The sequence below is a fragment of the Tahibacter harae genome, assembly GCF_024437735.1.
Classification (GTDB): domain Bacteria; phylum Pseudomonadota; class Gammaproteobacteria; order Xanthomonadales; family Rhodanobacteraceae; genus Tahibacter; species Tahibacter harae.
The window spans coordinates 1-56,225 of the sequence record NZ_JANFQO010000011.1 but is presented as its reverse complement, the minus strand read 5'-3'; the positions used below and the strand labels follow the sequence as shown (position 1 = coordinate 56,225).

Here is a 56,225-nt window from a genome sequence, read left to right as displayed (position 1 = left end):
CGGCAGGCGGCGCGCGGCGACAGCGAAGGCCTGGCGCAGGTTGCGCCGCCGCGCCAGGGCGCTGAGGCCGCTCTGCGCCGGCGTCTCGCGCTGCCGCCGCAGCGCCTGCAGCAGCAGCGGCAGGTCCAGGGCGCGGGCCAGCGGCCGGGCCAGCTCCAGCGCCTGGTTGTAGCCGCGCTCGCGCAGCCGGCGCGGGTGCAGCGGCACTGGCAGTACGGCCTGAGGCAGCGGCCGATCGGCCGGATAGGCCTCGACCGCCAGTTCGGCCAGCAGGCGGCCGGCGGCCAGGTCGCCGGCGAACTTGAAGCGGGTCAGCAGGCCGGCCAGCGGCGCGGCGTAGACGAAGGGCGCCCAGGCCGCCTCGAAAGCCGGCGCGCGCTTGATACAGCGCCCGCACAGGGCTTCCGGCCGCGCCAGCGGCAGGGCGCAGCGCGGGCAGGCGCAGGTATTGCGCAGCAGGTCGGCCTGGCAGGCCGGGCACAGATCGCGCTGGCGGCCGCCAGGGCCGCCGCAGAGCAGGCAGCTTGCCGGCAGCAGGGCGAAGCTGAGCCGCCGCAGCCAGCCGTCAACCGCGAACGGGGATTTCAAGTTGACAGCCTCCGCCGCGCTCCGGACACTCGCGCCGAATTTAGCCCGCAAGCGATCGCCCATGACAGCCCTACGCCACGACTGGACGCGCGAGGAAGTCCTCGCCCTGTTCGACCTGCCCTTCGCCGACCTGATGCACCGCGCCCAGACCACCCACCGGGCCCACTTCGACGCGAACGCGGTACAGGTATCGACCCTGCTCTCGATCAAGACCGGCGGCTGCCCCGAGGACTGCGCCTACTGCCCGCAGAGCGCGCGCTACGCCACCGGCCTGAAGGCCGAAAAGCTGATGAGCCTGGAAACCGTGGTCGACAAGGCGCGCCAGGCCAAGGCCGCCGGCGCCACGCGCTTCTGCATGGGCGCCGCCTGGCGCTCGCCCAAGGACAAGGATGTGCAGAAAGTGGCCGAGATGGTCGGCGCGGTGAAGGCGCTGGGCCTGGAAACCTGCGCCACGCTGGGCATGCTCGACGGCGGCCAGGCGCAGACGCTGAAACAGGCCGGCCTGGACTACTACAACCACAACTTGGACACGGCGCCGGAGTTCTACGGCGACATCATCAAGACGCGCGAATACCAGGACCGCCTGGACACCCTGGAGCACGTGCGCCAGGCCGGCATGAAGACCTGCTGCGGCGGCATCGTCGGCATGGGCGAGACGCGCGAGCAGCGCGCCGGCCTGCTGCACACCCTGGCCAACCTGCCCGAACACCCGACCTCGGTGCCGATCAACCGCCTGGTCCAGGTCGCCGGCACGCCGCTGGCCGGCACGGCCCTGCTCGATCCGTTTGAATTCGTGCGCACCATCGCCGTGGCGCGGCTGCTGATGCCGCAGTCCATGGTGCGCCTGTCCGCCGGCCGCGCCGAGATGAGCGACGAATTGCAGTCGCTGTGCTTCCTCGCCGGCGCCAATTCCATCTTCTACGGCGAGAAGCTGCTGACCACCGGCAACCCGGACGTGGAACACGACCAGGCCCTGTTCGCGCGCCTGGGCATCCATCCCCTGCAGGTGGTGCAGCAGTCTTCCACCGTGCATGCGGACATCGTGGAACTCGAAGCGGAAGCCGGCAGCTGCGCCGGTTCCTGCGCCGGCGCCGGCCTCGCGGCCTGAAGCACGCGGCCGCGCGCCGCGCGGCCATCGCCCATGTCCCGTCCCGAACTGCTGGCCCGACTCGCCCAGGCCCAGGCCGAGCGCAGCCAGGCCGGCCTGCTGCGCCGGCTGCGCCGCGTCGATGAGGCCGACGGCGTGCATATCGTCGTTGCCGGCCGGCGCCTGCTGAGCTTCGCCAGCAACGACTACCTCGGCCTGGCGCAGCACCCCCGCGTGCGCGAGGCGCTGGTGCAGGCCGCCGCGCGCTGGGGCGTAGGCGCGACGGCCGCACATCTGCTCGGCGGCCACCGCGCCGGACACGAGGAACTCGAAGCTGCGCTGGCAAACTGGACCGGACGCGAGCGCGCACTGCTGTTTTCCAGCGGCTATGTGGCCAATATCGGCGTGCTCGGCGCGCTGCTGGGCGCGGACGACCTGTGCGTGCAGGACAAACTCAACCACGCCTGCCTGATCGACGGCGCGCGCCTGAGCGGCGCCGTGCTCAAGCGCTACGTACACAACGACGTGGCCAGCGCGCAGCGCCAGCTGGAAAGCGCGCCGGGCGCCGCCGCGCTGCTGGCAACCGACGGCGTGTTCAGCATGGACGGCGACGTTGCACCGCTGCGCGAACTCGCCGCGCTGTGCCGCGAACAGGGCGCGCTGCTGCACGTGGACGATGCCCACGGCCTGGGCGTGCTCGGCCCCGACGGCGCCGGCAGCCTGGCCGAGGCCGGCCTGGACCAGGATGCCGCGCCGGTGCTGATGGCCACGCTGGGCAAGGCCCTGGGCACCGCCGGCGCCTTCGTCGCCGGCAGCGCCGCGCTGATCGACGGCCTGGTGCAGTTCGCCCGCAGCCACATCTACACCACCGCCTCGCCGCCGGCCCTGGCCGCGGCGACGCGGGTGGCGCTGGATATCGCGCGTTTTGAATCCTGGCGCCGCGAACGCCTGCGCACCCTGATCGCACATCTGCGCCACGGCGCGCAGCAGCGCGGCCTGCATTTGCTGGCTTCGCGCACGCCGATACAGCCGCTGCTGGTCGGCGCCAGCGAAGACGCGCTGCGCTGGGCGAACGGACTGGAAGCGCGCGGCTGCTACGTGCCGGCGATTCGTCCGCCCACCGTGGCCGCGGGCAAGGCGCGGCTGCGCATCACCCTGTCGGCGCTGCATACGGAAAGCCAGGTCGAGCAGTTGCTGGACGCGCTGGCCCAGGTCGCCGCATGAACCCGGCCGACGATCTCGCGGCGCGCCGGCCGGTATGGCAGGCATTCGCGCTGCTGTATCTGGACAGCGATATCGAAGCCGCCCTGCCCGGCATCGCCGCCACGCTCGCGGCCGCGCCGTACAGCGTGGCGCAACTGCACGACATCCTGCGCTACGAGGTGAACCCCGTACTGCACTGGAATCTGCATGCCACCGCGGGCGTGTGGGACGGTTTCGACGCGGACTGGCTGGAGCGCGAGATCCTGCGCCGCAGCCGCCGCCCGCGCTGGCTACGCGCCCTGACCACACAGCGCGCGCTGCGCTGGCACTGGGCCGCGCTGGCCGCGGAGGTGCAGCGGCGGCGCGAAGCTGCGCACGACGCAGGCAACGCGCCCGGACACACCGCAGCGGCCGGCCCCCCTCACTGATCGACGCTCCTCATGCATATCGAAACCCTGGGCCAAGGCCCCGATCTGGTCCTCATCCACGGCTGGGCCATGCATAGCGGCATCTTCGCGCCGCTGACGCGCGAACTCACCGCACAGTTCCGCCTGCATCTGGTCGACCTGCCCGGCCACGGCCTCAGCGCCGAACGCGATCTCACCCTGCGCCTGGACGACTGCGCGCAACGCCTGGCCGCGCAGCTGCCGCCGGCGCTGTGGCTGGGCTGGTCGCTGGGCGGCCAGGTCTGCCTGGAAGCCGCGCGGCGCAACAGCGGCCCGCGCGGGCTGGTGCTGATCGCGTCCAGTCCGCGTTTCGTGCTTGGACCGGACTGGCCCCACGGCGTGGACGCGGAAATCTTCCGCCAGTTCGGCAGCGGCCTGCGCCAGGACTATCACCGCACCATCGAGCGCTTCCTCGCGCTGGAAGCCCACGGCTCCGAACGCGCGCAGAGCGAACTGCGCGAACTCAAGGCACACGTGTTCGACCGCGGCGAACCGGCGCTGCAGGTGCTCTGCGACGGCCTGGACATCCTCGACCAGGCTGACTTGCGCGACAGCCTGGCCGAACTCCCCGTGCCCAGCCTGTGGATCGCCGGCCGCCGCGACCGCCTGATCCCGCCCGGCGCCATGCAGTGGTCCGCAGAACACAGCCCCGGCGGGCGCTATCTCGAATTCTCCGCCGGGCATGCGCCGTTCATAGGCCATGCCCAGGCAATCGCCGAGGCTATCGTCGCGTTCAATGCGGAGATCCGCGCATGACGCCGTCCACACGGGCAGCGCTCCGTGCGGGCCGCTGCGACGACACAGGCACTGCCTTTCCTTGCGCCATCCGCCGCCGCCACGCGCGGGACGCCTTCCTGCGCGTAGTCCCGCATGAGCCGGCACGCTGCGCATCCGCCCCATTCACCGAGTCCATGGCATGACCCCGTTCGACCGCGACCATGTTCGCCGCGCCTTCGGCCGCGCCGCCGCGCGCTACGCCGAACACGCCGTGCTGCAGCACGAAGTGGAAGACCGCCTGCTGGAACGGCTGGATTTCGTGCCCGATCCGCCGCTGCGCGTGCTCGACCTGGGCTGCGGCCCCGGCCGCGCCAGCGGGCTGATACGCAAGCGCTGGCGCAAGGCTGAAGTCATCGCCATGGATCTGGCCCTGCCCATGCTGCGCGAAGCCCGCCGCCAGGGCAGCTGGCTGCGCCCGCTGCCGCGCATCTGCGCCGACGCCGCGCAGCTGCCGCTGGCCGATGCGAGCGTGGATCTGCTGTTTTCCAGCCTCTGCATCCAGTGGATCGACGACCTGCCGGCGCTGTTCGACGAGTTCCGCCGCGTGCTGCGGCCCAGGGGATTTCTTGCCTTGTCCACTTTCGGGCCGGTGACACTGCACGAACTGCGCACCGCGTGGGCCGAAGTCGACCGCGCCCCCCATGTGAGCCACTTCGCCGATATCCAGCGCGTAGGCGACGCTCTGCTCGCCGCCGGCTTCCGCGATCCCGTGCTCGACGCCGAAGACTTCACCCTGACCTATGCCGACGCCCCCGCCCTGATGCGCGACCTCAAGGCCATAGGCGCCACCAACGCCGAACAGGCCAGACCCCGCGGCCTCACCGGCCGCAAGCGCCTGGAAGCCGTCGCCCGCGCCTACGAACCCTTCCGCCAGCCCGACGGCCGCCTGCCGGCCACCTACGAAGTCATCTACGCCCACGCCTGGGGCCCGGAGCCCGGCCAGCCGCGGCGCAGCAAAGGCATGGATATTGCGACGTTTCCAGTGGATCAGCTGAGGATCAGGAAGAGGGGCGGGTAGTTGGGATTCGGGATTCGCGGCGAGTGCGCGGAGGAATCCCAGCTATGCGGCAAGCGAAAATTGCCGAGCTTCATCGAGAAGAAGCGGGACACTCCCTCTCCCCAAGCCCCGCCTGGGAGAGAGGGCCGGGGTGAAGGGGGCAACGATCAACGCACCTCGCGTTTGAGTTTTTTTCAGAATCTTCAACACACGAAGAACCCGCGAAAACCAGATTTCTTCGCGAACTGAAGCGTTGCCCTCACCCAACCTTCTCCCCCCAAGCGCATTCGCGCTTGGGGGGAGAAGAGATAAGGGCTCTCTGCGATCCATCAGCGCCGGCGCGTACCGCCTAGCCCACCCCGCCAATCAGCTCCGCCCACGCAACGCTTCCACACCCCGATTCAACCCCTCCAGCGTCAACGGAAACATCCGCCCCGCCATCAGCTCCCGCGTTATGCCTATCGACGGCGTCCACTCCCAGCGCGCTTCCTCCACCGGGTTCAGCCAGATCGCGCGGCGGTACAGCTCCGTCAGCCGCCCCAGCCAGACCGCGCCGGCTTCCGCGTTGTGGTGTTCGATGCTGCCGCCGGCATGGGTGATCTCGTACGGGCTCATGCTCGCATCGCCGACGATGACCAGCTTGTAGTCCGCCGCATACGTATGCATCAGATCCAGCGTGTTCTGATGCACGTCCCAGCGCCGCGAATTGTCCTTCCACAGGCGCTCGTAGATGAAATTGTGGAAATAAAAATGCTGCAGGTGCTTGAACTCGCTGCGCGCGGCGGAGAACAGTTCCTCGCAGATGCGCACGTGGTCGTCCATGGAGCCGCCGATGTCCAGCAGCAACAGCACCTTGACGGCGTTATGGCGTTCCGGCCGCAGCTTGAGGTCCAGCCAGCCGGCATTGCGCGCGGTCGCGCTGATGGTGGAATCCAGGTCCAGCTCCTGCTCGGCGCCGCTGCGCGCCAGACGGCGCAGGGCACGCAGGGCCAGCTTGATATCGCGGGTACCCAGTTCGCGCGTGTCGTCGAGGTTGCGGAACTGGCGCTGTTCCCACACCTTGACCGCGCGGCGCTGGCTGGAGCGGCCGCCTATGCGCACGCCTTCGGGGTTGTAGCCGGAATGGCCGAACGGCGAGGTGCCGCCGGTGCCTATCCAGCGCGAGCCGCCCTGGTGGCGCTCGTGCTGTTCGGCCAGGCGCTGGCGCAGCTCATCGAGCAATTTCTGCAACCCGCCCAGTGCCTCGACGGCGGCCTTTTCCTCGGGCGTGAATTCACGCTCGAACTCGCGCCGCAGCCATTCTTCCGGCACCTGGCCGTAGAGCTGGGCCGCGGCCGCATCCACGCCGCTGAAAAACGTGCCGAAGGCGCGGTCGTAACGGTCGAACTGGCTTTCGTCCTTGATCAGGCAAATGCGCGCCAGCAGATGGAATTCGTCCAGCGACAGGCGCGCGAAGCCGGCCTTGAGCGCATCCAGCAGGGCCAGCAGTTCGTTCAGCCCGGGCTTGAGGCCCTGGCTGCGCAGCCACAGGAAAAAACGAATCAGCATACGCCGGAAATCCGCCCGGCCGGGCGCCGGAACCGCGCCGGAATGGCCGTCCACAGCCCGGGCCGCAGGCCGGCCTGGGGCCGGATCCGCCCGATTAAACGCCTACGCAACACGGTTGATGGCATCATTCGACCTTCGGATTCGCGACAGGGGCGGGCAAACCCGCTAGGCTGCGCGGTCTTTATGCCGCCGCACAGGCGCCGGCCACGATTCTACGTTTGCGGAGACTAACTCGTGCAGAAGCTTGCCCTTCCCCTGCTGATCGCCAGTCTGGCCCTGGCCGCCTGCGGCCAGTCCAACAACAACGCCGGTCCGGCCAAGCCCGCTGCCCAGGCGCCCCTGCCGACGTCGGTCACGGGAACGGTTTCGCTCAAGGTCGCCGCGCCGCTCAGCCCCGCCGCGCAGCTCAAGCTGGCGCTGGTCAATGTCAGCCTCAAGCCCGAAATCACCGTGGCGCAGAGCACGACCAGCCCGGGCCAGCTGCCGGCCCAGTTCCAGCTGCCGTTTGAAGCCGGCAAGATCGATCCGAACGCGCTGTACGTGCTGAACGTGGAACTGACCGACGGCGAGCGCCGCTACGTCGCACCGCGCCAGTATCCGGTGATCACCAAGGGTTCGAGCTACAAGGTCGACGTGGTGATGACGCCCGAGCCCACGGCCTCGGAAAAGCTGGAAACCGAATACGCCAGCCTGGAACGTGCCATCGGCGGCATGAAGCGCGCGCAAGGCTCCAGCGAGGACGAGACCAGCACCACCGCCTGGGACGGCTTCTTCGACAAGAAGGGCCTGCGCTACATCCGCGAGATCACCGACTACGGCGACAAGGGCCGCACCAACTTCTATTACGCCTATCGCGAGGATGGCAAGGTGCTGGCCGTGGTGCAGGAGCGCGTGCCGGCCATGGCCGAGAAGCCGAATGCCTCCAGCCGCGCGGGCTGGGATGAAGCCGGCAACCTGGTGCTCAAGGTCAAGAAGGAAGGCGGCAACGTAGGCGAGCTGGCCGATGCCGACGCCAAGGCGCTGCGCGACCGCGCCGCGTCCAAGTACGAAGTGATCTCCAAGCGCGCGCCGAAGTAATCCGGCGCCGCCGCACGCACCCCGGCGTCGCCGGGGTGCGCGTTCAAGGCCGCTGCGGCGGCCTTTTGCTTTTCTGCAGCGCCGGTGCGCTTTTGTCCGACAAATGCGCCCGCCGGCTTCCTGCGCCGCCGCCTGCGCTCAGCTGCCGCGGCGCGCCATGAACGCGATGCGTTCAAACAACTGCACGTCGGCCTCGTTCTTGAGCAGCGCGCCGTACAGCGGCGGGATCGACTTCTTCGCGTTGCGCTCGCGCAGGGTTTCCACGGCCAGGTCCTCGGCCAGCAGCAGTTTTAGCCAGTCCAGCAGCTCCGAGGTGGTCGGCTTCTTTTTCAGGCCCGGCGTCTCACGCAGGGCGAGGAAGGCGGTCAGCGCCTCGTGCACCAGATCGCGGCGCAGCCCGGGGAAATGCACGTCGACGATGGCGCCCAGGGTCTCCGCGTCCGGGAAGCGGATGTAGTGGAAGAAACAGCGGCGCAGGAAGGCGTCCGGCAGCTCCTTCTCGTTGTTGGACGTAATCATCACGATGGGACGATGGCGCGCGCTGACGGTCTGGCCGGTCTCGTAGACATGGAAGTCCATGCGGTCCAGTTCGCGCAGCAGGTCGTTGGGGAATTCGATGTCGGCCTTGTCGATCTCGTCGATCAGCATTACCGCGCGCTTTTCGCTGGTGAAGGCCTGCCACAGCTTGCCGGGCACGATGTAATTGGCGATGTCGGTGGCGCGCGCCTCGCCGAGCTGGGAATCGCGCAGCCGCGCCACCGCGTCATATTCGTACAGGCCGTGCTGGGCCTTGGTGGTGGACTTGATATGCCATTCGATCAGCGGCGCATCCAGCGCCCGCGCCACTTCCTCGGCGAGCAGGGTCTTGCCGGTGCCGGGCTCGCCCTTGATGAGCAGCGGCCGCTGCAGCGTGATCGCCGCGTTGACCGCGAGCTTGAGTTCATCGGTGGCGACGTAACGGTCGGTGCCTTCAAAGCGCATGGCGGTATCCGCGGATCAGGTGGGTACGAGCACCGCCGGGCGCAACGCGCCCGGCGGCAGCCGCATCAGTTGCGCTTGGCCTTGGCGAAGGCGTCGGCGAAGGCGTTGTTGGACGGCGGCGGCGCGCTGCCCGGCTTGGGACCGAAGCTGCGCTGGCCGCCGTCGCGGCGCGGACCGCGCTCGTCGCGGCGGCCGGCGCCCGCGCCGGGCGCGGCATGGTTCGCGGCGGCTTCGCCGATGGGATCGTCCAGGCGCATGGTCAGGGCGATGCGCTTGCGTGGGATGTCCACCTCCAGCACCTTGACCTTCACCACATCGCCGGCCTTGACCACCTCGCGCGGATCCTTGACGAACTTGGTGGACAAGGCGGAAACGTGCACAAGTCCATCCTGGTGCACGCCGATATCGACGAAGGCGCCGAACGCGGCCACGTTGGAGACGCGGCCTTCCAGCACCATGCCGGGCTTGAGGTCCTTGAGGTCTTCCACGCCTTCGGCGAAGGCGGCGGTGACGAACTCGGGACGCGGGTCGCGGCCGGGCTTTTCCAGCTCCTTGAGGATGTCCTTGACCGTGGGCAGGCCGAAGGTGGCGTCGGTGAACTGGTCGGCCTTCAGCGTCTTGAGGAAGGCGCCGTCGCCGATGATGTTCTTCACTTCGCGGCCGCAGGCCTTGATGATGCGCTCGACCACCGGATAGGCCTCCGGGTGCACCGAGGACGCATCCAGCGGATTGTCGCCGTCGGCGATGCGCAGGAAGCCGGCGCACTGCTCGTAGGCCTTGTCGCCCAGGCGCGGCACTTTCTTCAGCTGCTCGCGCGTGCGGAAGGCGCCGTTGGCGTCGCGGAACTTGACCACGTTCTCCGCCACCGACGACGACAGCCCGGCCACGCGGGCCAGCAGCGGCGCCGAGGCGGTGTTCACGTCCACGCCGACGGCGTTGACGCAGTCCTCGACCTTGGCATCCAGCGCGCGCGCCAGCTTCACCTGGTTCACGTCGTGCTGGTACTGGCCCACGCCTATGGCCTTGGGTTCGATCTTGACCAGCTCGGCGAGCGGATCCTGCAGACGCCGGGCGATGGACACCGCGCCGCGCAGGCTGACGTCGAGTTCGGGGAATTCCTTGGCCGCAATCTCCGAGGCCGAATACACCGAAGCGCCGGCTTCGCTGACCACGACTTTCGCCAGCTTGAGTTCCGGCGCCTTCTTGATCAGTTCGCCGACGAGCTTGTCGGTCTCGCGCGAGGCCGTGCCATTGCCGATGGCGATGAGGTTGACGCCGTACTGGCGGCTCCAGGCGGCGAGCTGGGCCAGCGACTGGTCCCACTGGTTCTTGGGTTCGTGCGGATAGATCACGCCGGTGCTGACGACCTTGCCGGTGCCGTCGACAATGGCGATCTTGCAGCCGGTGCGTATGCCCGGATCCACCCCCATCACGACCTTGGGGCCGGCCGGCGCGGCCAGCAGCAGGTCCTTGAGGTTTTCGCCGAACACGCGGATGGCTTCATCTTCGGCCGATTCGCGCGTCTTGCCGAACAGGTCCAGCGCCAGGTGCAGGTGCAGCTTGATGCGCCAGGTCTGGCGGCAGGTGTCCAGCAGCCAGGCATCGGCCGGGCGGCCGCGCTGGGCGATGCCGAAGTGCGCGGCGACGCGGCCTTCGGCCTCGGCATGGCCCTGCTCGGCTTCGGTGGTGGGTTCCAGCTCCAGGTCGATGATGCCTTCGTTGCGTGCGCGGAACAGGGCAAGCATGCGGTGCGAGGGGATCGCCTTGATCGGCTCGGCGTGGTCGAAGTAATCGCGGAACTTGGCGCCTTCGTTTTCCTTGCCGGCGACGACCTTGGCGCGCACCTGGCCGCGTTCGGTCAGCCAGTGGCGCAGTTCGCCGACCAGGGCGGCGTCTTCGGAGAATTCTTCCAGCAGGATGGCGCGGGCGCCGTCCAGGGCGGATTTGATGTCGGCCACGCCCTTCTCGCTGCTGATGAACTGCAGGGCCAGTTCCTCGGGCTTCTGCGTGGGATCGGCGCGCAGGCCGTCGGCCAGCGGCTGCAGGCCGGCCTCGCGCGCGATCTGCGCCTTGGTGCGGCGTTTGGGCTTGTAGGGCAAATACAAATCTTCTAGTCTTGCTTTTGTATCAGCCGCAAGAATTTCACTTTTTAGCTCGTCGCTGAGCTTGCCCTGTTCGGCGACGCTGGCGAGGATGGCTTCGCGACGCTCTTCCAGCTCGCGCAGGTAGCGCAGGCGTTCTTCGAGGTTGCGCAGCTGCGTATCGTCCAGACCGCCGGTGACTTCCTTGCGGTAGCGCGCGATGAACGGCACGGTCGCGCCGCCGTCCAGCAGTTCGATGGCAGCCTGCACCTGGACCGGCGTGGCGGCGATTTCCTCGGCAATCTTCTGTTTGATCGTAAGCATGAAAACCTGATCTTCCTGGTTGAGCAGCAGCACCGGGGCGGCCCCGGTACTGGAGCGGCATTCTAGTGCCAGACGCGGGGTTTTTGGCCTGGGAGCGGTGCGCTTTGATCCGGATCAAGAGGCACCACGCGCGGTACTGCGAGGATGCGCACATCTTCCCAACCCCAAGGCAAGCCCCATGACTACACGCAAGATCGCCGCCACTGCGCTGTTCGCACTGCTGCTGGGCAGCGCCGGCGCCCAGGCCCAGGACTGGACTTTCAAGGTCGGCGCACACCAGGTGCAGCCGCGCTCGGACAACGGCCGCCTCGCCGGCGGCACTTTGCAAAGTGATGTTTCGGGCGACTGGCGGCCGACTTTCCAGCTGGAATATTTCCTCGGCGAATCCTGGGGCGTGGAACTGCTCGCAGCCACGCCGTTCAAGCACGATGTGAGGCTCAACGGCGCCAAGGCGGCCGAAGTGTCCCACCTGCCGCCGACGCTGTCGGTGAAATATCACTTCAACCGCGGCGGCAAGGTCTCGCCCTTCGTCGGCCTGGGCCTGAACTACACGGCCTTCTTCGATGTGGAGGAACGCGGCCCGCTGGCCGGCACGCACCTGACGCTGGACAAGTCCTGGGGCGCCGCGGCGCACGCCGGCCTGGATTTCGCGCTGGACGAACGCTGGCTGCTCGCCATCGACGTGCGCTGGATGGACATTGACACCGAAGCTCGCGTGAATGGCGCCAAGGTGGGCACGGTCAGCATCGATCCGCTGGCTTACGGCGTCGCCGTGGGTTATCGCTTCTGAAGAAACGCCGTACCGGAAACCGCTGCCTGCCGCAGCGGCGCAACAGGTGAATCGGTCGACGGCTGTGCCGCCGCGGTCTTGTGCCGCGGCGGCACAGCGCTCAGGCCGCGCGGCGCTTCAGATGCACCAGCAGCAGTGAGATCGCCGCCGGCGTCACGCCGGCGATGCGGCTGGCCTGGCCTATGGTCTGCGGCAGCGAGCGCGCGAGTTTCTGCGCGACTTCCGCCGAGAGGCCGGACACCGCGGCGTAGTCGAACGCGGCGGGAATCGGCGTGTCCTCATGGCGGCGCTGGCGTTCGATCTCGTCGCGCTGGCGCGCGAGATAGCCGGCGTACTTGACGCTGATCTCCACCTGCTCGGCCACGCGCGCATCGGCCACGGGCGGGCCTATGCCTTCGACGCGGGTGATGGCGGCGTAGTCCAGCTCCGGCCGGCGCAGCAGATCCAGCGCGCTGGATTCGCGCGACAGGCTGAGCCCTAGCGCATCCTCCAGACTGCGCCCCAGCGCATTGCCGGGCGCGGCCCAGATCGCTTCCAGGCGCGCGGTTTCCGCCGCGACCGCATCGCGCTTGGCACGGAAGGCGTCGTAGCGCGCCTGGTCGACGCAACCCAGGGCGTGGCCCTGTTCGGTCAGGCGCAGATCGGCATTGTCCTCGCGCAGCTGCAGGCGGTACTCGGCGCGCGAGGTGAACATGCGGTAGGGCTCGGTGGTGCCGTTGGTGATCAGATCGTCGACCAGCACGCCGAGATAGGCTTCGTCGCGGCGCGGCGTCCAGGCCGGCTTGCCCTGGGCCGCGCGCGCAGCGTTGAGGCCGGCCAGCAGGCCCTGCGCCGCGGCCTCCTCGTAGCCGGTGGTGCCGTTGATCTGGCCGGCGAAATACAGGCCGGCGATGGCCTTGGTCTCCAGCGAGGCGTTCAGTCCGCGCGGATCGAAATAATCGTATTCGATCGCATAGCCCGGCCGCGTGATATGCGCCTGCTCGAAGCCCTTGATCGAGCGCACCAGTTCCAGCTGCACGTCGAACGGCAGCGAGGTGGAAATTCCATTCGGATAGATTTCCACCGTTTCCAGGCCTTCCGGCTCGATGAAGATCTGGTGCGAGGTCTTGTCGGCGAAGCGCACCACCTTGTCCTCGATGGACGGGCAGTAGCGCGGTCCCACGCCTTCGATCTTGCCGGTGTACAGCGGCGAGCGGTCCAGCGCGCCGCGGATGATGTCGTGGGTGTGCTCGCTGGTGTGGGTGATCCAGCAGGGTACCTGGCGCGGATGCTGGGATACATCGCCGAGGAAGGACATGACAGGCATCGGATCGTCGCCGGGCTGGGCCTCCAGCCCGCTGTAGTCGATGCTGCGGCCGTCGATGCGCGGCGGCGTACCGGTCTTGAGGCGATCCGCGCCCAGGGTCAGCTCGCGCAGGCGCGAGGCCAGCGTCGCCGCGGGCGGATCGCCGGCGCGGCCGCCGGAATAGTTGGCGAAGCCGATATGGATTTTGCCGGCGAGGAAGGTGCCGGCGGTCAGCACCACGCGGTTGGCGTGGAAGCGCAGGCCCATCTGGGTGATAACGCCGCTGACCCGGTCGCCCTGGAGGATCAGGTCATCCACCGCCTGCTGGAACAGGTCCAGGTTGGGCTGGCGCTCGACCAGGCGGCGTATGGCCGCCTTGTACAGGGCGCGGTCGGCCTGGCAGCGCGTGGCGCGCACGGCGGCGCCCTTGGATGCATTCAGCACCCGCCACTGGATGCCGGCCTGATCCGCCGCCCAGGCCATGGCGCCGCCCAGTGCGTCGATTTCCTTGACCAGGTGCCCCTTGCCAATGCCGCCTATGGCGGGATTGCAGCTCATCTGGCCTATGGTTTCGATGTTGTGGCTGAGCAGCAGGGTGCGCGCGCCGCAGCGCGCCGCGGCCAGGGCGGCTTCGGTGCCGGCGTGGCCGCCGCCGATCACGATGACGTCGTAGGTGCGGCTGTAATCCATGGGGAAGCGTCCAGAAACAGTGGCGGAATTCTAGCGCCTGGGCGCCAGCGGGTCGCCGCGCAGGACAGGAAGACGGAATCTGAACGCAAAACGCGACGGAGTTGGCACGCCGCCTGCATTGGATTCCTCGCACTCCCACCGACGCACGGCGTTTGCGAGCACGCTGACAGTCGGAATTCAGGGGCCGGCTCTGCGTCGGTGGGAGGACGCACCAAAGACCGTTTCGTGGCGTGGCGCTGATTTCAGGGGTTAGAGGCTGGCGCCCGGCGGTCTTAGGAACAGGGGGAATCCAAGAGGACCGTGTGCCGGGCGCCAGTAACCGGTAAGACGCCGCAGATTGCGCAAGCAACTGCGGCGTTTTTTATTTGCGCCGGCGCAGAGTATCCCCGGGGCGCATTAGCAAACCGTGAACAACTTCGAAATTAGTCGTGCACCGGCCGGCGATTCCATACCGGTCAGTAAGCGACCAGCCGCGTCACACCCCGGACAAATCATGTCAACCGTGACGGGCCGCGCAAATTTTTCCGACTGGCACGCGAACTGCATCACAAAATCTGAGTAGATCGCATCCAGGGGACGCCGCATGAACATCGCCACTGATACCGCCATCCGGGTCAATCCGCTGTTCATGCGCGTGGATCTGCTGATCGAAGTCAGCCGTCTGGAACTCGCCATTGCGAGCATCCGCAACCAGAAGGCCGCCAACGAGGCCGAGCCGCTGGTCGCTCCGCTGGCTTCCCGCATCGCCCGCCTGAATGAAGCGCTGGGCCGTCTTACCGCCTGAACGTCTCTCTCCTCCGCGCCGACCCGCGCGGAATTATCCGGGCCCCGCTTGCGGGGCCTCTTTTTTGCCAGTTTTTTAGCTGGCAGTCGCCGCGGCGAAGATTTCCGCAAAAAAGAAGGCCCCGTCAGCGGGGCCTTCTTTTCGCTCAGCGTTCGCGGATGCGTCCGCCATCGCCCGCCCGGGGCGGCGGCGACACGCTGGGCGCCATGCGCGGGCTGTTGAAGCTGGGAGCAGGGCTGGGCGCACGGTCGAACGCCGGCTCGCTGCTGCGTATCGGCGCCGGTGCGCGTTCGCCGCGGAACAGGGGTGCGGGCGCGCGATCGGAGCGCGCCGGCATCAGGCCGCCGCCGGCCGGACGCTGCGGCATCGCGCCGCCGCGCGGCATGGCTTCGCGCCCGCCCAGCGGGGCCGCGTTGCGCTCCGGCGCATCCACGCCGCGACGTTGCCGCGGCGTACCGTAGTAAGGATCGACAGTACCTGTCCTAACCTGCCGCGATTCGTCAGCGTTGCGCCAAGAACGGGCATCCGGCCCGGCGCTGCGGCCGGCCTCCGGCGGCGCGCCGAAGCGGCCCGAGCGGGAAGACCCGGTCATCGCTCCGCCGCGCGACGGACCCGCCGCACGCGGCATCGCCGCGATCGCGGCGTTTTCGCTGCGCACCCGGTATTCGCGCTGGCGCTGGCGCGCCTGTGCCTGTTGGTGATGCCACCAGACCGAGTCGTAGTAATCGTAGCCGGGGTAGTACCAGGAACCGCCGTACCAGCTGTTGAAGCCGAACGCGGGATAGCCGTAGTAACCGTAGCCGTAGGAAGGATAGAAGCCGCCGTAACTGTAGTACGGCGAATAGCCCCAGCCGCCGCCGTAATAGCTGTAGCTGGCATGGCCGGCGTAGCCGCCGTCGCGCTCGTAGTAATAGTCGGCGGCTCCGTGGTCACGGTAGTAGCCGGTGCTGACGCATCCCGAAAGAGCGGCGGCGGCGAAGAGGACGGCAAGGACGCGGCGCATGACAGTCACCTCAGAGCGAACAACGCAGCCAGTCTAACGCCGCGGCTGTTAACTGCGTCTGATCCAGGCCGGAACGGACAACAGGCGCGCCGCGGCCGCGCGCCTGGCCCCTGCTTCGACGGCATTGGCCCAAGGTTCGTCGCGCAGACGGGGTGCCGCCGCACCGGCTCAGGCCGCCGCGACCGAACGCCGCCGGTTTGGCGCTTCGCAGCCGAACGCCGTATCCGGGCGGTCAGGAATCGCCGAGCGTACGCCGCAGAATGTCCGCCAGGTCCTGCGACCGCGCGCCCGCCGCCAAGCGCTGCAAGGCGGCCTGCAGCAGTGCGCGGCGGCCGGGTTCCAGCCGCGCCCAGTCCTTGAGCGCGGTGGCCAGGCGTGCGGCGGTGGTCGGGTTGAGACTGTCGATCTCGGCCAGGGCCTGCTCGATCAGGACGTAGCCGGCGCCGTCGGGCCGATGGAAGGCCAGCGGATTGCGCGCGGCAAAACCCATCAGCAGGGCGGAAACGCGGTTCGGATTGCGCAGGCTGAAGCGCGCATGGCGCAGCAGGCCGGCGACCCGCTCCACCGTGTCGGGGCGCGGAATCGTCGCCTGCAGGGCGAACCATTTGTCCAGGGTGACGGGATCGTTGTCGTAGCGCCGCTCGAAATCCTGCAGCGCCTTCTCGCCGGATTCCGCGCCATCGGCGAGCAGGCCTGCCAGCGCAGCCAGGCGCTCGCTCATGCTGGCGGCCAGCACATAGCGCGTCGCGGCGATTTCCTGCGCCTGTGCCGGATCCTGCCGCAGCCACAGGCGCAGGCAGCGATTGAGCAGACGGCGGCGGCCGCGCGCGGCGCCGTCGAGTCCGCCGCGTTCGGTCTTCAGCAACGCCGCGTGGCGCTGCTCCAGCGCGGCGCCCAGGCGCTGGGCCAGGGCTTGCTCCAGCCGTTCGCGCGCGGCGAACACGGCGGCGGGATCCAGCGGCGTGCACGGCTGCGCCAGTTCGTTGAGTTCGGGCGGCGTGAGCAGTTCGGCCAGCAGGGCCGGATCCAGCGCCGCATCGTCGAACAGGCCGGCCAGGGTGTCGCACCAGATATCCAGCTCGGGCACGTTCTGCGCACCGCCGAGCACGCGCTCGAACGCGCGCCGCGCCAGCTGCTGCGCGGCTTCCCAACGGTTGAAGCCGTCGCTCTCGAAACGCAGCAGGAAAGCCAGATCGTCCGCGCCCTGGTCGGTGGAGAGCTGCACCGGCGCGGAAAAGCCGCGCAGCAGCGAGGCCACGCGCGGTGCGTCGATGTCGACGAATTCAAAACAGCGACTGGCCGCGTCCAGCTCGACCACGCACTCGTCCTGCGGCGCCGCGCCGGCTTCGCGCCGCAGCGGCAGGGCGCGGCCGTCGGCACCGAGCAGGGCGACGCGCAGCGGAATCGGCAGCGCCTGCTTGCGCGCCTGGCCCGGCGTGGGCGCGGTGCGCTGGCGCAGGTCCAGGCGGTAGCGCCGCGCTGCCGCATCGTAGGTGCCGCGCGCCTGCAACTGCGGCGTGCCGGCCTGGGCGTACCAGGCCAGATACGCACTGAGATCGACGCCATTGGCATCGCCCAGCGCGGCGAGGAACTGCTCCACCGTCGCCGCCTCGCCGTCGTGGCGGCGGAAATACTCGTCCATGCCGCGGCGCCAGGCGGTCTCGCCCAGGCGGCCGGCGATCATGCGTACCAGTTCCGCGCCCTTGTCGTAGACGGTGGCGGTGTAGAAGTTGTCGATCGCGCTGTAGCGTTCCGGCCGCACCGCATGGGCGAGCGGGCCGGCGTCCTCGGTGAACTGGGCGCGGCGCAGCACCTGCACGTCTTCGATGCGCTTGAGCGTGGCCGAATTCATCTCCGCGCTGAACTGCTGTTCGCGGTAAACCGTCAGCCCTTCCTTCAGCGACAGCTGGAACCAGTCGCGGCAGGTGACGCGGTTGCCAGTCCAGTTGTGGAAATATTCGTGCGCGACGATGGCCTCGACATGGGCGTAGTCCTCGTCGCTGGAGCGCTGCGGATCGGCCAGCAGGTACTTCGCGTTGAAGATATTGAGCCCCTTGTTCTCCATCGCGCCCATGTTGAAATCGTGGGTGGCGACGATGTGGAACACGTCCAGGTCATAGTTGCGGCCGTAGCGCTGCTCGTCCCAGCGCATGGCGCGCACCAGCGCGTCCATGGCGTAGCCGCAACGGTCGATGGCGTCGGCCTCGGCGAAGATGCGCAGCTTGACCGCGCGGCCGTCGGCGGTGGTGTAGTCCTGCTCGATCTGCTCCAGCCGGCCGGCGACCAGGGCGAACAGATAACTGGGCTTGGGATGCGGGTCGTCCCAGGCGGCCCAGTGGCGGCCGTCTTCAAGTTCGCCGCTGCCAGCCGGATTGCCGTTGGCCAGCAGCACCGGGAAGCGCTGCCGGTCGGCGCGCAGCAGCACGCGGAAGCGTGCGAGCACGTCGGGGCGGTCCGGGTACCAGGTGATGCGGCGGAAGCCTTCGGCCTCGCACTGGGTCAGCAGGAAGCCGGCTCCGGCGCTGCCGGAGAGATACAGCCCGGACAGCGCGCTGTTCGCATCCGGCGCCAGGCCGGCCTCGGTTTCCAGCACGGCGCCGTCGTCCACGGCGAACACGGTCAGCGACTGCGCATCCAGCTGGTACTCGTGCGGTTCCAGCGCGCGCCCGTCCAGGCGTATCGCGTGCAACTCCTGGCCGGCGCCGTCCAGCCGCAACGGCTGCGCCGCGCCGGCGCCGCGGCGCAGATGCAGGCGGGCCAGCACACGGGTGGCGCTGATGTCGAGATCGAATTCGAGTTCGACCTGTTCCACGCGCCAGGCCGGCGCGCGGTAGTCGGCGAGATGGACCACGCCGTTGTCGGAAGCAGTCATGGCTGGAAACGGTGCTGCACAGGCCGCGCAGGCTAGCACGCCCGCCTGGGCCGCTGTATTGTCGCCGGCTCATGGAAACTCACAGCCGCGTTACCCTCGCTGACGTGCGCGACGCCGCCGCACGCATCGCCGCCCATGCCCAGGTCACTCCGCTGCTGCGCTCGCGCAGCCTGGACGAACTCAGCGGCGCCCAGTTGTTCTTCAAGTGCGAACAGCTGCAGCGCGCCGGCGCGTTCAAGTTCCGCGGCGCCTGCAATGCGGTGTGGTCGCTGGACGAGGACAGCGCGCGCCGCGGCGTGGTCACCCATTCTTCCGGCAACCACGGCGCGGCGCTGGCCCTGGCAGCCGCGACGCGCGGCATTCCGGCCCATGTCGTCGTGCCCGAAGGCGCGGTCAGGGCCAAGCTGGCTGCGATCGAACGCAACGGCGCGACCCTGCACCACTGCGCCCCGAGCATTGCCGCGCGCGAACAGACCGCCGAGCGCGTGCGCGCGGAAACCGGCGCCAGCCTGGTGCATCCGTACGCCGATCCGCGCGTCATCGCCGGCCAGGGCACGGCGGGGCTGGAACTCCTGCAGCAGAGCGGCGGCCTGGATGCGCTGATCGCGCCGGTCGGCGGCGGCGGCCTGGTCAGCGGCTGCGCCATCGCGGTGCGCGGCATCGATCCCGCCGTAGCCGTCTATGCGGCCGAACCCGAAGGCGCGCCGGATGCCTACGAATCCTTCCGCCGCGGCGAGCGCTTCACCGACATCACCCCGAACACCATCGCCGATGGCCTGCGCGGCACGATAGGTGCGATCAATTTCACGCTGATGCGGGAAAACGTGCGCGAGGTGCTGCCGGTTTCCGAAGCGGAAATCGTCGCCGCGATGCGCCTGGTGTGGGAGCGCCTCAAGCAGGTGATAGAGCCGTCCAGCGCCACCGTGCTCGCGGCGATCCTGCGCCACCGCGAGCACTTCGCCGGCAGGCGCGTGGGCGTGGTGCTGTCCGGCGGCAATGTCGACCTGGACGCACTGCCCTGGCTCGGCGCCTGAGCCGCGGCCTTACGACGAAGCCCGCGCCGGCGCGCGGCTGATGCCGACCAGCGCCGCGGCGATCAGCACGATGCCGGCCGCCTCGGCCAGGTCCGGCCGCTCGCCCAGCAGCAGCCAGGCCAGCAGTACGCCGCACAGCGGCACGGCCAGGCTGACGATGCCGGCCAGCGTCGCCGGCAGCCGCTGCACGATCAGCGCCCACAGCACCCAGGCCAGGCCGGAAGCCAGCACGGCGTTGTAGGCCAGGCCCCAGAGGAAGGGCGCGCTCCAGTCGATGGCCCGCTCCGGCACGCACAGCGCGATCAGGCACAGACCGATCGCGCCGAAGCCCATCTGCCAGGCGGTCAGGCGCAGCGGCGTGACGCTGCCGTCGGCGAAGGTCTTCTTCGCGATCACCACCGACAGCGCCCAGGCCAGGCCGCTGACCAGGGCCAGCAGCGCACTGCTCAGCCCGCCCAGACCGGCCCAGGGCCGCAGCACCAGGACCAGCCCGACGCCGGCCAGGGCGGCGCAGTGCAGGCGGCGCCGGTCCGGCCGCTCGCGCAGCAGCGGCCAGGCCAGCAACAGCAGCCAGAACGGCATGGTGTAGGCCAGCAGCGCCGTCTTGCCGGCACCGCCGTCGACCAGGGCCCACTGCACCAGCGACTGGAAGGCCGTGGTCTGGGCCAGGCCGAGCAGGATGGTCGGCCCCAGCGGCGGCGGGCGCAGGGATTCGCGCCGCAGCAGCAACACCAGGAACAGCACCAGGGTAGCCAGCACGGCGCGGATCGCAGCGAAGCCGAACGGGCCGGAATACTGCAGCACCTGCTTCATGACGACCCAGTTGTAGCTCCACACCAGGGTCAGCACAGCCAGCGCCAGCAGGGCGCCGCGACGGGAAGCGGATTCGGACATGGGCGCTGGCGCTGGCAGAAAGCATGCATGATAAGGCTGCGCCGCGCATCCGCGGCGGCTATGCTTGGGTTTCCCATAGATCGACCCGGCGCTGCGCCGGCCGGAGCTTTGCATGATCATCGACGGTGTGCGCGCCATGGATCGCGCGACCGAACTGCTGCTGCGCTACTACACCGCGTTCAATCGCGCCGACTGGGACAGCATGCTCGCCTGCCTGTCCGAGGATGTGCGCCACGACGTCAACCAGGGCGGGCGCGAAACCGGCCGCGCCGCGTTCCGCGAATTCCTCGCCCGCATGCAGCGCTGCTACAGCGAACAGCTGCGCGACATCGTCGTCATGGCCAATGCCGACGGCTCGCGCGCCGCGGCCGAATACGTGGTGCACGGCCAGTACCTGGCCAGCGACGCCGGCCTGCCCGAAGCCCGCGGCCAGCATTACGTACTGCCCGGCGGCGCCTTCTTCGAGATCGTCGACGGCCAGATCACCCGGGTGACCAACTACTACAACCTGGATGCCTGGCTGAACCAGGTGAGCGCATGAGCCAGCCGCTCAAGCGCTGTTTCTGGGCCGAGGGCAGCGACAGCGAACGCGACTACCACGACACCGAATGGGGCCGCCCGCTGCACGGCGAGCGCGAGCTGTTCGAATTCCTCTGCCTCGAAGGCGCCCAGGCCGGGCTGTCCTGGCGCACCATCCTGGAAAAGCGCGCCAACTACCGCCGCGTGTTCCACGATTTCGACATAGATCGCTGCGCCCGCCTGACCGACAAGGAGCTGGAAAAAGCCCTGCTGGATCCGGGCATAGTGCGCAACCGCCTCAAGGTCTACGGCGTGCGCAAGAATGCACTGGCCGCACAGGCGGTGCAGAAAGAGCACGGCAGCCTGGACACCTATTTGTGGTCCTTCGTCGGCGCCAAGCCGCTCGACAACACGCCGCGCAGCCGCGGCGACGTGCCGGCCAGCACCGAACGCTCCGATGCGATGAGCAAGGCGCTGAAGAAGAAAGGCTTCACCTTCGTCGGCACCACCATCTGCTATGCCTTCATGCAGGCCACGGGCATGGTCAACGATCACATGGCCGACTGTTTCTGCCGCCGGAGCAACGCATGAAGACCGTCGCGACCCGCTACGCCCTGCCGCTGCGCGCGCTGCACTGGGCGACGGTTGCAGTGATCGCCGTGGTGTATCTGGTCGCCGAGTTCCGCGGCTACCTGCCGCGCGAAGGCGGCCAGCGCGCCCTGGCGATGCAATGGCACATGTTCCTGGGTCTGTTCGTGCTGCTGCTGGTGCTGCCGCGCATAGGCCTGCGCCTGGTGCAGCCGGCGCCGCCGATACTGCCGCCGCCCGCGCGCCTGCTGCGCTGGGCCGCCCTGGCCACGCACCTGCTGCTGTATGCCTTCCTGATCGCCCAGCCGGTGCTCGGGCTGATCACGGCGCAGAGCGCCGAACGCGCCGTGGCAATCCCGATGACCGACTGGGCCCTGCCGGCCCTGGTCGGGCGCGACCCGGGCCTGCACGAGACCGCCGAAGAACTGCACGAATGGCTGGGCACGGCCTTCTACTTCGTCATCGGCCTGCACGCCGCCGCCGCGCTATGGCATCACTTCGCGGTGCGCGACAACACCTTGCGGCGTATGGTCTGACGCGGCCGGCCGCCAGCCCGCTTATTTGGACGAAATGTACTTTTCGCGGCGGATATGCGGCACCGGCAGGCCGGCTTCCTTGAGCAGGGTGAAGGCCTCGTCGACCATATTCGGGTTGCCGCAGAGGTAAGCAATGTCGCCGGCCGGATCCGGCGCCAGCTCGCGGATCAGCGCCTGCACATGGCCCTGCCGGTCCTGCGCCCGCGGCTGGGCGCGCGGCACGCGCGAGAGGCAGGCGTAGTAGCGGAAACCGGGCACTTCGCGCTCGAACGCGGTGAAGTCGGCGTCGTAGAGCAGTTCCTGCTCATTGCGCGCGCCGAAGATCAGGTTGACCTCGCAGCCGCGCGCGGCGATCACCTGGCGCAACTGCGGCAACATGGCGCGGTAGGGCGTGATGCCGGTGCCGGTGCCGACCAGCAGATAGCGCCGGTTGGCGTCGTTGTCGAACAGGCAGAAGCGGCCGTAGGGGCCGCTGGCGGTGATGGTCTCGCCTTCCTGCAGACCGCCGAGCAGCGCGGTCGCCGCGCCGCCTTCGACATAGGACACGGCAATCTCGATACGGCTCACCGGCGTGGCGTCGCCGGCGCCCACCGTTGCCACCGAATAGCTGCGCTTGGTCGGCTTGCCGTCGGCGTAATGGAAATGCACCTGGATGAACTGGCCCGGGGCGAAGGCGAAGGCCTGGCCGTCGGCCCGCTCGAACACCAGATGCCGCACCGCGTCGGCGAGCATGTAGCTGGAAACCAGGCGCAGCGGAAACTGTTCGGCCACGGGACAGAACCAATCGTCGGCAAAGGGGGCCGTATACTACCCGCCCCTCCCCCAACCTGCAGCCCATGAGCACTGCTCCCGCGCTGGAAGTCCGCGACCTGACCAAGACCTACGCCAACGGCGTGCACGCACTCAAGGGCGTGTCGCTGACGGTGGAACCCGGTGATTTCTTCGCGCTGCTGGGGCCAAACGGGGCGGGCAAGTCCACCCTGATCGGCATTCTGTCCTCCCTGGTCAACGCCAGCGGCGGCGAGGCGCGCGTGTTCGGCCGCTCCATCCACACCGACCGCGGCGGCGCCATGCAGCTGATCGGGCTGGTGCCGCAGGAACTCAACTTCAACCAGTTCGAGAACCCGTTCGACATCTGCGTGAACCAGGCCGGCTTCTACGGCATTCCGCGGCGCATCGCCTGCGAACGGGCGGAGAAATACCTGCGCCAGCTCAGCCTGTGGGAAAAGAAGGCGGTGGCCTCGCGTACCCTGTCCGGCGGCATGAAGCGGCGCCTGATGATCGCCCGCGCCATGATGAACGAGCCGCGCCTGCTGATCCTGGACGAACCCACCGCCGGCGTGGATATCGAGATCCGCCGCTCCATGTGGAAGTTCGTCACCGAGATCAACCGCGCCGGCACCACGGTGATCCTGACCACGCATTACCTGGAAGAAGCCGAGCAGCTCTGCCGCAACATCGCCATCATCGACAAGGGCAGCATCATCGAGAACACCTCGATGAAGCGCCTGCTGGCCAAGCTGGACGTGGAAACCTTCGTGCTCGACGTGGCGCAGATGCCGGCCGACCTGCCCGAGGTCGACGGCGTGAAGCTGGCGGCGGTGGACGCGCACACGCTGGAGGCGGAAATGTCGCGCACCCACGACCTGAATTCGCTGTTCGCCGCGCTCAGCGCGCGCGGCATCGTGGTCACCTCCATGCGCAACAAGGCCAACCGCCTGGAAGAACTGTTCGTGCGCCTGGTCGAAGGCAACAACGGCCAGGCTGCGGCCTGAGCGCGGCACGACCGCCCCCAATCTCCCCATTCCGAACGACTCCCGATGCAAACCCAAGCCAACCTGGTCGCCCTGGGCACGATAGTCCGCCGCGAGATCGCCCGCATCCTGCGCATCTGGGGCCAGACCCTGCTGCCGCCGGCGATCACGATGACGCTGTATTTCTTCATCTTCGGCAACATGATCGGCAGCCGCATCGGCGAAATGCAGCCCGGCATCAGCTACATCGACTTCATCGTGCCGGGGCTGATCATGATGAGCGTGATCCAGAACGCCTACGGCAATATCTCCAGCTCCTTCTTCGGCTCCAAGTTCGGCCGCTATGTCGAGGAAATGCTGGTGTCGCCGATGCCCAGCTGGGTGATCCTGGCCGGCTACGTCACCGGCGCGGTGGTGCGCGGGCTGATGGTCGGCGCGATCGTGCTGGCGGTGGCCATGTTCTTCACCCCCATCCGCATCCACCATTTCGCCGTCACTCTGACCACTTTCCTGCTCACCGCGGTGGTGTTCGCCCTGGCCGGCTTCGTCAACGCGGTGTATGCCAAGAAGTTCGACGACATCGCCATCGTGCCGACCTTCATCCTCACCCCGCTGACCTATCTCGGCGGCGTGTTCTACCCGGTCAGCCACCTGAGCGAGCCCTGGCACAGCATTTCGCTGGCCAACCCCATCGTCTACATGGTCAACGCCTTCCGCTACGGCCTGCTCGGCATCAGCGACGTGAACCTGTACGCCGCCTACGGCGTGATGCTGCTGGCTGCGGCGGTGCTGGCCGGCTTCGGCCTGTACCTGCTCAAGCGCGGCGTGGGCCTGCGCGCCTGAAGCCCGCCGGCCCGGCTGGCCGGCGCCGGCGGCTGATGTAAGATGCCTGATCCACAACGAGGGATCCCGGGGAGGGATTTCGTGGTCATGGTCAGTCCTGGAGCTTCCTTGACGCAGTCGGCCACGCCCAGCAGCGCCTTCGCCCGCCATCGCCCGACCTTCCTGCCGCGGCAGCTGTCGGACGAGGAGCTGGCCCTGTTCGTCGGCGCCGGCCAGCGCCGCGAACTGGTCGCGCGCGAGATGATCTTCCGCAAGGGCGAGCTGGGCCGGGCCATGTTCGTGATCGAATCCGGCACCATTCAGCTGGAATTCGGCGACGGCATGCCGGACAAGCTGATCGGCGCCCGCGAATTCTTCGGCGAGCTGGCCCTGTTCATCGGCAACCACGCGCGCGTGGCCAACGCGGTCGCCGCGGAAGCCGCCGTACTGCGCGTGATCGAGCACGCCGCATTCGAGAAACTTTTACAGACGGAAGCGCCGCTGCTGGCGCAGTTCATGCGGCGCTCGTTCTCCTACCTGGTGGCCAGCGAACAGCAGCTGATCCAGAGCCTCAAGCGCCGCAACGAAGACCTGATGGTCACGCTGGATTCGCTGCGCCAGACCCAGACCCAGCTCTCCACCGCCGAACGCCTGGTGCGCACCGATGAACTGACCGGGCTGTGCAACCGGCGCGGTCTGTACAGCTACCTGGAAGAGCTGCGCAGCAAGCGCCTGCCCGGCCTGCGCCTGGGCCTGCTGCTGATCGACATCGACCGCTTCAAGCAGATCAACGATCACTACGGCCATCTCGCCGGCGACCTGACCCTGCGCGCCGTCGCGCGCGAGGTGCAGCAGGCCGCCGCGGCCTGCGACCTGCCCTGCCGCCTGGGCGGCGACGAATTCGCCCTGCTGGTGCAGGTCAAGGATGCCGACGAGCTGCGCAGCCGCGCCGCCCAGATCACCAGCGGCGTGCGCGGCCTGCGCTTCCATGCCCCGGCCGAGGGGCTGACGGTCAGCGTCAGCGTCGGCGGCAGCCTGTGCCACGAGACCGCCGACTGGTCGGCCTGGTACAGCGATTCGGACTGCGCCCTGTACCTGGTCAAGGGCGAAGGCGGCGACAACCACCGCGTCATCGCCTGAACCGGGCCGCCGCCGGCCGCCAAAGCTACGAATCCCCTTCTGTACTTGGGCGCCCGCGCCACTGGCGCGGCGCTTGCGCCCGTTGCAAGATGCACTCCCTGCAAACCGCCCGGCCCGCCGGAGTGACGCATGAGTGCGGCGAGACCTTCCGAGCCCAGCAACCCGGCCCGCCCGCGCCGGCGGCCAGCTGCACGCCAGGGTGATGCAGCCGGCCACGTTTTTGCGCTATGCAAACCGGTTGCCTGCAGTCTGCATCCACCGCGGAGGGGCGGCGGACCGGCTGCCGTCCCGCCGCAGGAGTCTCGGGCATGAACGCCTTGGTGTCCCCCGCCGAACCCACGGCGCAGCCGCAGCAGGGCGAACCGCTGCTGCGCAGCCTGGCGCTGTGCGATCTGGTCGATTCGACCAGCCTGGTTGAACGCCTGGGCGACCAGCGCGCCGCTGCCCTGCTGCGCCGGCACGACCGCCTGGCCCGCGACCTGATGCTGCGCCACCAGGGCCAGGAAATCGACAAGACCGACGGCTTCCTGGTGCTGTTTGAACGTCCCATCCATGCCGTCGCCTACGCCCTGGCCTACCAGCGCGAGCTGATGCGCCTGAGCCAGGAGGAAGGTCTGGTGCTCAAGGCGCGCATCGGCGTGCATGTGGGCGATGTGCTGGTCTGGCAGAACGATCCCGGCGACGTGGTCCACGGCGCCAAGCCGATCGAGGTGGAGGGCCTGGTCAAGCCGGTGACGGCGCGCCTGGCCTCGCTGGCCCTGCCCGGCCAGATCCTGGTCTCCGGCGTGGCCGCCAGCCTGGCCCAGCGCGCCCATGGCGAGCTGGGCGCCAACGCCGACCGCACGCGCTGGCTCAACCACGGCCGCTACCGCTTCAAGGGCGTACCCGAGCCGCTGGTGGTCTACGAAGTGGGCGAAGCCGGCATTGCGCCGCTGCGCCTGCCGCCGTATTCCGGCAAGGCCTGGCGCGAAGTGCCCTGGTGGCGCCGCCCCGGCAGCATGTTCATCGAAGCCGGCATCGCCGCCGCCGCCCTGCTGTTGGGCCTGTGGCTGCTGCTGCGGCCGCCCGCGGCGATCGCCTTCGCCGAGCGCGACTGGGTCGTGGTCGGCGATATCAACAACCTGACCACCGCGAGTGCGCTGGACGACACCCTGCGCACCGCCTTCCGCATTGGCCTGGAGCAGTCGCGCCACGTCAATGTCGTATCCGATCTGCAGGTGCGCGACACCCTGCGGCGCATGGAACTGGACCCGGCCAAGGTCAAGGTCGACCGCCGCCGCGCCGCCGAGATCGCCCTGCGCGAAGGCGCCAAGGCCGCCATTCTGCCGCTGGCGACCGAAGTCGGCGGCAAGCTGCGCATCACCGCTGAAGTGATAGACCCCACCACCGAAGCCACGGTCTATACCGAATCGGCCGAGGGCGAAGGCGTGGAATCGGCACTGGCCTCCATCGACAAAGTCAACGAAGCCCTGCGCCAGCGCCTGGGCGAGAACCTGGCGGCGATTTCGGAGACTACGCAGCCGCTGGCCAAGGTGACGACGTCAAATATCGACGCCCTGCGCGCATTCTCCCTGGGCCGGCGCGCGCTGGCGACGGAGAACTGGGGCGAGGCGCTGGCCATGTACCGCCAGGCGATCGCGCTGGATCCGGATTTCGCCCTGGCCCATGTCGGTATCGCCGGCATTTACCTGAGCGCGTCGGACAAGGTCGCCGCCCTGCCTTCGCTGCGCCGCGCGCAGGAACTGCGCGACAAGCTGCCGACTCGCGAGGCCATGTACGTGGACGCGATCGCCGCCAGCCTGGAAAAGCCGGCCGTCATGTTCGAACGCTGGAGCGTGCTGGCCAAGCTGTATCCCGACTATCACGCCGCCCACGCCAACTACGCGATGATGCTGCGCACCTATGCCAATCGCTACGCCGACGCGATCACCGCGCTGGCGCCGGCGCTGTCGACGCACAATCCGCGCCTGGGCTCCAGCCGCTATTTGCTCGGTGCCCTGTACCTCGCCAGCGACGACTACGCCAAGGCCGCCGAGCAACTGCGCCTTGCGCGTCAGCTCAGGGGCGATGGCATGGGCCTGCAGCATGTGGAATTGCTCGCGGCCGAACGCCGCTTCGTGCAGGCCAATGCGGCGCTGGCCGAATCGCGCGACAGCGGGGTCGCCGGCAATGACGTATTCCGCTGGCGAGTACGCCTGCTGCTGGCCGCCGACCAAGGCCAGTTCGACGAAGCCCTGCGCCTGAGCGGCAGCGCACTGGAAGCGGCCAAGGCCGCCGGTCCGCTGTATCACCGCGTGTTCGAAGGCATGCGCAGCAGCTTGTTGCTGTTCGCTGCACAGCCCGATGCCGACGCCGCGCTGCGCAGCTTCGCAAGAATCGAACTCGCCGCCGGCCTGGACACGGAGGACCTGGAACGCCATCACGCGATCGAAGCCAGCCTGTTCGCCGCCTATGCCGCGGCGCGCAGTGGCAATGGCGAACTGGCCGAGAGCCTCGTCGGACAGATTGCCAAACCGGCCGAGAGCAGCGAATTCCCCAACGCCGTCAATCTGGCCGCGATCGCGCGCGCCGAACTGCAGCGCGCCAGGGGCGACGCGGACAGGGCGGTGGAAACGCTGCGCCCCTTCGTCAACGACACCAGCCTGTACCTGACCCGCGTCGCCCTGCGCGACGCCTATGCCGCGGCCGGGCGCCACGAAGAAGCACTGGAACAGGCGCTGTGGCTGACGCATCACCGCGGCCGCGCCTATGCGGAAGACAGCGCACTGCAGATGCTGTCGCTGGTCAACGTGCTGGAGTCCACCCACGCGCTACTGTGCGCGGCCGAATACAGCCACGCTCTCAAGCGCTACGACGAGGCGGAGAAATACGCCGGCGCCTTCGAACGGGCGTGGGCGGCGCCGCTGCCGCCAGGCCTCGCCCGGCGGCTTGCCGCAGTCAGGCAGAAGCCCTGATGCAGGCCGGCCGCCATGGCGGCCGGCCTGCCCCGTCGAACGACTGCCGCGAGAGACCGCCGGACCGCTCGCCCGACGAGCCGCCCCCCTTGCGCGGCGCTCTTCCTCTGCGCCGGATTACCCGGAAACAATCCGGCTCAGCGATCGCAGAGCTTGTGGATGCTCATGGACAAGGTGACATTGCTCTTGGCGCGCAATACCTGATTCGCCGCGACCGCGGCCTGCTTGGTCGGCAGCGTCTCGGCCTTCTGGAAGCAGGCCGCCAGCTCCACCGGCAATCCCGCGGATTGCAGCGCGGCGGCAGGGTCCTTGCTGACCGCGGCGCGGAAATTGTCGTCATTACCCAGACGGTCCAGCAGCAGTTCGACCTGCTGCGGAGTCAGTTCATTGGCCATATGTCCCCCCTGATCTGGCTATACGGTATCGGTAAACCTGCGTCTTCTTTGCTTGACGCAGACTGCGGCTGCTGTGGACTACTGCACCCATTCCCTGAGCAGTGCAGCACCGCGGGAACGTGTGTTCCGCAGCGTGCCGGCAGCTTAGCCAGTGCATCCAGTTGCAACAAGCAGGCCATGTGCTCACCGATTGCGACTGTACAAGCCGACCCGGCACCGCTGGCAACAGCGCCCGTCGCCGTTCGGCGGCTTGCGACTGCGCGCAGGCGCAAGCTAGCCTGCATTCTTTGGCCGGAGCCGCCCGTGCGTGTTCGCCGCTGTGCCGTACTCGTGTTCGAGCCGCGCGAGAGCCTGCGCCTGGACCTGGAGGGACTGCTCGCCGGCGGCGACGGCATCGCCGCCGAGCGCGGGCTGTATGCGCTGGCCGCGCACCTGGACGAGGAAATCCCGATCACGCCGCAGCAGGTCGGGATTCTCGCCGGCATGCCAGTGGAGGCCTGGAGCAGCCTGGCCGAACTGCACGAACGTTACGGCGCGTCCCTGGTCGATGGCCTGCTCGAACGAGGCCTGCTCCTCAGCGACCAGGAGCCGCCTACAGCGGCGGCCCGGCGCGACCAGCGCCTGCGCGACACCCATTGGGCGGCGCTGTCCGCGACGCAACATTACTTCAGCCGCTGGAGCCAGGTGCGTTCGGGCGAAGATGCCCAGCGCGCGGGCTACGACCGCTTCAGCGAAATGGTAGACAAGCTCGGCGCACCGCCAGCGGTGACGGCGCGGAAATCCGCCCATGCCATCGCCTTGCCGCCGCCGCTTCGCAACAGCTTCGACGAACTGCTGCAGCGCCGGGCCACCTGCCGCAATTTCGACGCATCCGCGGAAATGGACGGCAATACATTTTCCACCTTGCTGCACCGTGTCTTCGGCGCCCAGGCCGTGGTGGAGGTATTGCCGGGCAACCCGGTGCTCAAGCGCAACAGCCCCTCCGGCGGCGGCCTGCATCCGACCGAAGCCTATCTGATCGTCAAGCGTGTGGCCGGCGTCGCCTGCGGGCTATACCACTACCAGCCGCTGCGCCATGAGCTGGAACTGTTGCAGCCGCTGGATGCGGCGGCGGCCGATGACCTGGCTCTGCGCAGTGTCGCCGCCCAGCGTTATTTCGCCGATGCACCTGTGCTGATCGCCCTGGTTTCGCGCTTCGCGCGCAGCTTCTGGAAGTACCGCAACCATGCCAAGGCCTATCGCGTGGTGACACTGGACGCCGGCCATCTCTCGCAGACCTTGTACCTGGCCGCAACCGAGCAAGGCCTGGGCGCCTTTGTCACCGCGGCAATCAACGAAAAGGAAATCGAACAGGCCTTTGGCCTGGATGGCCTGGACGAAGGCGTGCTCGCGGTCTGCGGTTTCGGCCGGCGCGCGGCAGAGCGCGTCACCAGCGAATTCGACCCGCTGGGCAAGATCTGGCCGGACAAGGAATAGACGCCGCGGCAAGCCGCACCAACATTTGCAGCTCCAGCGCAGCGACCGCCGCGCACGCGGCATCATTTCACCGCAATCCTCACATCCACCCGCAACCCGATCGGCAACGGCGGCGCGCCCTCCAGCTCGATCAGGGTTTCGAGGATCTTGGCATCCTGCTTCTCCGCCGGATCGCCGGAAATCGAATTGCGCCGGCCCATGCGCTGGCTCACGCGCACCACCTTGCCGGCGAACTGCTGCTGCGGGAAGGCGTCGCTGGTGATGGTGGCGGCCTGACCGGCCTGGACGCGGCCGATGTCCAGTTCGTCCACGTCGGCGCGCACGTAGCGCTTGCTCAGGTCGCCGATGCGCGCCAGCGGCAGCGGCGACAGGGCGACCACGGTCTCGCCCTCGCCCAGGTCGCGCTTGAGCACATGGCCGGCGATGGGCGAGTAGATGCGGGTCTTTTCCAGCAGCGCCGCGGCGCGCTCCACATCGGCCCGGCCGGCGGCCACGGCCGCCTCGGCAGCGGCGATGTCTTCGGCGCGGGCGCCGGCGCGCAGCAGAGCCAGGTCGGCCTCGCTGCGCTGGCGCCGCGCCGTGGCGGCGGCGGCCTGGGCGCGCGCCTGCTGCGCGGCCTCTACCGCGATCAGCCTGTTGCGCAGCAGGTTGTCGCGGCGCTCGCGCTCGGCCAGGGCCTGCTGCTCCAGCGCCGCGGCTTCGTCCCGGGCCGCCGCCGCGGCGGCCAGCTCTTCGGCGCGCGCGCCGGCGCGCAGGCGCGCCAGTTCCGCTTCGCGCCGCTGCAGCTCGGCCGTGGCCGCGGCCAGGGCGGCGCGGTATTCGCTGTTCTCGATTTCGGCGATGAGCTGGCCGGCCTGTACCGCGTCGCCCTCGGCGATGTGGACCTTGGCCAGACGGCCGGAGATCTGCGGAATCAGCACGCGCTCCTCGCCGGCCGGCTCGACCAGGCCGCCGGCGGCGACGGAACTGATCTGCGCCTGCGCCGACGGCGCGGGCGGCGCCGCGCCGCCGCAGGCGGCGAGCAGGAAGAGGCAGGCCACGCAGGGCAGCAGCGGTTTCATGCGGAACTCCGGGGCGGGCGCCGGTCGTCGACGAGCCGGCCGTCTTCGAGGTGCAGTACGCGGTCGCCGAACGGCTCCACGCGCGGGTCATGACTGACCACGACGACGGCGACGCCGTCGCGGTGGGCCAGTTCATGCAGGGTCGCGGCCACGCCCTGGCCGGTCTTGCCGTCCAGCGCCGCGGTGGGTTCGTCGGCCAGCAGCACGCGCGGCGCGCCGGCCATGGCGCGGGCTATCGCCACGCGCTGCTTCTGGCCGCCGGAAAGCTCGGACGGATAGTGTCCGGCGCGGTCGGCCAGACCCAGGCGGTCGAGCAGGGCCAGCGCCTGAGCATGCTGCTGCGCCCGCGGCAACGCCTTGATATCCAGCGCGACGGCGACGTTCTCCCAGGCCTTGAGCGTGGGAAACAGGTTGTAATGTTGGAAAACGAAGCCAATGTGCTGCAGCCGCAGCGCGGCCAGCGCTTCGGCGGTCAGCCCCGCATGCAGATCCTGGCCGAACAGCCGCACGCTGCCGCGGCTGGCGCGCAGCAGGCAGCCCATCACCTGCAGCAGGCTGGTCTTGCCTGAACCGCTGGGGCCCAGCATCAGGGTCATCTCGCCCGGCTCTATGTCCAGGCTGATGCCGTGCAGGGCCTGGAAGGCCGTCGCGCCGCGGCCGTAGGTGACGCCCACCTCGCGCAGACTCAACACCGCGCTCATTGGAACACCGAGGTCGGGTCGATGCGGGTGATGCGCCGAATCGAGATCAGCGCGCCCAGCATGCACATGAACAAGGTGAGCAGGGCGAGCACGCCGACCAGTCCGGCCGGCATCGCCACCGCGACCGTGCTGCCCTCGCCGCCCAGCACGACCAGGCCGACCAGCAGCATCCCGCCGGCAAAGCCCAGCACCGCGCTGATCGCCGCCTGCTTGAGGATGACCGCGTACAGATAGCGGTTGGGCGCCCCCATTGCGCGCAGGGTGGCGTATTCGGGCAGGCGGTCCACCGTTGTCGCGTACAAGGTCTGGCCGACGATGACGATGCCGACGACCAGCCCCAGCAGCGCCGCCAGCAGCAGAGCCGAGCCCGCGCCCGTGGTTACCAGCCAGTAGCGCTGCGCGGCGCGCGCGAAATCGGCCGAGCGCCAGACATCGACCCGGCCCAGGCGCGCCTGCAGCGCGTCGCGCACCGTGTCCACATCCGCGCCGGGGACCAGCCGCACCAGCAGGTAGGTGGTCTGGTCCGGGCGCAGGAAAGTGAACTTCTGCGCATTGCGGTGCGTGGTGAACACGTACGGGCTCTGGGTGAAGGTGCGTATGCCCTCGGTGAAACCGACGACGCGGGCACGCTGGTTATTGATCTCCACGGTCTGGCCCAGCGCGGCGACGCCGAGCTTTGCCGCGTACAGCGTGTCGATGATTACCGCGTCATCCTGCTGCAGATCCTCGACGCGGCCCTGCACCAGATTCCACGGCCGGCCCTGGCCCGAGGCCAGGTTATAGCCGATCATGCTCACGCTCTCGGTACCGCCGTCGGGCTTGCGCCAGAACGCGAATTGCAGCATCAGCGCATCCACCGCGGCCACGCCGGGAACGGCCAGCGCCTCGAAGCGGCGGCGCTCGTCCAGGCGTCCGGCGATATCCACATTGGTGGTGCCGGCCGGGGTGATCCACAGATCCGCCTGGGTGTGATCGACCATGCCCGAGGTGGTGCGCGCGAACCCCAGCAGCAGGCCCAGTTCCACGCCCATCAGCAGCACCGCGAACAACACGCCGACCAGGGTGACGACAAAGCGCGCGCGGTCGTGGCTGAGATTGCGCCAGGCGAGCAGGCTGGTGCCGCCCAGGCCGCGTCCGGCGGCGTTCATGCACGCCGTCCGCGGGCGGTTCCGCCGCGCGTCGCCGCCGGCAGCACGAATTCCACCTTGGGCGCGAGCCGGCGCAAAATGGCCTGTTCGTCGGCGCCGAACAGTTGCTGCAACCCCAGGTAGACGGCATAGGTCAGCGTAGCGTGGTCGCGCGCCTCGGCGGCGCCGACGCCTTCCTCGCGGCACAGGCCGGCGAGATAGTCGATGCGCTGGCGGTCCACCTGTTGCACCGTCTCGCGCGCCTGGGCCTCGTGTGCGGCCCAATTGCGCACGGCGCGTTCCAGCGCCGGATCCAGCGCCTGGGCCAGGTGGTCGAGCACGCGGGTTTTCTCTGCCACGCTCGCCTGGCGTTCTGCTTCCAGGATCAGCCGCTCGGTATTGCGTTCGCGCCAAGCCGCGAGCAGCGCGGCGCGGAACGCGCCCATGTCCGGATAGTGGTGGTAGAGCGAGCCCTTGGTCAGCCCCGAGCGCGCGCAGAGATCCGCCACGGTCAGGCGGGTATGGCCATGCTCGGCCAGCAGCGCCAGGCCAATCGCGATCCAGTCAACCTCGCTGCGCCGCGCCATCATGCACTCAGACCGGCGGCGCCGAGCAGCGCGATCAGCACGAAGAAGATCCACTGTGGCAGCTGCCATGGGCTGACCCGGAACGCCGCGGCCAGGCCCAGGCTCAGCAACGCGAACGCCGCGGCAAGCACCACCAGCAGCAGCACCATTGGCGGATTGGCCTGCCAGGCCGTCCAGCCCAGCGCCAGCGCCATAGCCAGCAGCAGGATGCTGACCATATGCCAGCAGTAGTACGTCGTCAGGCGCGGAATCCGCGCCAGTCCCGGTGCGGCCAGCAGCGGCGCGGCGATCAGGCGGCCGCCGACGAAGGTATGCACCGCAAAGGTGAGCAGGGCCGCAATGGCGGCAGCCAACAGCCAATGGTTCATGCCGGATTCTCCGTTCGGAGCGCGGCCGAAACATACCATCAATGATGGAATGTAAAACAGCCCTGCGACACTCCGACGCAGTGCGGCGCCGGCCGCCCGCGCCGGCAGTTGCCAATCCCCACTCCGTCGCTTATCCACTTATTTTCTAATGCGCGATTCGTCATATTTTTCTTACGTGCAATTCGGTAGGCTATGCGCACTTTTTACATGCCTGAACGACCGCTGCCGGTTTTGCTGCAGCGCGCCAAGCCGTGCCCGGATATCGGCGCGGTCCGGCGCCGCGTACGCACCGCGTGGCAGCGCGCCCCCGCACCAGCGCCGCCCGACGCGGCCGAGGAGGTTTCATGCTCGACATGTTGCGCAAGCTGATCGGCCAGCCGGCCAAACCCGCGCCTGCACCGGCCGCCCCGCTGCGGCCCACCGTTGCTCCGGCGCCGCGCGCGCCAAGCTACGATTCCGGCCTGGTGCCAGCGCTGAAGAACGACCACCAGGAGCTCATCGCCCTGTTCGAGCAGATCGGCCGCACCTACGAACAGCGCCGCTTCACCGAAATCCCGACCCTGCTCACCGCGTTCAAGACCCGCCTGGAAGCGCACCTGCTGACCGAGAACGTGCGCTTCTACAACTATGTCGAGTCGACCCTGCGCGACGACGCGGAAAATCTCAGCCTGATCCGCGACTTCCGCCGCGAAATGAACACCATCGCCCGCGGCGTCATCGACTTCGTCAAGAAATACCAGGCGCAGCACGACCCGGAACATCTGCTGCACGGCTTCCTCGCCGACTACCGCGCCGTCGGCGGCCTGCTGGTGCAGCGCATCCAGCGCGAGGAAGGCAACCTCTACCCGCTGTACATGCCGACCTGAGATTCCGTCCCGACCGACAGCCGCGCATCCCGGGCCTCGCCTGGGATGTGCGGCTGCGCCCGTGGCACCCGATCCATTGCGCCACAGCCAGTGTGCCGCAAGCCGCAAGCCTCAAGCCTCAAGCCTCAAGCCTCAAGCCTCAAGCCTCAAGCCTCAAGCCTCAAGCCTCAAGCCTCAAGCCTCAAGCCTCAAGCCTCAAGCCTCAAGCCTCAAGCCTCAAGCCTCAAGCCAGGCACAGCGGAAAACGGCGCCGCACCGGCTCACGATTTTTGCAAAGCACGTCTCAATTTAGCTTTAAGATTTTCGCAAAATCAGATACACGTATACGATTGCAATTAATAACCAGGCTGCTAGGATCCAGACCAGGGCCGCTGCCACGCGGCGGTTTCGCTCCGGAGCCCGCATGTTCGCAGCCATCCGCAAGCTCTTCGGCAAGCCGGCTCCCGCCGCGGCCACGCCCGCCCCTGTACTGCGCCATGCCCCGGTCCGCGCGCCGCGCTACGATGGCCAGCTGGTGCCGCAGCTGGTCAATGAACACCGCGAACTGCTGCACGCCTACGAACAGATAGGCCTGCTGCCCGAACGCGACCGCTGGGACCTGCTGCCGGCCCAGCTGCTGGCCTTCAAGTCCCAGCTGGAGGCGCATCTTCTCGCCGAGAACGTACGCTTCTACAACTACGTCGAATTCACCCTGCGCGACGATGAGGAAAACTTCAACCTCATCCGCGACTTCCGCCGCGAAATGAATTCCATAGCCCGCGGCGTGATCGACTTCGTCAAGAAATACCAGCACCCGCTGACCAATTCGTCCGAGCGCGGCGCCTTCCTCGCCGACTACCGCCATGTAGGCACGCTGCTGGTCCAGCGCATAGAGCGCGAGGAAGGCAGCCTGTATCCGCTTTACCAATCCAGCTGAAGGTTTCATACGCGCGGCGCGGGCCGGATGCCGTGGCGGCGCCGGCCGGGGGCCGCGCATCCACAGGAGGAGTCAGCCGTGTCCGCACTACTCGAACAGGTGTTCACGCCGGATGTACGTGAGCTGCGCGACGCCCTGCACACGCACCGCGTGTTCGACGCCATCCGTGACATGGATTCGTTGCGGGCGTTCATGCAGGTCCATGTCTATGCGGTCTGGGATTTCATGTCTCTGGCCAAGCGTCTGCAGCGCGACCTCACCTGTGTCGAACTGCCGTGGATGCCGCCCGCCGACATCGAGGCCGCCCATCTGATCAACGAGATCATCCTGGGCGAGGAAACCGATACCGGCCCGGACGGCCATCCCATCAGCCACATGGATCTCTACCTTGCCGCGATGCGCGAAGTCGGCGCCGACACGCGGCCGTTCCAGCAATTCCTGTCGCTGGTGCGCGACCGGGTGCCGGTGGAGAACGCTCTGGGCCGCGTCGGCGCGCCGACCTGCGTGATCGACTTCGTCAGCCATACCCTGCGCGGAGCCCTGGGCGAACGCACCCTGGTGGTGATGGCAAACTTCTTCTACGGCCGCGAGAACGTCATTCCCGGCATGTTCCAGCGCCTCCTCGACAGCTGGGGCCTGGACCGCCTCGAAGCGCCGTGCTTCGTCTACTACCTGGACCGCCACATCGAACTCGACGGCGATGCCCACGGCCCGGCGGCCGAAGCCATCATCGCCCGGGCGCTGGCACGCGAACCCGAACTCGCCCCGCTGGTGCGCAAGGCGGCCATCGCCAGCCTGGATGCCCGGCGCCAGCTCTGGGACGGCACCGAGAAACTGCTGGGCAAGCGCCTGCCGCGCCGCGCCAGCGCCTGACCCGGCCCGGCGGACGGTCCGCGCCGTCCGCCGGCTGCTGCCGGGCCGCCCGGGACGCGGCGGCTTGTGCGCGGCCTTCACTGTTTCCTCACCTGTCCGCGCGCTTTTCGCGCTCTGGCCGCCTTCCCTTGCGTAGACCCCTGCGCATCCCTACCTTCCGGATTCGAATTCCGGAGGTTTTATGGCGGACAGTTTCCACGCCACGACCATCGTGTCGGTACGGCGCAACGGCAAAGTGGTGATCGGCGGCGATGGCCAGGTCACGCTGGGCCATACCGTGGTCAAATCCAATGCACGCAAGCTGCGCCGGCTGGGCCGCGGCGACGTGCTCGCCGGCTTCGCCGGCGCGACGGCCGATGCATTCACCCTGTTCGAGCTGTTCGAGGACAAGCTTTCCAAGCACGGCAACCAGCTGATCCGCGCCGCGGTGGAACTGGCCAAGGAATGGCGCACCGACCGCCGCCTGGGCCGGCTCGAAGCCATGCTCGCCGTCGCCGACAGGGAAAGCTCGCTGCTGATCTCCGGCAACGGCGACGTGCTGGAACCTGAGAACGGCCTCATCGCCATCGGCTCCGGCGGCCCCTACGCCCAGGCCGCAGCCAAGGCGCTGCTGGAAAACACCGAGCTGGATGCACGCAGCATCGTCGAGCGCTCGCTCAAGATCGCCGGCGACATCTGCATCTACACCAATCACTCCATCACGATCGAAGAACTGGACGCGCGCGCGCCGGCCTGAGCCGGCATCGCGCTTCCATTCCGGAAGCGGGCGGGAGCGTACGGAACACCTGTCAGACGGCTGCACACGAGGCAGCGGCATCCACACCTTCCCTCGCCCTTCCCGCATTCCTCACTCCCAGGCAAATCCCCGCATGTCCGAACTCACTCCCCGCGAAATCGTCAACGAACTCGATCGCTACATCATCGGCCAGCACGCCGCCAAGCGCGCCGTGGCGATCGCGCTGCGCAACCGCTGGCGCCGCATGCAGCTGGATCCGGCGCTGCGCGACGAGGTCACGCCCAAGAACATCCTGATGATTGGCCCGACCGGCGTGGGCAAGACCGAGATCGCGCGCCGCCTGGCCGGCCTGGCCAATGCGCCTTTCATCAAGGTCGAGGCGACCAAGTTCACCGAAGTCGGCTATGTCGGCAAGGATGTGGAATCCATCGTGCGCGACCTGGCCGACATGGCCTGGAAGATGACGCGCGAACAGGCCAAGTCGCGGGTCAAGACCACCGCCGAGGACCGCGCCGAGGAACGCATGCTCGATGCGCTGCTGCCGCGCCGCAACAGCGGCTGGGAACAGGGCGCGGCCGAAAGCGGCGGCGATTCCGACACGCGCCAGAAGCTGCGCAAGCAGCTGCGCGAAGGCAAGCTGGACGAGCGCGAGATCGAGCTGGAAACCAACGTCAATCTCGGCGTGGAAATCGCCGCACCACCGGGCATGGAGGAAATGAGCCAGCAGCTGCGCGGCATGTTCCAGACCCTGGCCGGCGCGCGCACCCAGTCGCGCAAGCTCACCATCCGCGCGGCGCGTCCGCTGCTGATTGAGGAAGAAGCCGGCAAGCTGCTCAACGAGGAAGAACTCAAGGCCGAGGCGCTGCGCAACTGCGAGCAGAACGGCATTGTCTTCATCGACGAGATCGACAAGGTCGCCCAGCGCGGCGAATGGCACGGCGCCGGCGTCAGCCGCGAAGGCGTGCAGCGCGACCTGCTGCCGCTGGTCGAAGGCTCCACGGTCTCGACCAAGTACGGCGTGATCAAGACCGACCATATCCTGTTCATCGCCTCCGGCGCGTTCTCGCTGGCCAAGCCCTCGGACCTGATCCCGGAACTGCAGGGCCGCTTCCCCATCCGCGTCGAACTGGGCGCGCTCAGCAGCGAGGATTTCGTACGCATCCTGCGCGAGCCGCACAACGCGCTGACCAAGCAATACACCGCGCTGCTGGCCACCGAAGGCGTCACCCTGGAATTCACCGACGACGGCGTCGCACGCCTGGCAGCCATCGCCTTCCAGGTCAACGAACGCACCGAAAATATCGGCGCGCGGCGCCTACATACCGTGCTGGAACGGCTGCTGGATTCCATCTCCTACGAAGCGCCGGACAAGAGCGGCACCCACTACCGCGTCGATGCGGCGTATGTGGACGCGCATCTGGGCGAGCTGGTGAAGGACGAGGATCACTCGCGGTATATCTTGTGAGGGTGGGGTTTCGAGGTTCGCTATTCTGGAATTGAGGTTCTGGACCTGAACTTCCGGAGCTGAAAGTCCGGATTGGAGAGCCGGGGTGGATCGCCGGGAAAAGCCTCCCTCCAAGCGAGCTTGGGGCGAAGGGAGCTATCCCGCTTTTCCCGATGAGATCCGGTAGTTTCATTTGCCGGAAACAGCGGATTCCGCCGCACGTTTCCCCGCGAATGCCGACCCGAAACCCGGGTCTCGGGTCTCGAACCCCGAACATCGCCTTCAAGTCCCCCTCGGCTTCGCCCTCGCCGTAGGCACCGCCGTCCACGGATCGTCGGGCCAGGGATGCCGCGGATAGCGGCCTTTCAGTTCTTTCTTCACTTCCGGATACGTGCGTTCCCAGAAGCCTTTCAGATCCTGGGTCACCTGTATCGGCCGTTGTGCCGGTGACAGCAGGTGCAGGGTCAGGGGCACGCGGCCCTGTGCGATGCGCGGGGTGTCGGCCAGGCCGAACAGTTCCTGCAGCTTGACTGCGAGCACGGGCGGCTGGCCGGCGGCGTATTCGATGCGGCGCTCGTTGCCGCTGGGTACGCGCAGGGTGGTCGGCGCCTGGGCGTCCAGGGCGCGGCGCTGGTCGAAGTCGAGCATGGCGCTCAGGGCCTGGGACAGATCCTCGGCGCGCAGCGCGTCCAGGCGCGACTTGCCTTCAAGATAAGGCGCCAGCCAGTCCTCCAGTGAGGCCAGCAAAGCCGTGTCGGAAAAATCGGGCAGCCCCAGTTCCGGACACCATTCGCGCAAGGCCTGCACGCGGTTGCGCAGTTCGCGCGCGTTGTCGCTCCAGGGCAGGGTGTCCAGGCCGGCATCGCGCACGGCGCCGATCAGGGCGGGCACCGCATCGGCGGCGGTGACGGCGACCTGGCGGCGGCTGAGTACCAGGGCGGCGAAGCGGCGTTCCTCGAAGGCTTCGACGGCGCGCTTGGCCGTGTTCCAGCGCACGGTGCGCTGGTTGGTGAAGCGCCCGGGGAAATCGCGTTCCAGCAAATCGGCATCGAACGGCGCGGCCGCGAGCACCAGGCTGTCTTTGTCTTCCAGGCGCAGGTCCAGCACGATCAGCCAGGGTTCGCCGTAGAGCGCGCTGTTGTCGTGCAGGCGCGCGCCGCGGCCGTTGGACAGCGCGTAGCGCCGCGGGTTGGCCGCATCCTGCCGCGCCACGCGGTCGGGAAAAGCGTGCAGCAGCAGGTCGCCCAGGCGCAGCGAATCCGGCAGCTCCCGCGCGGGCTGCTCGCAGCGCAGGCGGCGGCGCCAGCCGGAGCTGGCCTGTTCCAGCGCAGCCAGCGCGCCGGCATCGGCCTCGCGTGCGCCGCGCGCGCCTTCGCGGCGCCACGCATGCAGGGCGGCGATGCGCAGGCGGAAATCGTCGCTGCGGCCGGCCTCGCCGCGCAGCGGGCTGCGCGCGTCCAGTGACGCCAGCAGATCGGCGGCCAGCGCGCGGTCGCGCGGCGGCGCGCGCAGGGCGGCGGCGGCCAGGCGCGGAGTGGCGCCCAGTTGCAGCATGTCGCGGCCCAGCGTGGTGATGCGGCGGTCCGCATCCAGCGCGCCGAGCAGCACCAGCAGCTCGCGCGCCTGGGCCAGCGCGCCGGGCGGCGGCGGGTCCAGCCAGTTCAGGCTGTCGGCGCCCCAGGCGGCCAGCTCCAGCGCAAGACTGGACAATTCCACTTGTTCCAGCTCAGGCCGGCGCGACGGCTCCAGACGCTGGCTCTGCGGCCACAGGCGGTAGGCGTTGCCCGCGGCGACGCGGCCGGCACGGCCGGCGCGCTGGTCGGCGGAAGCCTGGGAAATGGCCACGGTCTCCAGCCGGGTGAAGCCGGAATTGGGATCGAAGCGCGGTTCGCGCGCCTGGCCGCTGTCGATCACGGCGCGGATGCCGGGCAAGGTGACGCTGGACTCGGCCACGTTCGTCGCCAGTACGACCCGGCGCGTACCGGCCGCGGCCGGCGCCAGCGCCGCGCGCTGTTCCTGCAGCGACAGTTCGCCGTGCAGCGCAAGCACCTGCAGCTGCGGCCGGTTGTCGGCCAGGGCCGCAAGCAACTGGCGCGCGCGGTCGATCTCGCGCTTGCCAGGCAGGAAGACCAGGATGTCGCCTTCGGTGTCGCCCAGGGCCTGCTCGGTCGCCCGGCGCAGCTGGGCCAGCCAGTCCTCGCCGCTGCGTGCCGGCGGATGGCTGATCTGTACCGGATAGCTGCGCCCGGCGCTGCTCAGACGCGGCGCGTCCAGCCAGCGCGCGATGCGCTCGCCGTCCAGGGTGGCCGACATCACCAGCAGGCGCAGATCCGGCCGCAACGTGTTCTGCACGTCCAGCGCCAGCGCGGCGCCGAGATCGCCGTGCAGATGACGCTCGTGGAATTCGTCGAACAGGATGGCGCCGACGTCGGCCAGTTCGGGATCGCTTTGCAGCAGACGGGTCAGGATGCCTTCGGTGACGACCTCGATCCGCGTCGCCGCGCTGACCCGCGCTTCAAAACGGATACGGTAGCCGACGGTCTGGCCGACCTCCTCGCCGAGCTGGCGCGCCATGAATTCCGCTGCCGCGCGCGCGGCGATGCGGCGCGGCTCCAGCAGCAGGATCTTGCGCCCATCCAGCCAGGGCGCGGCCAGCAGGGCCAGCGGCACCTGGGTGGTCTTGCCCGCGCCGGGCGGGGCTTCCAGCACCAGCCGGCTGCCGCTTTCGAGCGCGGCGCAGAGCTGGGGCAGGATTTCGTAGATGGGAAAGGAAGCCGGGGAACGATCGCTCATCCGGATAGCGTAGCAGGGCCGGGATTCGGGATTCGCCGAATGCAATGCTCTCGAATCTCCAATCCTGCCGGCCCGCGCGTCCGAAACAAAGAGGCCGCCCGAAGGCGGCCTCTTTGTTTCACACATGCCGTGCGGACATCACTCGCAGGTCAGGCCGTTGTTGTTGGCCGGCCGCGTCCAGGTCTTGGCGCCGTTGCCAGCGGGCACGCCGGGCACGTTGACAGTGCTGCTGTACTCGAAATCCATTTCGTAGCAATTGGGGAATGTGAACCTCACCGTGCCCCAGGAGTTGACCTGGGCCGAAGGACCGAAATTGCCGGCGAAGCCGCCGCCGCTGGACCAGACCGTGGGTACATTGATCGGACCGCGTTCGTCGTGGTTGATCGGGGTGGAACCGAACAGCCAGAACGGACGGCCGTCGTTGCTGAAGGTGAACCAGGCGAAGGTGAACAGCAGTTTGTCGGTGCTGCCCGGCAGGTCGAAGATCTGCACCAGCATGCCTTCGCCGGAGTGGGCTTCGTCATACCAGTTGCCGGTCAGGTAGCCGGTGATGGGGATGGGACCGCCGCGCAGCGGATACTGCGCCTGGGTCGGCGCATACGCCGGCACGCTGATGGAGCCGTAGCGGTTGGAAGCGCCGTTGAACAGGTTGTCGAAGGTGATGGTGAACGGATTGTTGAAATCGAACAGCGCCGTGGTGTTGGCGTTGGTGGCGATGTTCTCCAGCACGTAGGTGGTGGTGAAAATGATCGGCGTGTCCACCGTGATCTGCTCGCGCACCGTGTTGGGTTCCTCGGCCACGCGCACGCGCAGGTTGTTGCCGAACGGCTGCTGGCTCATGAAGACCGCGGGGAACAGCGGATAGCGGTTGAGGCGGCCTTCATTGGCCGCGTCGCGCTTGATGCGCACCAGGGTGACCGAATCGTAGCGGTACTGGCCGTTGCTGAAGACGCTGCTGCTGCAGGGAATGCGCCAGATATCGATGTCGACGAACTCATCGACGTAGTTCGGGTTGTTGGTCTCCACGGCCGCCAGGCGCATGCGCAGCGAGTCCGAGGACGGATACAGCGGACCGCTGGCATCCAGCGGCAGGCCTTCCGGCAGACGGTAGGCCACGCAGCTGGGGGCGTAGGCGCGGTAGGGGTTGCGCACCGGCGTCGCATACGGCGGCAGCACGGCCTTGGCGCCTTCGCCGCTGCGCGACTGCATCTCGATGCGCTGCACGGCCGCCTTGATCGCTTCGGCGTTGCGGCCGGCGGCGAGTTCGGCCTGCGCCGCCTTTTCCTTTTCCACCGCGGCCCGGCGCTGCAGGGTCGCCTCGTCGGGGCCGGCGGACTGGGCGCCGGCCGAGGCCGCCGTCAGCAGTACCGCCGCGGCCAGCCAGTACTTTGCATACTTGCGCATCGCGTTTCTCCAATGATCCAAAGCGTGGTTGCAACGTTCGCAGCGTCGGCGCGAACGCATGAATTCCGGATGAACTTTAGTCCCTTTCCGCGGTCGTGGAGCGCGGCGCCGGGATCGCCGATAATCGCGTCCTTTTGCCGGCCGGGAATCCCCGCATGCAGCTCGTCGATATCGGCGCCAATCTCTCCCATTCCTCGTTCCAGCACGACCTCGCCGCGGTGCTGCAGCGCGCCCGCGACGGCGGCGTGGCCCAGCTCGTCGTCACCGGAGCCAGCCGCGAGGGCAGCCCGCAGGCGCTGGAACTGGCCCGGGCGCATCCCGGCCTGCTCTACGCCACTGCCGGCATACATCCTCACCATGCCACCGAATACGATTCCGACACGGACGCACTGCTGCGCGAACTCGTCGCAGCCGCCGAAGTACGCGCCGTGGGCGAGACCGGCCTGGATTATCACCGCGACCTGTCCCCGCGTGCGACGCAGCAGTTCGCATTCGAACAGCAGCTGCAGATCGGCCTGGACTGCGGCAAGCCGCTGTTCCTGCACCAGCGCGACGCGCACGGCGATTTCATGGCCATACTCAAGAGCGTGCGCGACCGGCTCGGCGCCGTGGTCGTGCATTGCTTCACCGGCACGCGCGAGGAACTGTTCGACTACCTCGATCTCGACTGCCACATCGGCATCACCGGCTGGATCTGCGACGAGCGCCGCGGCCTGCATCTGCGCGAGATCGTCGGCAACATCCCGGCGAACCGGCTGATGATAGAGACCGACAGCCCCTATCTGCTGCCGCGCGACCTCAAGCCCATGCCCAGCCACCGCCGCAACGAACCCATGTACCTGGCGCATATCTGCGCCGCGGTGGCGCAGAGCCGCGGCGAAACACCGGCCGCGACGGCCGCCGCTACCACGGCCACGGCGCGGCAATTCTTCGGCCTGCCGGAAGCCGCCGGGTAAAGAACCGGTAAAACGGGGCCGAGCTGAAGCGCAGCAAACCGGCGGAACCAAGCCGCACGCAACCGGTCAGACCCCTCTGGCATCTTACGGACGCCCCTAGCGAGGCTGATCGCATGACCCGACCCACCCGCAGCCTGATCTGGATTGGCGGCTTCCTGGCCGCCGTGTTCGTTCTGGCTGGCCTGATCGCGCCGCGCCTGGCCCAGGCGTTCATGGCCAATCCGTTCTTCAACGGCGTGATCCTGGCGGTGCTGCTGGCCGGCATCGCGATCAACCTGCGCCAGGTGCTGGCGCTGAACCGCGACATCGACTGGATAGAGCATTACCGCCGCGCCAACCCGGAGCGCCCGGTCGCCGGCCAGCCGCGCCTGCTCGCGCCCATGGCGCGCATGCTGGCCGGCCGCGACCGCGGCAAGCTCACCCTCAGCCCCAGCTCCATGCGCACCGTGCTCGACGGCGTCTACCTGCGCCTGGAAGAGGCGCGCGACCTGTCGCGCTATCTGATCGGCCTGGCTATCTTCCTCGGCCTGCTCGGCACCTTCTGGGGCCTGCTCGCCACCATACGCTCGGTTGCCGACATCATCGGCTCGCTGGGCGTGGGCACCGATGCCGTGGCCATGTTCAGCGCGCTCAAGGATCACCTGCGCGAACCGCTGGCCGGCATGGCCACCAGCTTCTCCACCTCGCTGTTCGGCCTGGCCAGCTCGCTGGTACTGGGCTTCCTCGATCTCCAGGCCGGCCACGCGCAAAATCGCTTTTACAACGAAATGGAAGAATGGCTTTCCGGCGTGACCCGGCTGTCTTCCTCCGCCGGCCCCGGCGGCGAGATCGACAGCTCGGTGCCGGCCTATGTGCAGGCGCTGCTGGAACAGACTGCCGACGGCCTGGAGCGCATGCAGCGCGCCATCGTCGAAAACGAGCGCGAGCGGCGCAACGCGAACGAACAGCTGGGCGAACTCAACGCCCAGCTCGCCCGCCTGACCGAATTCCTCGGCCGCGACGCACGCGAGCGTCATGCCGCGGCCGAAGTGCAGGAGGAACTGCGCGCGGCGCTCAAGACCCTGGCCGGACAGAACCAGGGCGGCGGCCTGAACGACGACCTGCGCAGCGAATTCCGCCTGCTTTCGCGCACCATCGCCGCGGCCATGGACAACCAGCGCCGCGCCAGCACCGACCGCAGCTACTGACATGCGCAGCCTTGCCAGCCGCCGCCGCGGCCAGGACATCTGGCCCGGCTTCGTCGATGCACTCACTTCGCTGATCATGGTGATGGTGTTCGTGCTGCTGCTGTTCGCCATCGGCCAGTTCGTGCTGTCGGATTCGCTGGCCGGCAAGAACCGCGCGCTGGACGATCTGAACGCGCGCGTGGCGGAACTGGCGAAAACCCTGTCGCTGAGCCAGGACAGCAACCGCCAGCTCGATACCAAGGTCAAGGAGCTTTCCGCCTCGCTCGGCAGCACCGGCGCCGAGCGCGACCAGGCCCGCGGCGAACGCGACGCCGCCCTGGCCGAAGCCGCGCGGCTGAACACGGATATTGCCGCGCTGAACGAACTCAAGGCGCAGCTGGAAAGCGAGGTCGCGAAACTCGTCAACGATCTGGGTCTGGCCCAGACCGAAGTCACCAAGGGCAAGGAACTGTCGGCACAGCAGATCGCCCAGCTGGAGCTGCTGAACCGGCAGATGCAGGCGCTGAACGCGCAGCTGGCGCAGATCCAGGCCGCGCTGGACGTGGCCAACAAGGACATCAAGGCCAAGGACGCGAAGATCGCCGACCTGGGCAAGGAACTGAATATCGCCCTGGCCAACCGCGTCGGCGAGCTGGAACGCTACCGCTCCGAATTCTTCGGTCGCCTGCGCGCCGCGCTGGGCGACCGGCCGGATATCCGCGTCGTCGGCGACCGCTTCGTCGTGCCCACAGACATCCTGTTCGACACCGCCTCGGCGGAACTGGGCCCAGCCGCGCAGGCCTCGATGGACAAGCTGGCCGAGACGGTGAAGCTGGTCGCGGCGGAAATCCCGTCCAGCCTGGACTGGGTGCTGCGCATCGACGGCCACACCGATTCGCGCCCCATCCACACCGACCGCTTCCCGTCGAACTGGGAATTGTCCTCGGCGCGCGCCGTGTCCATCGTCAAATACCTGGTCGTGCAGGGCATACCGGCGCATCGCCTGTCGGCCAACGGCTTCGGCCAATTCCAGCCGCTGGACGCGGCGCAGACGCCGGAAGCGTTCGCGCGCAACCGGCGCATCGAGATACAGCTGACCAATCGCTGAGGCTCCGCGCGCGGCCGCGCATTCGACACACTGCGCGGCAACACGCAACCGCCTGCAGAATCGCCGCAGCGCCGCGCTGCACCGTCACGGATCCGGCGCGCGGAAGGCGCGCCTGCGCCGTCGATACACGCAACACACTCAAGTCCGCGGCCGCCGCGACGCCTGCGGCCAGGCCATCGACACATTGCGCGCTGAACTTAAGGGTTCGCCGCCGAAACCCAGCCGCCGAATTGAAGCCCCACGACCTGATCGACCGCCGGCGCGATCTTGTCGAGGTTGTGCGCGGCGGTACCGCTGACGCGATACGTCACCACGGCCTGGCTGCCTTCGTCCTTGGCGCTGAGCGCGATGCTGAGCACGCCGGTGACGGCCATGTCCTGCAGCGGCCCCAGCGCGGCATTCAGGCGCAGCAGCTGGCGCGGCTTGAGCATGATTACGCGGCCGTGCTCGGCGCCGCCATCCTTCCAGCGCTCGCAGAAACAGCCGCCGACCTTGGCTTCCAGGCTGAGATTGGCCGCATCGCCGGACCAGGTGTGTTCCTTGGGCCACCAGCGTCCCGGCTGGATGAGCAGCTGCCAGGCTTTCTCCGGCGTGGCGGCGATGCTCAGGCGGTGTTCGACGATGAAGCCGTCGGCGGCGGCCTGCTTCACTTCGGCCTGGGCCGTCGCAGAAGCCAGCAGTGCAAGAGCGCCTAGCAGTTGCGTTCGCATGATTCCACTCCGGGCGGCGGGATGGCGGCGATTATCGCGCTGCGCGGCTCGCGGCGTGAACCGCGCAAGGCGGGCCCGGCGAATCCGCGCGCGTTGCAACGCCGCGGCCGACGCGCTCAGTCCAGGCGGCCTATACGCATCGCCAGATCCCAGCGCACCCGGCGCACGACGGCCGGATCTTCCCAGGCGGCGACGAACTCGGCCTCCAGCTCACTCACCGGATCGCGGCCCAGCGCGGCCAGATAACGCTGCGTGGCCGACCAGGAACGCAGATAGGCCAGGAACTGGACCAGATCCCAGTCCGCGCCGAGGCCGAAGGCCGGCGCGGCCAGGCGCGTGAACGGGAAATCCAGTTCCGCATAGCCGGATTCCACCAGCCGCCGCTCCGGCGGCCAGTAGCTGTCGAGCAGATCCACATACAGGCGCTGCTTTACCGCATCCACCGCCGGGGTGATGCTGCAATCGGCATAAGTCCATTCCGCCACTATGCCGCCCGGCCGCAGCACACGCCGGACCTGGGCGTGAAAGGCATCCAGATCGAACCAGTGCAGGGCCTGGGCGACGGTGACCAGATCCACGCTGGCCTGCTGCAGCGAACAGTCTTCGGCCCGCTCCACACGGTAGTCGATGTTGCCGGCGGCTTCGGCCTGGGCGATCTGCGCGGCACTGGGATCGCTGGCGAAGACGCGGTCGAAATGCGCCGCCAGGCCCACGGCGGCCTGGCCGTTGCCGCAGCCCGCGTCCCAGGCCAGTCCGCGCCGCGGTGCCTGCTGCGCCAGCCAGGCGAACAGTTCCGGCGCGTAGCGCGGCCGCGCGCTGCGGTAGATCGCCGACTGGGTGGAAAAATGATCCTTGAAGCTCACGCCGCCGCTCCGTCCTGTCGATCAGGCGCAAAAGATACTGCAGCGCTGCGGGCTGTTGCCGATGGCTCCGGCGGATGGTGCGGCGTGATGGAGCCGCCTTGCAGGGGTGGCGGCGAAGCGTGCCACCGGGTCGATTCACCGCAGCGGTTGAAATAACAGCGCGAAAATCGGGACACCGAAAATCGGGACAGCCACGGACCGCGCCGACTGCGGTCAAACCACCCGCCACTGTCCCGGCGCCAGTCCGTCCAGCGCGCAGGTGCCCATGCGCGCCCGGATCAGGCGCAAGGTCGGCAGGCCGACCGCGGCGGTCATGCGCCGCACCTGGCGGTTGCGGCCTTCGCGGATGCTCAGTTCCAGCCAGGCATCGGGCACGCTCTTGCGGAAGCGTACCGGCGGATCGCGCGGCCACAGGCCGGGCGGCGCGGCATCGAGCAGGCGCGCCTTGGCGGGCAAGGTGGGGCCGTCGTTGAGCTGCACGCCGCGGCGCAGCTGCTGCAGCGCGGCCTCGTCGGGTGCGCCTTCGACCTGCACCCAGTAAGTCTTTTCCTGCTTGTGGCGCGGATCGGTCAGGCGGTGCGCCAGCGCGCCGTCATCGGTCAGCAGCAGCAGGCCTTCGGAATCGAAATCCAGGCGGCCGGCCGGATACACGCCGGGCCGGTCTATGTAGGCGGCCAGTGTGGGCCGCGGCGGCGTGCTGCGGTCGGTGAACTGGCACAGCACGCCGTAGGGTTTGTTGAACGCGATGAGCATGCGGCAGCGGCGCGCGGCGGCCGTGGCCGCCGCGCGCCATCGAGGCTTACTCCTTGACCGGCGCAGCAGCCGGCGCCGGCGCCGGTGCAGCGGCCGGAGCGGCGGCGGTGCCGGCCGGCTTGACGAACTTCAGCGTCATGCGGTCGGACTCGCCGATCGCGACATACTTTTCCTTGTCCTTGTCGCCCAGGGCCAGCGACGGCGGCAGGGTCCAGACGCCCTTCTCGTAGTCCTTGGTGTCCTTGGGATTGGCATTGATCTCGCTCTTGGCTTCCAGCACGAAGCCGGCATCGGTGGCGAGCTTGATGACGTACTCCTCGGGGATATAGCCCGAGTCCTTGATCTTCTGTATGTCGGAGCCCGGAGCAGCGCGGTGATCGGTCACGCCGAGCACGCCGCCGGGCTTGAGCACGTCGAAGGCGGCCTGGAACAGCGCCTTGTCACTGTTCCAGTTCATGAAGTTGTGCACATTGCGGAAAGTCAGCACCACGTCGGCGCTGTTGCTGTCGCCGAACTTGGGCAGGCCCTGGGCGAACTGGCGCACTTCGACTTCGCCGTAGCGTTCCTTGTCGCCGGCAAGCTTTTCCTGCAGCGCGGCGTTGCTCTTGGCCAGGTAGTTCTTGGTGCCTTCGCTGGAGGCGCTTTCCGAATCCACCAGGGCCACGGCCAGGCGGCCCACGCCCTTTTCCAGCGGGGCGAGGATTTCCGTATACCAGCCGCCGCCCGGCGTCACCTCGATCACCACCTGGCCGGGCTTGAGACCGAAGAAGGCCAGGGTTTCGCGCGGATGGCGGTGGGCGTCGCGCGCCTTGTTCGCATCCGAGCGCCAGCTGCCGGCGAGCACTTCGTCCATGCGCTTTTCCCAGGCTGCGACTTCAGGTGCGACCGTCGGCGCCGGCGTGGCCGGGGCAGCCGCCGGCGCGGCGGGCTTGGCCGGTTCGGGCGCGGCCGGCTTGGCCGGCTCGTTGTTGCCGCCGCAGGCGGCCAGGACCAGGGTGAGAGCAAACGGCAGGGCGAGCTTTTGCATGACAGCTCCAGGTTATTTGGGGCGGGGAAAGGCAGCAGGCTAGCACGGAGCGGCCGACCGACGCTGCGCCATGTCGGCCTGACGAAACATTAACGCGCCGAGCCGTGGATGCGTTGTGGCAGGCCCGTTGCCGCGGCGCCGACCGCGCCTTGCCGCGCCGTTGCGACGCGCGCTCCGGGCCGCTTCGCGTACGGCGGGGCCGGCCGCCGTCGCCGCAGCAAGACCGGGCGCAGCCGCACGCTCAGCGACGCCGTTTCCTCGCCGGCGCAGCGCCCGCCGCCAGCGCCGCCGTTGCCGCGCTGTGCTGCGCGGCTTCCTCCAGCACCCAGGCGCGAAACGCGGCGACGCCGGCGTGCTGGGCCGAGCGCGGCGGATAGACCAGGTAATGCGACCACTCCGCGCGCAGCCGCTGCGGCATCAGCGCGACCAGGCGGCCGGCGTCGAGCAGCGGCTTGACCAGGGTCAGGCGGCCCAGCGCCACGCCCAGCCCTTCCAGGGCGGCGCGGTGCAGGCTTTCGCTGTCGTCGAAGTTGGCCACGTAGCGGCGTGGCTCGGCGCCGCCGAACTGGGCAAACCAGTCGCGCCAGCGCCCGCCGGGATCGCCCAGCAGCGGCCAGCGCGCCAGCTCCGCCGGCCCGGGCCGGCGCGGACGGCGCTTGAGGAAGGCCGGGCTTGCCACCGGCGTGACCCATTCGTCGAACAGATGGATCGCCTCCAGGCCGGGCCAGGCGCCGGGGCCGAAGCGCAGCGCGGCGTCCACCGGCTCCTTGGAAAAATCCACAAGTCCCGAACCCGAGTGCAGGTGCAGTTCCAGTTCCGGATGGCGCGCGACGAAGCGCGGCAGGCGCGGCACCAGCCAGCCGGTCGCGATGGTGGGCAGTGTGCTCAGGGCCAGTACGCCTTCGCGGCATTGCCGCGGCGGCTGCAGCGCGCGTTCTATCGCCTGCAGCGGGCCGGCGACGGCGTCGAGCAGGCGCTCGCCATCCTCGGTCAGGCTGACGCCGCGCGGGCCGCGCACGAACAAGGTGCGCTGCAGGCGCTGTTCCAGCGCGCGGATCTGGTGGCTCAGCGCGCTGACGGTCAGGTTCAGGCGCTGCGCCGCATGTGACAGGTTGCGCTGCTGCGCAGCCAGTACGAAGGCCTGCAGTGCGCCCAGCGGCGGCTTGCTCATCTTGAATTTTCCTCAAGGCTGGCTTGCAAAGATCTCGCTTTTTGCACAGGCAACGGCTGGCTAGGCTAGCAACACGTTCAAGTCGTGTCGAACGGCACCTCGGGAGAAACCGCCATGGCAAGCATCTGGAAAGAACTGTTGTTCCTGCACGGGCATTTCGTGCGCGCCGAGGACCTGGCCGGACCGGTCAGGCCGGAACTCCGGCCGCAGCCCGGCGAAAGCGAGCCGGAAAACGCCCCGCGCGCCGCCGCGCGGCCGGCGCCGGAACTCGCCGGCGGCTGCGCCTGAGCCGTCCGTGTGCCGCGGCGGTACGGAAACTTTCCGCCGCCGCGCCCGGGTCCGCGCAGCGGCGCAGCGACGCCCATCCGACGCAAAGCTGCGGCGTGCGAATCCGCTCCGCGCCACGAACCGCCGCCGCGGCGCGCGCTTCAGTCCAGCGCCTGACCGAGCAGCGCCAGCGGATCCAGACACGCCGCCGCCGGATACGGCGGCACATCGACCCGCTCGCCGCGCTGCAGGCGCTGCTGCAGATCCAGCCACCAGCGCACATCGAAGATATCGGCGTGGCGCTCCAGCAGTGCCTCGCGCTGATCCGGGCTCAGGCCGAGAAAGCGCGGAAACTGTTGCGGGAACACGTCATGCGGCCCCACGTACCAAGCCTCGCCGCCGCTGGCGCCGTCGCCCTCGTCCTCGGGCAGTACGCGGAAGCGGCATTCGTGCACCAGGCACAGTTCGTCGTAGTCGTAGAAGATGGCGCGGCCGTTTCGCGTAATGCCGAAGTTCTTCAGCAGCAGGTCGCCCGGGAACACATTGCTGCGCGCCAGGTCGCGTATGGCCTGGCCGTAGTCGATGATGGCGCGGCGCGCCGCCGCGGGATCGCTTTCGCGCAGATACAGGTTGAGCGGACGCAGGCGGCGCTCGATATAACAGTGGGCGATGACCAGGTCGCCGCCGTCGACATAGGCGCTCTCGCGGCATTCCTGCAGGATCTCGCGCAGCAGTCCGGGCGCGAAGCGTTTCTGCGGAAAGCGCAGGAAGCGGAACTCCTGCGCGTCGACCAGGCGGCCCGCGCGATCGTGGTGAAATACCAGGTGATATTTCGCCATCACTTCCTCGCGCACGCTCTCCTTGGGAAAGGCGAACTTGTCGCGGATCAGCTTGAACACCAGCGGGTACGAGGGCAGCGTGAATACCAGCATGACCATGCCGCGCTCGCCCTCGGCGTGGACCAGCTGTTCGTCCGGATCGCGCTGCAGGTGGCGGAAAAAGTGGCGGTAGCGCTCGGTCTTGCCCTGCTTGGCCCGTCCCAGCACGGTGTAAAGCTCGTCGATGGGCTTGGATGGCAGCAGGGTGCGCAGGAACACCACCGCGTCGCCGACGGTGGCCAGATCGGCCTGGAAGTAGCTGCGCGTATAGCCGAACACCTGGGCCACATGTTCGCGCTCGGTCAGCACCGCGTCGGCGCGGATGCCGCCGGGTTCGTGCACCAGCGCGATCACCAGCGGCGCGATGCGCTCGGCGCCGAAGACGCGGCCGACCAGATAGGCGCGCTGCTCGCGGTAGAACACGGTCTGCAGCAACTCGATCGCGCGCACCGGATCGCTGCCCCAGCCTTCCAGCCGGCGCGACACCGCCTCGGCAATGCGGATCGCGCACAGGCCGGCATGTGCGTAGGCCGCCGCGAACGGATAGTCGTCGAGTATGGCCTGGCAGACCCGCGGCAGATTGCTCCACACCGCATAGCTGTGGCGCGCCACCGGATGGGTGATGCGGTCGGTGGGCTCTATGTCCAGCGCGACGAATTCGATGTCCGCATCGACGCCGCGGGTCTTGAAGCAGCGCCGGGTCTGGGTGTTGTACCAGGTCTTGTAGAGTTCCTGGTCGAGAAGGCTCGCGATGATGGCCGAATACGCCGCGTGGATCTGCCGCCACAGGCCGCGGTCGCGCAACGAGTCGCCCAGCTCCCGTTCCAGCACCGCGGCCATGCGCTGCGCGCAGAGGTCGTAAAGTTCGATGCGCTCCACCGCGTCCGCATTCGCCCCGCTCCAGTCGCGCGTCTCGAAGCGCCGCTGCGCACGCTGGGTGACGGCGCGGAAGCGGGCGTGGTAATCCTCGAAGCCGGCATGGATCAGGCTGGCGGCCTGGGTGGCGAGTGCAGTCTGGGTCATGGGCGGTCGCGCGCGGGGTTTGCCGCAGTATCGCGGCTGGCGGGCGGGTGGCAAGTAGCCGTGCGCGTGGCGCCGGCAGGGCCGGCACCGGGCACGGATAACTTTTTCTTACCGGGACGACAGCGGTATCCACACTAGACTGCGGCGGCGGCGCCGCATCCGCTGCACGGGCACCGGATCGCCACGGGGAGCGCCGGCCTGCTGCATCCGGCGCCGCAGGGGACGATTCGCATGTACAGATCCGCCCTGCTGCTGGCGGCAGTCATTGCCCTGGCCGGCCTGTTCGCCGTCATGCCCGCCGCTGCGGTGTCGCCGCAGTGGATGGTCAATGTGGAAAACCTCGTGCGCACGCAGGAGCAGCCGCTGGCCGATCTCGGCGCCAGCTGGACCTTGCTCGCCGACGGCAGCCAGTTGCTGGCCGCACAGAGCCGAACCGCCGAACATCACCGCACGCTGCGGCGTATCACGCCGGACGGACAGATCAGCGATTTCGGCCAGTTCACGCCGGGCGGCCACGGCCAGCTGCCGGAGACACACTACGGCGATGCCGCGCGGGTGCTGCTGGCCGCCGCGCAGACCGGCGCGTGGGTGCTGACCTCCTCGACTGGCGAAACGACGGGTTCACAGCTGCAGTTTCTCGAAGCCGACGGACGTCTGCGCTGGTCTTTGCCCTTGCCCAGCAACGCGGCAGATGGCGACGGTCCTGCCGTGGCGTTGTCTGCCCAGGCCGACGGCTCGGCCCTGGTGCTGCGCAAGCGTTCGGTGCTGAAGGTCGATGCGAGCGGCCAGATCAAATGGCACTTCGGCAACGGCAATGCCGACCACGTCATGCTGGACCAGGCCGTGCTGGCCGTGGATTCGCTGGGCGTGTCCTGGGTCGGCGGCGGCGGTGGTCTGCGCCTGGGTGCCGATCATCTCAAGTTCGCCGCGGTGCGCCGTTTCGACAGCCAGGGCGCGCTGCTCTCGTTGGGACTTTTGCTGTGCGACAGCTGCACGCACAGCCGCGTGCTCGGGCTGGCCCTGCTGCCCAATGGAGAGGCCGCGGTAGTCGGCCGTTCCGGCGCGGGCGAGCCCGGCTTCTTCGCCATGTTCGGGCAATACGGCGCGCAGCGCCTGCGCGTCTTCACCGCACCGGGCGGCGGCTATGACCATGTCGTCGCCGATGCAGCGAACAATGTCTACGCCCTCGCCCGCGACACCGGTACCGTCAGCGCGATCGATCCGGCCAACGGCAGCGTGCGCTGGCAGAAAAGCGGCAGCGACATTTCCGCCCTGCCCGAAGGCGTGCTGATCGCCCAGGCACCGACCAGCGGCACCGGCGCACTGACGATCAGCGCGTTCGGCGCGGACGGCACTACGCAATGGACACGACAGATCGAAGCCAGCGACGGCACCGCGCTCGGCGGTGCACGCTATGAGGATGGCGTCACGCGCGTGGTCGCCATGGTCGAGCGGGAAAGTGCGGACTGCGGCTTCTCGCCCGGCCTGGTGACACTGGATGCCGCCGGCGTGCCACAAAGCACCGTGCGCGCCTGTACCGTACCGGTGCGCCGCTACTGGCGCGGGATCAGCAGCGACCCCAGTGCCGGCATCGTGGGCCATCTCGACCGGCGCATGCTCCGCTTCGACGCCTACGGCAAAAAACGCTGGGACTACGATACCTGCCCATTCTGCCCGGGCTATGCGAGTTCGACCTATACCGGCGGCAGCCGGCTGATGCCCGATGGCACGGCCTGGATCACCACCCGCTACTACGGCACTGCTGGTTCACTCCCCAGCGAACACAAGCTGCTGCGCCTGGCGGCCGGCGGCAGCGTACTGGGCGAGACGCCGCTGCCATTGCCGGGTGAAGGCGCGCTGTGGGACCGCACGCAGGTGCTCGCCGATGCCGATCAGGTCGTGGTCTTGGTGCCGCAGCGCGGCGGCGTGAGCTGGAGCCGTGCAAGCAGCAGCGGCAGTCCGCTGGCCGCGACGACCCTGCCCCTGCCCGGCGATCACGACCAGGTGGAACTGCTCAACAGCCGGCTCTGGCCCGATGGCAGCGTCAGCCTGGTGACACAGCGCTACTACCTTTACGGCTGCGAAGCGGATCCGCCGCCGGAATATTGCTACGACTGGCGCAACACCGTGCTGCGCATCAATGCCGATGGCAGCGAGCGCTGGCGCGCGGATCTGGACAGGAAATGGCTCAATGCCAGTATCGAGGACGACGGTAGCCATGTCGTACTGGTCAGCGCCATGGAATTCGGCGAGTCCGTGCTGTTGCGCCAGATCGATGCCAAGGGCAACGTGAGCGCGGCCGTTCCCATCCCTGACAGTACAGATGGCTCGGTAGGCCATGTAATCGGCCCCGTGCGCGGCCGTTACCTGTTCAGCACGCATGACGGCTTCCGCCTGGTGGATCGCAACGACAATCTGGTTGCGACCCGCGCGAGCCAGGATTTCGGCAACGCCGTGGCCTACGCGGAACCCGGATTCATCGTCTCCAGCAGCTTCTACACCGGCCGCCTGCTGTCCGCCGACGACCTCACCGAACTGGCCCGCTTCGACACCGACGGACCCGACCTTTATCCGCACTACGATACCTACTGGGAACACTGGAGCCTGTCCGACGACGGCAGCGTCTACCTGAGCGAACAGCCCGGCTCGCGCAACGGCTACCGCCCGCGCCTGATCTGCTTCGCCGTGCCCGGTTCGCCGGCCGACGATGTGATCTTCATCGACCGTTTCTGAACTGCATGGCCGCCGTGGGGGGGGGGGGCCCCCCCCCCCGCGGGCCCCC

General features: G+C 68.5%; 50 protein-coding genes (1 of these 50 running past the window's edge). 27 read left to right on the top strand and 23 right to left on the bottom strand.

Annotated elements, in window-relative coordinates; translation table 11 throughout:
• Nucleotides 1-588, bottom strand: partial view of a ComF family protein gene (locus NM961_RS13090; RefSeq protein WP_439334214.1) — the 5' portion only. Its footprint begins 126 nt before the window's first position; only the first 588 of its 714 coding nucleotides appear in the window; its start codon is at nt 586-588; its stop codon lies beyond the left edge, outside the window.
• A gap of 61 nt (nt 589-649) precedes the next feature.
• Between NM961_RS13090 and bioB the strand changes: the two genes are divergently transcribed.
• The 5 genes from bioB to bioC all read left to right on the top strand — a co-directional run bounded on the left by bioB (nt 650) and on the right by bioC (nt 5,119).
• The gene (gene bioB / locus NM961_RS13085) at nt 650-1,696 is read left to right on the top strand and encodes a biotin synthase BioB (protein WP_255914839.1); all 1,047 of its coding nucleotides are present in this window, start codon (nt 650-652) and stop codon (nt 1,694-1,696) included.
• A gap of 33 nt (nt 1,697-1,729) precedes the next feature.
• Nucleotides 1,730-2,899, top strand: coding sequence for an 8-amino-7-oxononanoate synthase (bioF, locus tag NM961_RS13080; RefSeq protein WP_255914838.1), 1,170 nt, complete (start codon nt 1,730-1,732; stop codon nt 2,897-2,899).
• The gene (locus NM961_RS13075) at nt 2,896-3,306 is read left to right on the top strand and encodes a DUF7079 family protein (RefSeq protein WP_255914837.1); all 411 of its coding nucleotides are present in this window, start codon (nt 2,896-2,898) and stop codon (nt 3,304-3,306) included. Before bioF ends, NM961_RS13075 begins: the two co-directional genes overlap by 4 nt.
• Before the next feature lie 12 nt (nt 3,307-3,318).
• Entirely contained in the window at nt 3,319-4,080 is a 762-nt protein-coding gene (gene bioH, locus NM961_RS13070) for a pimeloyl-ACP methyl ester esterase BioH (RefSeq protein WP_255914836.1), read from the top strand.
• A gap of 160 nt (nt 4,081-4,240) precedes the next feature.
• Nucleotides 4,241-5,119, top strand: a complete 879-nt coding sequence (gene bioC / locus NM961_RS13065) for a malonyl-ACP O-methyltransferase BioC (protein WP_255914835.1) — start codon at nt 4,241-4,243, stop codon at nt 5,117-5,119.
• A 345-nt stretch (nt 5,120-5,464) separates the two neighbouring features.
• Here the strand turns inward: bioC and NM961_RS13060 are convergent, their stop codons facing one another.
• The gene (locus tag NM961_RS13060; protein WP_255914834.1) at nt 5,465-6,646 is read right to left on the bottom strand and encodes a vWA domain-containing protein; all 1,182 of its coding nucleotides are present in this window, start codon (nt 6,644-6,646) and stop codon (nt 5,465-5,467) included.
• Nucleotides 6,647-6,880: 234 nt separating this feature from the next.
• Here NM961_RS13060 and NM961_RS13055 point away from each other — a divergent pair, with 234 nt between their 5' ends.
• On the top strand, nt 6,881-7,723 hold the full coding sequence (locus tag NM961_RS13055) for a YbaY family lipoprotein (protein WP_255914833.1): 843 nt from the start codon (nt 6,881-6,883) through the stop codon (nt 7,721-7,723).
• A gap of 138 nt (nt 7,724-7,861) precedes the next feature.
• Here the strand turns inward: NM961_RS13055 and NM961_RS13050 are convergent, their stop codons facing one another.
• Both NM961_RS13050 and NM961_RS13045 read right to left on the bottom strand, forming a co-directional pair.
• Nucleotides 7,862-8,704 carry an AAA family ATPase gene (locus NM961_RS13050; protein ID WP_255914832.1) on the bottom strand — a complete coding sequence of 281 codons (843 nt, stop codon included), beginning with the start codon at nt 8,702-8,704 and terminating at the stop codon, nt 7,862-7,864.
• 65 nt (nt 8,705-8,769) lie between these two features.
• The gene (locus NM961_RS13045; RefSeq protein WP_255914831.1) at nt 8,770-11,109 is read right to left on the bottom strand and encodes a Tex family protein; all 2,340 of its coding nucleotides are present in this window, start codon (nt 11,107-11,109) and stop codon (nt 8,770-8,772) included.
• A 178-nt stretch (nt 11,110-11,287) separates the two neighbouring features.
• Between NM961_RS13045 and NM961_RS13040 the strand changes: the two genes are divergently transcribed.
• Nucleotides 11,288-11,899, top strand: coding sequence for an OmpW/AlkL family protein (locus NM961_RS13040; protein WP_255914830.1), 612 nt, complete (start codon nt 11,288-11,290; stop codon nt 11,897-11,899).
• Nucleotides 11,900-11,999: 100 nt separating this feature from the next.
• On the opposite strand, the gene mnmG is transcribed toward NM961_RS13040, so the two are convergent.
• Complete coding sequence (mnmG, locus tag NM961_RS13035) at nt 12,000-13,874, bottom strand: tRNA uridine-5-carboxymethylaminomethyl(34) synthesis enzyme MnmG (RefSeq protein ID WP_255914829.1); 1,875 nt, start codon at nt 13,872-13,874, stop codon at nt 12,000-12,002.
• Nucleotides 13,875-14,457: 583 nt separating this feature from the next.
• Between mnmG and NM961_RS13030 the strand changes: the two genes are divergently transcribed.
• Entirely contained in the window at nt 14,458-14,658 is a 201-nt protein-coding gene (locus tag NM961_RS13030; RefSeq protein ID WP_255914828.1) for a hypothetical protein, read from the top strand.
• A gap of 145 nt (nt 14,659-14,803) precedes the next feature.
• On the opposite strand, the gene NM961_RS13025 is transcribed toward NM961_RS13030, so the two are convergent.
• Nucleotides 14,804-15,661: a hypothetical protein gene (locus NM961_RS13025; RefSeq protein WP_255914827.1), complete on the bottom strand. Its 858-nt coding sequence runs from the start codon at nt 15,659-15,661 to the stop codon at nt 14,804-14,806.
• Nucleotides 15,662-15,893: 232 nt separating this feature from the next.
• Nucleotides 15,894-18,533 carry an aminopeptidase N gene (gene pepN, locus NM961_RS13020; protein ID WP_255914826.1) on the bottom strand — a complete coding sequence of 880 codons (2,640 nt, stop codon included), beginning with the start codon at nt 18,531-18,533 and terminating at the stop codon, nt 15,894-15,896.
• 71 nt (nt 18,534-18,604) lie between these two features.
• Here pepN and NM961_RS13015 point away from each other — a divergent pair, with 71 nt between their 5' ends.
• Nucleotides 18,605-19,567: a pyridoxal-phosphate dependent enzyme gene (locus NM961_RS13015; RefSeq protein ID WP_255914825.1), complete on the top strand. Its 963-nt coding sequence runs from the start codon at nt 18,605-18,607 to the stop codon at nt 19,565-19,567.
• Between the two features lie 9 nt (nt 19,568-19,576).
• Here the strand turns inward: NM961_RS13015 and NM961_RS13010 are convergent, their stop codons facing one another.
• Nucleotides 19,577-20,461, bottom strand: a complete 885-nt coding sequence (locus tag NM961_RS13010; RefSeq protein WP_255914824.1) for a DMT family transporter — start codon at nt 20,459-20,461, stop codon at nt 19,577-19,579.
• Between the two features lie 112 nt (nt 20,462-20,573).
• Here NM961_RS13010 and NM961_RS13005 point away from each other — a divergent pair, with 112 nt between their 5' ends.
• Genes NM961_RS13005 through NM961_RS12995 form a run of 3 tightly spaced genes read left to right on the top strand, consistent with a single transcriptional unit; the run spans nt 20,574 to nt 22,104 of the window.
• Nucleotides 20,574-21,002 (top strand): ketosteroid isomerase-related protein, encoded by a 429-nt coding sequence (locus tag NM961_RS13005; protein WP_255914823.1) that lies wholly within the window; start codon nt 20,574-20,576, stop codon nt 21,000-21,002.
• Nucleotides 20,999-21,571: a DNA-3-methyladenine glycosylase I gene (locus NM961_RS13000; RefSeq protein ID WP_255914822.1), complete on the top strand. Its 573-nt coding sequence runs from the start codon at nt 20,999-21,001 to the stop codon at nt 21,569-21,571. The genes NM961_RS13005 and NM961_RS13000 overlap by 4 nt, the downstream gene beginning before the upstream one ends.
• Complete coding sequence (locus NM961_RS12995) at nt 21,568-22,104, top strand: cytochrome b (RefSeq protein ID WP_255914821.1); 537 nt, start codon at nt 21,568-21,570, stop codon at nt 22,102-22,104. The genes NM961_RS13000 and NM961_RS12995 overlap by 4 nt, the downstream gene beginning before the upstream one ends.
• Before the next feature lie 21 nt (nt 22,105-22,125).
• Here the strand turns inward: NM961_RS12995 and NM961_RS12990 are convergent, their stop codons facing one another.
• The gene (locus NM961_RS12990) at nt 22,126-22,875 is read right to left on the bottom strand and encodes an FAD-binding oxidoreductase (RefSeq protein WP_255914820.1); all 750 of its coding nucleotides are present in this window, start codon (nt 22,873-22,875) and stop codon (nt 22,126-22,128) included.
• Nucleotides 22,876-22,940: 65 nt separating this feature from the next.
• Between NM961_RS12990 and NM961_RS12985 the strand changes: the two genes are divergently transcribed.
• From NM961_RS12985 to NM961_RS12970, 4 genes are all read left to right on the top strand, one after another.
• A complete protein-coding gene (locus NM961_RS12985) occupies nt 22,941-23,879 on the top strand; it encodes an ABC transporter ATP-binding protein (RefSeq protein ID WP_255914819.1) in 939 nt (312 codons plus the stop codon).
• Between the two features lie 45 nt (nt 23,880-23,924).
• On the top strand, nt 23,925-24,701 hold the full coding sequence (locus NM961_RS12980; protein WP_255914818.1) for an ABC transporter permease: 777 nt from the start codon (nt 23,925-23,927) through the stop codon (nt 24,699-24,701).
• Between the two features lie 108 nt (nt 24,702-24,809).
• Nucleotides 24,810-25,820, top strand: a complete 1,011-nt coding sequence (locus NM961_RS12975) for a GGDEF domain-containing protein (protein WP_255914817.1) — start codon at nt 24,810-24,812, stop codon at nt 25,818-25,820.
• A gap of 308 nt (nt 25,821-26,128) precedes the next feature.
• Nucleotides 26,129-28,774 carry a putative peptide modification system cyclase gene (locus tag NM961_RS12970; protein ID WP_255914816.1) on the top strand — a complete coding sequence of 882 codons (2,646 nt, stop codon included), beginning with the start codon at nt 26,129-26,131 and terminating at the stop codon, nt 28,772-28,774.
• A gap of 137 nt (nt 28,775-28,911) precedes the next feature.
• Here the strand turns inward: NM961_RS12970 and NM961_RS12965 are convergent, their stop codons facing one another.
• Entirely contained in the window at nt 28,912-29,169 is a 258-nt protein-coding gene (locus NM961_RS12965; protein ID WP_255914815.1) for an NHLP-related RiPP peptide, read from the bottom strand.
• A 303-nt stretch (nt 29,170-29,472) separates the two neighbouring features.
• Between NM961_RS12965 and NM961_RS12960 the strand changes: the two genes are divergently transcribed.
• Nucleotides 29,473-30,645: a putative peptide maturation dehydrogenase gene (locus tag NM961_RS12960; RefSeq protein WP_255914814.1), complete on the top strand. Its 1,173-nt coding sequence runs from the start codon at nt 29,473-29,475 to the stop codon at nt 30,643-30,645.
• Nucleotides 30,646-30,707: 62 nt separating this feature from the next.
• Here the strand turns inward: NM961_RS12960 and NM961_RS12955 are convergent, their stop codons facing one another.
• Genes NM961_RS12955 through NM961_RS12935 form a run of 5 tightly spaced genes read right to left on the bottom strand, consistent with a single transcriptional unit; the run spans nt 30,708 to nt 34,489 of the window.
• A complete protein-coding gene (locus tag NM961_RS12955) occupies nt 30,708-31,706 on the bottom strand; it encodes an HlyD family secretion protein (RefSeq protein ID WP_255914813.1) in 999 nt (332 codons plus the stop codon).
• Nucleotides 31,703-32,407 (bottom strand): ABC transporter ATP-binding protein, encoded by a 705-nt coding sequence (locus NM961_RS12950; protein WP_255914812.1) that lies wholly within the window; start codon nt 32,405-32,407, stop codon nt 31,703-31,705. Before NM961_RS12950 ends, NM961_RS12955 begins: the two co-directional genes overlap by 4 nt.
• Entirely contained in the window at nt 32,404-33,555 is a 1,152-nt protein-coding gene (locus NM961_RS12945; RefSeq protein WP_255914811.1) for an ABC transporter permease, read from the bottom strand. The genes NM961_RS12950 and NM961_RS12945 overlap by 4 nt, the downstream gene beginning before the upstream one ends.
• A complete protein-coding gene (locus tag NM961_RS12940; protein ID WP_255914810.1) occupies nt 33,552-34,124 on the bottom strand; it encodes a TetR/AcrR family transcriptional regulator in 573 nt (190 codons plus the stop codon). The genes NM961_RS12945 and NM961_RS12940 overlap by 4 nt, the downstream gene beginning before the upstream one ends.
• Entirely contained in the window at nt 34,121-34,489 is a 369-nt protein-coding gene (locus NM961_RS12935) for a hypothetical protein (RefSeq protein ID WP_255914809.1), read from the bottom strand. The genes NM961_RS12940 and NM961_RS12935 overlap by 4 nt, the downstream gene beginning before the upstream one ends.
• Before the next feature lie 344 nt (nt 34,490-34,833).
• Here NM961_RS12935 and NM961_RS12930 point away from each other — a divergent pair, with 344 nt between their 5' ends.
• The 5 genes from NM961_RS12930 (at nt 34,834) to hslU (ending at nt 39,345) form a co-directional block, all read left to right on the top strand.
• Complete coding sequence (locus NM961_RS12930) at nt 34,834-35,355, top strand: hemerythrin domain-containing protein (RefSeq protein ID WP_255914808.1); 522 nt, start codon at nt 34,834-34,836, stop codon at nt 35,353-35,355.
• A 403-nt stretch (nt 35,356-35,758) separates the two neighbouring features.
• On the top strand, nt 35,759-36,271 hold the full coding sequence (locus NM961_RS12925; protein WP_255914807.1) for a hemerythrin domain-containing protein: 513 nt from the start codon (nt 35,759-35,761) through the stop codon (nt 36,269-36,271).
• A gap of 78 nt (nt 36,272-36,349) precedes the next feature.
• Nucleotides 36,350-37,144, top strand: coding sequence for a DUF3050 domain-containing protein (locus NM961_RS12920; protein WP_255914806.1), 795 nt, complete (start codon nt 36,350-36,352; stop codon nt 37,142-37,144).
• A gap of 181 nt (nt 37,145-37,325) precedes the next feature.
• A complete protein-coding gene (gene hslV / locus NM961_RS12915; protein WP_255914805.1) occupies nt 37,326-37,880 on the top strand; it encodes an ATP-dependent protease subunit HslV in 555 nt (184 codons plus the stop codon).
• 133 nt (nt 37,881-38,013) lie between these two features.
• Nucleotides 38,014-39,345, top strand: a complete 1,332-nt coding sequence (gene hslU, locus NM961_RS12910) for an ATP-dependent protease ATPase subunit HslU (RefSeq protein ID WP_255914804.1) — start codon at nt 38,014-38,016, stop codon at nt 39,343-39,345.
• 261 nt (nt 39,346-39,606) lie between these two features.
• Here hslU and hrpB read toward each other — a convergent pair whose 3' ends face one another.
• Entirely contained in the window at nt 39,607-42,117 is a 2,511-nt protein-coding gene (hrpB, locus tag NM961_RS12905) for an ATP-dependent helicase HrpB (protein WP_255914803.1), read from the bottom strand.
• 138 nt (nt 42,118-42,255) lie between these two features.
• A complete protein-coding gene (locus tag NM961_RS12900; protein ID WP_255914802.1) occupies nt 42,256-43,521 on the bottom strand; it encodes a hypothetical protein in 1,266 nt (421 codons plus the stop codon).
• Nucleotides 43,522-43,676: 155 nt separating this feature from the next.
• Between NM961_RS12900 and NM961_RS12895 the strand changes: the two genes are divergently transcribed.
• The 3 genes from NM961_RS12895 (at nt 43,677) to NM961_RS12885 (ending at nt 46,751) form a co-directional block, all read left to right on the top strand.
• Nucleotides 43,677-44,477 (top strand): TatD family hydrolase, encoded by an 801-nt coding sequence (locus tag NM961_RS12895; RefSeq protein WP_255914801.1) that lies wholly within the window; start codon nt 43,677-43,679, stop codon nt 44,475-44,477.
• A 113-nt stretch (nt 44,478-44,590) separates the two neighbouring features.
• On the top strand, nt 44,591-45,664 hold the full coding sequence (locus NM961_RS12890; protein ID WP_255914800.1) for a flagellar motor protein MotA: 1,074 nt from the start codon (nt 44,591-44,593) through the stop codon (nt 45,662-45,664).
• A 1-nt stretch (nt 45,665) separates the two neighbouring features.
• Nucleotides 45,666-46,751: a peptidoglycan -binding protein gene (locus tag NM961_RS12885; protein ID WP_255914799.1), complete on the top strand. Its 1,086-nt coding sequence runs from the start codon at nt 45,666-45,668 to the stop codon at nt 46,749-46,751.
• A gap of 197 nt (nt 46,752-46,948) precedes the next feature.
• Here NM961_RS12885 and NM961_RS12880 read toward each other — a convergent pair whose 3' ends face one another.
• The 5 genes from NM961_RS12880 to NM961_RS12860 form a co-directional block, all read right to left on the bottom strand.
• Nucleotides 46,949-47,461: an SRPBCC family protein gene (locus NM961_RS12880; protein WP_255914798.1), complete on the bottom strand. Its 513-nt coding sequence runs from the start codon at nt 47,459-47,461 to the stop codon at nt 46,949-46,951.
• 116 nt (nt 47,462-47,577) lie between these two features.
• The gene (locus NM961_RS12875; protein ID WP_255914797.1) at nt 47,578-48,324 is read right to left on the bottom strand and encodes a class I SAM-dependent methyltransferase; all 747 of its coding nucleotides are present in this window, start codon (nt 48,322-48,324) and stop codon (nt 47,578-47,580) included.
• A gap of 213 nt (nt 48,325-48,537) precedes the next feature.
• Nucleotides 48,538-49,077, bottom strand: a complete 540-nt coding sequence (locus tag NM961_RS12870) for a pseudouridine synthase (protein ID WP_255914796.1) — start codon at nt 49,075-49,077, stop codon at nt 48,538-48,540.
• Between the two features lie 46 nt (nt 49,078-49,123).
• Entirely contained in the window at nt 49,124-50,104 is a 981-nt protein-coding gene (locus tag NM961_RS12865; RefSeq protein WP_255914795.1) for a class I SAM-dependent methyltransferase, read from the bottom strand.
• Between the two features lie 241 nt (nt 50,105-50,345).
• On the bottom strand, nt 50,346-51,275 hold the full coding sequence (locus NM961_RS12860) for a LysR substrate-binding domain-containing protein (RefSeq protein ID WP_255914794.1): 930 nt from the start codon (nt 51,273-51,275) through the stop codon (nt 50,346-50,348).
• Nucleotides 51,276-51,389: 114 nt separating this feature from the next.
• On the opposite strand from NM961_RS12860, the gene NM961_RS12855 reads away from it, so the two are divergent.
• Nucleotides 51,390-51,563: a hypothetical protein gene (locus tag NM961_RS12855; protein WP_255914793.1), complete on the top strand. Its 174-nt coding sequence runs from the start codon at nt 51,390-51,392 to the stop codon at nt 51,561-51,563.
• A gap of 140 nt (nt 51,564-51,703) precedes the next feature.
• Here the strand turns inward: NM961_RS12855 and aceK are convergent, their stop codons facing one another.
• A complete protein-coding gene (aceK, locus tag NM961_RS12850) occupies nt 51,704-53,443 on the bottom strand; it encodes a bifunctional isocitrate dehydrogenase kinase/phosphatase (RefSeq protein WP_255914792.1) in 1,740 nt (579 codons plus the stop codon).
• A 231-nt stretch (nt 53,444-53,674) separates the two neighbouring features.
• On the opposite strand from aceK, the gene NM961_RS12845 reads away from it, so the two are divergent.
• Nucleotides 53,675-56,176 (top strand): hypothetical protein, encoded by a 2,502-nt coding sequence (locus tag NM961_RS12845; RefSeq protein WP_255914791.1) that lies wholly within the window; start codon nt 53,675-53,677, stop codon nt 56,174-56,176.
• The last annotated feature ends 49 nt before the right edge of the window (nt 56,177-56,225 follow it).

What these genes read in the sequence shown, in the direction of transcription:
- NM961_RS13005 (WP_255914823.1), top strand. Translation starts at nt 20,574, where the DNA reads ATGATCATCGACGGTGTGCGCGCCATGGATCGCGCGACCGAACTGCTG.
- NM961_RS12970 (WP_255914816.1), top strand. Translation starts at nt 26,129, where the DNA reads ATGAACGCCTTGGTGTCCCCCGCCGAACCCACGGCGCAGCCGCAGCAG.
- NM961_RS12950 (WP_255914812.1), bottom strand. Translation starts at nt 32,407, where the DNA reads ATGAGCGCGGTGTTGAGTCTGCGCGAGGTGGGCGTCACCTACGGCCGC.
- mnmG (WP_255914829.1), bottom strand. Translation starts at nt 13,874, where the DNA reads ATGGATTACAGCCGCACCTACGACGTCATCGTGATCGGCGGCGGCCAC.
- NM961_RS12945 (WP_255914811.1), bottom strand. Translation starts at nt 33,555, where the DNA reads ATGAACGCCGCCGGACGCGGCCTGGGCGGCACCAGCCTGCTCGCCTGG.
- bioB (WP_255914839.1), top strand. Translation starts at nt 650, where the DNA reads ATGACAGCCCTACGCCACGACTGGACGCGCGAGGAAGTCCTCGCCCTG.
- NM961_RS12985 (WP_255914819.1), top strand. Translation starts at nt 22,941, where the DNA reads ATGAGCACTGCTCCCGCGCTGGAAGTCCGCGACCTGACCAAGACCTAC.
- NM961_RS12865 (WP_255914795.1), bottom strand. Translation starts at nt 50,104, where the DNA reads ATGCAAAAGCTCGCCCTGCCGTTTGCTCTCACCCTGGTCCTGGCCGCC.
- NM961_RS12860 (WP_255914794.1), bottom strand. Translation starts at nt 51,275, where the DNA reads ATGAGCAAGCCGCCGCTGGGCGCACTGCAGGCCTTCGTACTGGCTGCG.
- NM961_RS13060 (WP_255914834.1), bottom strand. Translation starts at nt 6,646, where the DNA reads ATGCTGATTCGTTTTTTCCTGTGGCTGCGCAGCCAGGGCCTCAAGCCC.
- NM961_RS12925 (WP_255914807.1), top strand. Translation starts at nt 35,759, where the DNA reads ATGTTCGCAGCCATCCGCAAGCTCTTCGGCAAGCCGGCTCCCGCCGCG.
- bioH (WP_255914836.1), top strand. Translation starts at nt 3,319, where the DNA reads ATGCATATCGAAACCCTGGGCCAAGGCCCCGATCTGGTCCTCATCCAC.
- NM961_RS12895 (WP_255914801.1), top strand. Translation starts at nt 43,677, where the DNA reads ATGCAGCTCGTCGATATCGGCGCCAATCTCTCCCATTCCTCGTTCCAG.
- NM961_RS12980 (WP_255914818.1), top strand. Translation starts at nt 23,925, where the DNA reads ATGCAAACCCAAGCCAACCTGGTCGCCCTGGGCACGATAGTCCGCCGC.
- pepN (WP_255914826.1), bottom strand. Translation starts at nt 18,533, where the DNA reads ATGACTGCTTCCGACAACGGCGTGGTCCATCTCGCCGACTACCGCGCG.
- NM961_RS13040 (WP_255914830.1), top strand. Translation starts at nt 11,288, where the DNA reads ATGACTACACGCAAGATCGCCGCCACTGCGCTGTTCGCACTGCTGCTG.
- NM961_RS12940 (WP_255914810.1), bottom strand. Translation starts at nt 34,124, where the DNA reads ATGATGGCGCGGCGCAGCGAGGTTGACTGGATCGCGATTGGCCTGGCG.
- NM961_RS13010 (WP_255914824.1), bottom strand. Translation starts at nt 20,461, where the DNA reads ATGTCCGAATCCGCTTCCCGTCGCGGCGCCCTGCTGGCGCTGGCTGTG.
- NM961_RS13075 (WP_255914837.1), top strand. Translation starts at nt 2,896, where the DNA reads ATGAACCCGGCCGACGATCTCGCGGCGCGCCGGCCGGTATGGCAGGCA.
- NM961_RS12955 (WP_255914813.1), bottom strand. Translation starts at nt 31,706, where the DNA reads ATGAAACCGCTGCTGCCCTGCGTGGCCTGCCTCTTCCTGCTCGCCGCC.
- NM961_RS12880 (WP_255914798.1), bottom strand. Translation starts at nt 47,461, where the DNA reads ATGCGAACGCAACTGCTAGGCGCTCTTGCACTGCTGGCTTCTGCGACG.
- NM961_RS13000 (WP_255914822.1), top strand. Translation starts at nt 20,999, where the DNA reads ATGAGCCAGCCGCTCAAGCGCTGTTTCTGGGCCGAGGGCAGCGACAGC.
- NM961_RS12900 (WP_255914802.1), bottom strand. Translation starts at nt 43,521, where the DNA reads ATGCGCAAGTATGCAAAGTACTGGCTGGCCGCGGCGGTACTGCTGACG.
- bioF (WP_255914838.1), top strand. Translation starts at nt 1,730, where the DNA reads ATGTCCCGTCCCGAACTGCTGGCCCGACTCGCCCAGGCCCAGGCCGAG.
- NM961_RS12935 (WP_255914809.1), bottom strand. Translation starts at nt 34,489, where the DNA reads ATGAACCATTGGCTGTTGGCTGCCGCCATTGCGGCCCTGCTCACCTTT.
- NM961_RS13015 (WP_255914825.1), top strand. Translation starts at nt 18,605, where the DNA reads ATGGAAACTCACAGCCGCGTTACCCTCGCTGACGTGCGCGACGCCGCC.
- NM961_RS13030 (WP_255914828.1), top strand. Translation starts at nt 14,458, where the DNA reads ATGAACATCGCCACTGATACCGCCATCCGGGTCAATCCGCTGTTCATG.
- aceK (WP_255914792.1), bottom strand. Translation starts at nt 53,443, where the DNA reads ATGACCCAGACTGCACTCGCCACCCAGGCCGCCAGCCTGATCCATGCC.
- NM961_RS13050 (WP_255914832.1), bottom strand. Translation starts at nt 8,704, where the DNA reads ATGCGCTTTGAAGGCACCGACCGTTACGTCGCCACCGATGAACTCAAG.
- NM961_RS12890 (WP_255914800.1), top strand. Translation starts at nt 44,591, where the DNA reads ATGACCCGACCCACCCGCAGCCTGATCTGGATTGGCGGCTTCCTGGCC.
- bioC (WP_255914835.1), top strand. Translation starts at nt 4,241, where the DNA reads ATGACCCCGTTCGACCGCGACCATGTTCGCCGCGCCTTCGGCCGCGCC.
- NM961_RS12965 (WP_255914815.1), bottom strand. Translation starts at nt 29,169, where the DNA reads ATGGCCAATGAACTGACTCCGCAGCAGGTCGAACTGCTGCTGGACCGT.
- hrpB (WP_255914803.1), bottom strand. Translation starts at nt 42,117, where the DNA reads ATGAGCGATCGTTCCCCGGCTTCCTTTCCCATCTACGAAATCCTGCCC.
- NM961_RS12995 (WP_255914821.1), top strand. Translation starts at nt 21,568, where the DNA reads ATGAAGACCGTCGCGACCCGCTACGCCCTGCCGCTGCGCGCGCTGCAC.
- NM961_RS13025 (WP_255914827.1), bottom strand. Translation starts at nt 15,661, where the DNA reads ATGCGCCGCGTCCTTGCCGTCCTCTTCGCCGCCGCCGCTCTTTCGGGA.
- hslU (WP_255914804.1), top strand. Translation starts at nt 38,014, where the DNA reads ATGTCCGAACTCACTCCCCGCGAAATCGTCAACGAACTCGATCGCTAC.
- NM961_RS12845 (WP_255914791.1), top strand. Translation starts at nt 53,675, where the DNA reads ATGTACAGATCCGCCCTGCTGCTGGCGGCAGTCATTGCCCTGGCCGGC.
- NM961_RS12930 (WP_255914808.1), top strand. Translation starts at nt 34,834, where the DNA reads ATGCTCGACATGTTGCGCAAGCTGATCGGCCAGCCGGCCAAACCCGCG.
- NM961_RS12855 (WP_255914793.1), top strand. Translation starts at nt 51,390, where the DNA reads ATGGCAAGCATCTGGAAAGAACTGTTGTTCCTGCACGGGCATTTCGTG.
- NM961_RS12885 (WP_255914799.1), top strand. Translation starts at nt 45,666, where the DNA reads ATGCGCAGCCTTGCCAGCCGCCGCCGCGGCCAGGACATCTGGCCCGGC.
- NM961_RS12870 (WP_255914796.1), bottom strand. Translation starts at nt 49,077, where the DNA reads ATGCTCATCGCGTTCAACAAACCCTACGGCGTGCTGTGCCAGTTCACC.
- hslV (WP_255914805.1), top strand. Translation starts at nt 37,326, where the DNA reads ATGGCGGACAGTTTCCACGCCACGACCATCGTGTCGGTACGGCGCAAC.
- NM961_RS13045 (WP_255914831.1), bottom strand. Translation starts at nt 11,109, where the DNA reads ATGCTTACGATCAAACAGAAGATTGCCGAGGAAATCGCCGCCACGCCG.